Raw genomic sequence first — 57671 nt, forward strand, 5'->3', positions numbered from 1 at the left:
AAAGTCACAGATTTCGATCTGTGGCTTTTTTGTATGTTTGGGTTAGGTCTAAAGTCCTGATTGCCGAGATAAAACATCAAATTGACGAGATTAACTGCTGTTTTGACGAGATAAAAGTAAAGTTTGACGAGAAAATGCCAAATAATCGCGAGATTTTTCTTTTATGCCCGTAAAAAAGAAGGAAAAGATAGGGATATATAGAATATTGACATAAATTTATTTAAAAGGAGCTGACAAAATTGATAACAAAAGAAAGAGGGGTTCCAATTAAACTTCGAAAGTTGGAAATTTTGCTAAGAAGATTACATCCTTTACATAGCAAAATGGCAATTATTAATGAAGAATATCATAAAATAAGGGCTGGTTATCTAGGAGAGAAATCTTTGGATTACTTCCTGAGTTTCCTTCCAGAAAAACAATACTATATCTTCCACTACCTCCGACTGCCCTATCAAAACCATCACTTTCAGATAGATACGCTAATACTTTCCCCAAATTTTATTACCATTCTTGAAGTAAAAAATATCAGTGGTATCATAACATTCGATTACAACTTTAATCAGTTAATAAGAACAAAAAATGGGGTAGAACAAGCTTTTCAGGATCCTGTTTCACAAGTTAATAGACATCAATTCCAACTGAAGAACTTTCTCCAATCAAGTAAATTTCCAAATATACCAATCATCCCTCAGGTAGTAATAAGTAATACATCTACCCTAATAAAGACTGAAGGACAACCCAGACGTCCCTCGACCATTATTACTCAAAGTGCGGGTCTTTTAATACAAATCGAAAATCTGTCAAAAATGTACAAAAAAGAAATATTAAATAAAAACCAACTAACTAAACTGATAAAATTCCTCCTAAAGAAACATACCCCTGACGAGTATGATGTATTAAATCAATTAAATATTAATAAAAATGAAATCCTACGAGGTACGCACTGTCCAAATTGCTGCAAAATCCCTATGTATAGAAACCATGGGAAATGGGTTTGCCCATCCTGCCACTGCGCTTCTAAAACTGCACATATAGAATCATTAATAGATTTTTCTCTTCTTTTCAATAAAAAGGTGATTGCAAATAAGGAAGTGCGGGATTTTTTGGAAATCTCATCACAAACAGTAGCGACGAAAATCTTGAAGGCCTTGGATCTTCCATCCACAGGAAATGGCAGATCAAAAATGTATCACCTCCACAAAATTATAGATCCACTAATTAATAACTAATGCTCCCCAAAATTTCACTGTTTAAAATAATTTTTAAATACTATAATAAAAATATTAATAAATGTATTAGAAAGGAATTTAGAGGATGCCCAACAACTCTAAAAAGCAATTTGAAGTTTTAGATAATGAAACAATAGAAGATTGTTTAAAACGAATGGATCAAGAAGGTTATCGTCCCATTAGAAGAATAGAAAAGCCAATTTTTAAAGAGGTTTCTCACAATGGACAGGTAGATTACGAGCCCGCAGGAAGAAAAATAATATTTGAAGGACGGAAAATCAACTAAAATCCGAACGTTGATATAATAATTAAATATAATGTTCGATTATTGTGTTGACTCTCATTACATAACCTGTTAAGATGAAAGTGTCAAAGTGAATAGTATAGTACCTCATATATAATGGGAATATGGCCCATACGTCTCTACCCAGACACCGTAAATGTTTGGACTATGAGGGAAAGTGGATATATTGGGTTTTTTATGGTGTATTTGTTAAAGATTCGGTTTTATCACCCAGATAAACTGCTTTCTCTCATACTGAGGGAGCAGTTTACCTGGGTTTTTATTTTATAAAAAAGGCGGATTGAGAGATGTCGATTGAAGTCGGAGTGATCATGGGAAGCACATCTGATTGGGAAACAATGAAATTCGCATGTGATATATTAGAAGAGTTAAAGATTCCTTATGAAAAGAAAGTAGTATCTGCTCATAGAACACCTGATTTGATGTTTGAATATGCCGTAAAGGCAAGAGAAAGAGGTATAAAGGTAATAATAGCAGGAGCCGGCGGTGCTGCTCATCTACCAGGGATGGTAGCAGCGAAAACAACTCTTCCAGTGATTGGTGTTCCTGTCCAGTCAAAGACATTAAATGGACTTGATTCTTTATTATCAATCGTCCAAATGCCAGGCGGTGTTCCGGTTGCGACTGTGGCAATAGGAAAAGCAGGAGCGACAAATGCAGGACTCTTGGCAGCACAAATCCTATCTACGAATAATGAAACAATTGCTATTAGATTAGATGAAAGACGGGAAGTATTAAAAAAACAAGTAATCGAAAGCAGTGGTCAACTTGGATAATCGATTTATATCACCAGGAAAAACAATTGGAATTATTGGCGGCGGACAATTAGGGAGAATGATGGCACTTGCTGCAAAAGAAGCTGGTTATAAAATTGCAGTACTTGATCCTACTCCAAATTCCCCGTGCGGTCAGGTCGCAGACATAGAACTTACAGCAGCTTATGATGATAAACAGGCTTTGCTGCAATTAGCACAAAATAGTGATGTTATCACTTTTGAGTTTGAAAATATTGATTATGATGCTCTTCAATGGTTAACTGAAATAGCCTATGTTCCACAGGGTGCTGAAATCATCAGAATTACACAGGACCGGATTTTGGAAAAAAACGCTTTAGAACATTCAGGCGTAAAAGTGGCACCATATTGGGTAATCGAGACAGTCGAAGATCTCGAAAATGGAGCGGAGCAGCTTGGATTTCCATGTGTATTGAAAACAGCTCGCGGCGGTTATGATGGAAAGGGTCAATATGTTTTACAAAATAAAGAAGATATACATGAGGCTTCTGCATTACTTGAACACGGAAACTGTGTGCTAGAGTCATGGATTCCTTTTGAAAAGGAAGTTTCTGTAATTGTCACTAGAAGTGTTTCTGGTGAATTGAAATGCTTTCCGATTGGTGAAAATATTCATGTGAACAATATTTTGCATGAAACGATTGTTCCTGCGAGAACAACCGATGAAGTGATGAAAAATGCCTATACACTAGCGGAAAAAATTGCGGGTCATTTAAATCTAGTCGGTACCTTAGCTGTCGAGATGTTTTTGACTCGTGACGGTGAGTTATTTGTTAATGAACTGGCACCAAGACCACATAATTCAGGGCATTATTCTATCGAAGCTTGTGCGATTTCTCAATTTGCTCAGCATGTACGGGCGATTTGTAATTGGCCATTAAGAGAGCCGCAATTATTAAGCCCTGTGATTATGGTGAATATTTTAGGGCAGCATGTTGATAAGGTATTGGAACAGATTCCGCAGAAACCGAAATGGTCCATTCATTTATACGGAAAAGAAGCACCTAAATATCAAAGAAAAATGGGTCATGTGACCGTTTTAACAGATGATGTAGAAAACGCATTGGTGGAACTTGAGCAAAGTACTATTTGGAATTAGAATCGGAGGAAAACATTCATGATTGAACGTTATACTAGACCTGAAATGGGCGCAATTTGGACAGAGGAAAATCGTTTTCAAGCTTGGCTGGAAGTTGAAATCCTAGCATGTGAAGCATGGGCTGTGCTTGGCGAGATTCCCAAAGAGGATGTTCAAAAAATTCGTAAGAACGCAACTTTCAAGGTGGAGCGAATTAAGGAAATTGAGGAAGAAACGAGACATGATGTGGTTGCATTTACAAGAGCAGTTTCTGAATCCCTTGGGGAAGAAAGAAAATGGGTTCATTATGGTTTAACATCTACAGATGTGGTCGATACTGCTCTTTCCTATATATTGAAACAAGCGAATGAAATTATATTAAGAGATCTGGAAAACTTTATAGAAATTTTAAAGGAAAAAGCGAAAGAACATAAATATACCGTAATGATGGGGAGAACCCATGGGGTTCATGCAGAACCAACGACATTTGGATTAAAAATGGCACTTTGGTATGAAGAAATGAAACGCAACTTGGAACGATTTAAGCAAGCTGCAGCAGGAGTAGAGTTTGGAAAGATTTCTGGAGCAGTTGGTACATATGCCAATATTGATCCATTTGTTGAAAAATATGTTTGTGAAAAATTAGGATTGCAGCCTGCACCTATTTCTACTCAAACCCTACAACGTGATCGCCATGCGCACTACATGGCAACTCTTGCTTTAATCGCGACTTCTATTGAAAAATTCGCAGTCGAAGTTCGTGGCTTACAAAAGAGTGAAACTCGTGAAGTAGAAGAGTTTTTTGCAAAAGGGCAAAAAGGTTCATCTGCTATGCCACATAAACGTAATCCAATTGGCTCAGAAAATATGACAGGAATGGCAAGAGTGATTCGCGGTTATATGTTAACAGCTTATGAAAATGTTCCGCTATGGCATGAAAGAGATATTTCTCACTCTTCGGCAGAGCGTATTATCCTTCCTGATGCAACGATTGCAATTAATTACATGCTTAATCGCTTTGGAAATATTGTAAAAAACTTAACGGTATTCCCGGAAAACATGAAGCGAAACATGGATCGTACTTTAGGTTTAATTTATTCCCAACGAGTATTATTAGCCCTTATTGACAAAGGAATGGTCCGAGAAGCAGCATATGATACTGTTCAGCCAAAGGCAATGGAAGCTTGGGAGAAACAAGTGCCATTCAGACAATTAATCGAAGCGGACCCAACCATTCAAAGTAAATTGTCCAAAGAAGAAATTGCTGACTGCTTTGCCTATAACTACCATTTAAAAAATGTCGACACTATATTTGAAAGACTAGGTTTGCAATAAGAAAAGCGTAAGCGCCTTGCTCATCTGCTAGCTGATGGGCGCTGGTGAAATTTGAAGTGCCAATTTCGAGCTAGACAAATTAGACACTTATAGTTACTTATCTTTAAGAAAGTTTGTTCAGAAGAGCACGCTCTTCTGGACAAACTTCTTAAATCAACTGGTGAGGTGTAAAAATATGGAAAAGAATGAGCTGCTGTATGAAGGGAAAGCGAAAAGAATTTATGCAACAGAGGAAACAGGGGTTTTATGGGTCGAGTACAAGGATTCTGCCACTGCTTTTAATGGGGTGAAAAAATCCGAAATAACAGGGAAAGGCATATTAAATAACGAGATTTCCAGCTTGATTTTTGCCAATCTTCAGGAAATGGGGGTAGAAAGCCACTTTATCCGGAAAATTTCGGAAACAGAGCAACTCGTAAAGCAGGTTTCCATAATACCCTTAGAGGTTGTTACAAGAAATGTGATTGCAGGCAGTTTAGCAAAGCGGCTTGGGATAGAAGAAGGAACACCTTTAAAAAAACCAGTTGTAGAATTTTATTATAAAAATGATGAACTAGGTGATCCAATCATTACAGAGGATCATATTGAAATATTGGGAATTGCTAGTTTAGAAGAGGTAAATCTGCTAAGAAAGAAAGCTATTAAAATTAATGAAGTTTTATTAGAGCTATTTTTGCAGCTTGGTATACGCTTAGTAGACTTTAAGTTGGAGTTTGGAAAAGACGCGAATGGCGAAATTTTACTAGCGGATGAAATCTCTCCAGATACTTGTCGATTATGGGACGTAAAAACCAATGAGAAGCTTGATAAAGATGTTTTTCGCAGAGATTTAGGTGATCTGAAAACTGTTTACACAGAAATTTTAAACAGGTTGAAAGGGGTAACAGCTCATGTATAAGGTGAAAGTTTACGTAACATTAAGGGAAAGCGTATTGGATCCTCAAGGAACAGCAGTTAAGCAATCACTCCACACCATGAATTATCAAGAGGTCCAAGATGTTCGAATCGGCAAATATATGGAGTTAAATGTTGAAAAAACAGACCGTAATATTGAAGAAGTTGTGAATGAGCTTTGCACACGTTTGCTGGCAAACCCAGTGATTGAAGATTATCGATATGAGATTGAGGAGTGTGTTGCTCAGTGAAATTCGCGGTAATCGTCTTCCCAGGATCTAATTGTGATGTTGATATGTACCACGCTATAAAAGATGAACTCGGCGAAGAAGTAGAGTATGTGTGGCATGATGCTAATAACCTTGATGAATTTGATGGTATTTTATTGCCTGGTGGTTTTTCCTACGGAGATTACTTACGATCAGGAGCTATTGCCCGTTTCTCGAACGTAATGAAGGAAGTTGTAAAGGCTGCCGATGCTGGAAAACCTGTACTTGGAGTTTGCAATGGCTTTCAGATTTTACTTGAGTCAGGATTATTGCCAGGCGCAATGCGACGCAATGACAGTCTGCAATTTATATGCCGTACAGTGGATTTAGTGGTGGAAAATAACTGTACGATGTTTACAAATTCTTTAGATCAAGGTGATGTTATTCGTATCCCAATTGCACATGGTGAGGGAAATTATTATTGTGACGATGCTACATTGCAGCAATTAAGAGCAAACAACCAAATCGTGTTCACTTATAAAAATAACCCAAACGGGAGCGTTTCTGATATTGCAGGGATTGTCAATGAAAAAGGAAATGTTCTTGGGATGATGCCGCACCCTGAACGGGCAGTAGACGAACTTTTAGGAAGTGCTGACGGATTAAAACTTTTCCAAGCGATGGTGAGAAACTGGAGGGAAGCACATGTCGTTAATGCTTGAACCAAATCCAACACAAATAAAAGTAGAAAAGCTTTACCGTGAATTAGGTTTAACAGATGATGAATTTTCCATGATTGAAAACATATTAGGAAGAATTCCGAACTATACAGAAACAGGGCTATTTTCTGTTATGTGGTCTGAACACTGCAGCTATAAAAATTCCAAGCCTGTGCTAAAGAGATTTCCGACATCAGGTGAAAAAGTATTGCAAGGACCTGGTGAAGGTGCAGGTATTGTAGATATCGGTGATGAGCAAGCGGTGGTATTTAAAATTGAAAGCCATAACCATCCATCGGCAATTGAGCCTTATCAAGGCGCTGCAACAGGTGTAGGTGGAATTATTCGTGATGTATTTTCAATGGGGGCAAGACCAATCGCGCTTTTAAATTCATTACGTTTTGGGGAACTGGATTCTCCGAGAGTGAAATACTTATTTAAAGAGGTTGTAGCGGGGATTGCTGGTTATGGAAATTGCATCGGTATTCCAACGGTAGGAGGGGAAATTCAATTCGAACCTTCCTATGATGGAAATCCACTTGTAAACGCAATGTGTGTCGGATTAATTGATCATAAGGATATTCAAAAAGGCCAAGCAAAAGGTATTGGAAATACCGTCATGTATGTAGGAGCGAAAACGGGAAGAGACGGTATTCATGGTGCGACTTTTGCTTCCGAAGAATTAAGTGAGAAATCTGACGAGAAACGCCCTGCTGTTCAGGTGGGAGATCCGTTTATGGAAAAGCTTTTATTAGAAGCATGCTTGGAATTGGTTCAGAATGACGCACTTGTTGGTATTCAAGATATGGGTGCTGCAGGATTAACCAGTTCTTCTGCGGAAATGGCAAGTAAAGCAGGATCGGGAATTGAAATGAATCTTGATTTGATTCCGCAGCGAGAACGAGGGATGACTGCATACGAAATGATGCTTTCTGAGTCACAGGAAAGAATGTTGGTTGTGGTGAAAAAAGGAAGAGAAAAAGAAATAATCGATCTCTTCTTAAAATATGGGTTAGAAGCAGTAGCGGTAGGCAAGGTAACAGATGATAAGCGTTTGCGCCTATTACACCATGGTGAAGTAGTGGCAGATGTTCCGGTGGATGCACTTGCAGAGGATGCACCGGTTTACCATAAACCATCACAAGAGCCTGCTTATTTTCGTGAATTTCAATCAATAGAAAACGGGATTCCTAATGTGGAAGATTATAAAGAGTCATTGCTCCAGTTATTGCAGCAGCCAACAATCGCTAGCAAGGAATGGGTGTATGGACAGTATGATTACCAGGTTCGAACTAATACCGTAGTAACACCAGGTTCAGACGCAGCAGTGGTAAGAATTCGCGGTACTCGTAAAGCATTAGCAATGACAACTGATTGTAATTCTCGTTATCTATATCTAGATCCTGAAACAGGCGGGAAGATTGCTGTGGCAGAAGCAGCCCGTAATATTGTATGTTCCGGCGCAGAGCCATTAGCCATTACAGATTGTTTAAACTTCGGAAACCCAGAGAAGCCAGAAATTTTTTGGCAAATTGAAAAAGCAGTGGATGGGATGAGCGAGGCATGTCGTGTCTTAAACAGTCCTGTCATTGGTGGGAACGTCTCCTTATACAATGAGACAAAAGGAACAGCTATTTATCCAACACCTGTTGTTGGGATGGTTGGGCTGGTAGAAGATCTTGACCATATCACTACTCAAAGTTTCAAGAGTCCTGGAGATCTCATTTATGTTATCGGTGATACAAAAGCTGAATTTGGAGGCAGTGAGCTTCAAAAATATCAAAACGGAGAAGTTTTCGGAAGGGCCCCGGAAATCGATCTAGATATTGAGCTTCGCAGACAGAAGCAATTATTAGCTGCGATTAGACAAGGCTTGGTTTCGTCTGCACACGATATCGCAGAAGGTGGAACAGCTGTAGCGTTAGCAGAGAGTTTATTTGGTACAGATAATCTTGGAGCGGATGTGCTTTTACAAGGGGATGCAACAGTCGCTCTATTTAGCGAAACACAATCTCGTTTTATCGTTTCCATTCATCCAGAATGCAAAGAGGAGTTTGAAAAGATGGTGGATGATACGAGATTTATCGGGACGGTTACGAACACGGGAGAGCTTTTTGTAAGGGATGAGCAAGGAGAAATAATCATTCAAACGAATGTGCAAGAATGTGAAGAAGCTTGGAGAGGAGCGATTGCATGCTTGCTGAAATAAGGGGATTAAACGAGGAATGCGGTGTATTTGGAATATGGGGACATCCAGATGCAGCGAAAATCACGTATTACGGGTTACACAGTTTGCAACATCGTGGTCAAGAAGGTGCGGGAATTGTCGTTACAAATGGTGAGAGCTTGTACGGTATAAGGGGAGAAGGGCTGCTCACAGAAGTTTTTACAGAAGGAAAAATGGAAAAGTTAGTAGGAAAATCAGCAATCGGTCATGTTCGGTACGCAACAGCAGGCGGAGGCGGTATTGAAAATGTTCAACCGCTTCTCTTCCATTCGCAAACAGGCAGTATGGCGCTTGCTCATAATGGAAATCTAGTCAATGCAAATGGACTTAAGCATCAGCTTGAAGCCCAAGGCAGCATTTTTCAAACGAGTTCGGATACAGAGGTGTTCGCACATCTTATTAAAAGAAGCGGGTATATTTCACTTGCGGATAAAATGAAAAATGCGCTTACGATGGTGAAGGGTGCATATGCATTTCTTTTAATGACAGAAACAGAATTGATGGTAGCTTTAGATCCGAATGGTTTGCGACCTTTATCGATTGGACGCATCGGGGATGCATATTGTGTGGCATCAGAAACATGTGCTTTTGATATTGTCGGAGCAACATTGGTGAGAGATGTGATGCCGGGGGAACTCATTATGATTAATGATAACGGCCTTCACTCTGAACCTTTTACATTATCCACGAACAGTGCTATTTGTACGATGGAATATGTGTATTTTTCAAGACCTGATAGTAATATTCATGGCATTAATGTTCATACGGCTCGTAAAAATATGGGGAAACGTCTTGCTGCAGAAGCGCTTATTGAAGCAGATGTAGTGACAGGTGTACCGGATTCCAGTATTTCGGCAGCGATTGGATATGCGGAGGCGGCAGGTATTCCGTATGAATTAGGATTGATTAAAAATCGATATGTAGGAAGAACGTTTATTCAACCGTCTCAATCGTTACGGGAACAAGGTGTAAAAATGAAGCTTTCAGCTGTTCGCAAAGTCGTGGAAGGAAAAAGGGTCGTAATGGTAGATGATTCAATTGTTAGGGGAACTACAAGCAAACGAATTGTCTCCATGCTAAAAGAGGCTGGTGCAACGGAGGTTCATGTGTGCATCAGTTCACCGCCAATGAAAAATCCATGCTTCTATGGAATTGACACTTCCACACATGAGGAATTGATTGCGTCTACCCATAGTGTTGAAGAAATTCGCGAGATGATTGGTGCTGATTCCTTAACCTTTTTAAGTGTCGAAGGAATGCTAGAAGCGATTGGCAGACCAAAGATGAATGAAAGCTGCGGTCAATGTTTAGCATGCTTTACGGGAACATATCCTACCGAAATTTACCCGGATACAGTATTACCTCATGAGAAAGAACTTGTGCGCTAGGAGGCTTTTGAAATGGCAGATGCATATCGACAAGCAGGAGTAAATATTGAGGCAGGATACGAAGCAGTAGAAAGAATAAAAAAACATGCAGATCGGACAAAACGATCTGGAGTGTTGGGACAGCTTGGAAGCTTTGGCGGGATATTTGATTTATCCGCTTTAAATATGAGACAGCCCGTTCTTGTTTCTGGAACAGACGGAGTTGGAACGAAACTGAAGCTTGCTTTTTTAATGGATAAACACGATTCTATTGGGATTGACTGTGTAGCTATGTGTGTGAATGATATTGTGGTACAAGGAGCTGAACCATTATATTTTCTTGATTACATCGCATGTGGCAAGTCAACTCCAGATAAAATAGAGCAAATTGTAAAGGGAATTTCCGATGGCTGTGAACAAGCAGGCTGTGCTTTAATTGGCGGCGAAACAGCAGAAATGCCCGGTTTATATGAAGCAGATGAATATGATTTAGCAGGTTTCTCTGTAGGTGCTTGTGAAAAAAGCGAGCTGATAACTGGTGAGACCATTCAAGAAGGGGATGTCCTAATTGGGCTTTCCTCCAGCGGTATTCATAGTAACGGTTATTCTTTAGTACGAAAGGTTTTCTTTGAAGATCACCATTTTTCATTAGAAGATAGGCTTCCCGAATTAGACCATCCACTTGGGGAAGAGCTATTGGTTCCAACAAAAATCTATGTTAAGCCTGTGTTAAAAGCAATTAGAGAGTTTGAAATAAAGGGAATGGCCCATATTACAGGCGGGGGATTTGTTGAAAATATTCCAAGAATGCTTACAGGAGAATTAGGTGCAGAAATAGAGCATGGGTCATGGCCAATTTTACCAATATTCGATGTATTGGAGCAGTATGGTGGGATTGCTCATGAGGAAATGTTTAATATTTTTAATATGGGGATTGGTTTTGTCGTAGCGGTCGATAGAGCTATAGCCGATACCGTTATTGCATTTTTTAATGAGAATGGCGAATCAGCGTATCGTATTGGCCAAATTACGAAAGAACCAGGAGTACGTTTTGCCGGTAAGGGGATTTTGTGATGATGAAAATAGCTGTATTTGCATCAGGGAGCGGCAGTAATTTTCAAGCTATTGTGGATTCAATAAAAGTAGGGCTATTGGATGCTGAAGTGAAATTACTAGTGTGTGATAAACCAAACGCATATGCTATTGAACGAGCAAAAAAGGAAGAAATAGAGTCATTTGTGTTTAATCCGAAAGATTTTCAATCCAAAGAAGACTTCGAAAGAAAAATAGTTTCTGAGTTGCAAAAAAGAGAAATTCAATATCTTATCTTAGCGGGGTATATGAGACTGATTGGTCCAACAATCCTTCGTGAATTTGAGAAGCGAATCATCAATATACATCCATCCTTATTACCGAAGTTTCCGGGAAAAGATGCTATTGGGCAAGCAATTGCAGCAGGGGTAAATACAACAGGTGTTACCATTCATTTTGTAGACGAAGGAATGGATACGGGACCTATCATTGCTCAAGAAGAGTTGATTATCATGGAGCATGATACAGCAGAAACACTTGCAGTTAGAATTCATGAAGTAGAGCATCGCCTATATCCAAAAACATTACAAACCATATTTAACAATGGAGGTGTCAGGCACCATGAAAAGAGCGCTCATTAGTGTATCAGATAAAACAGGTGTAGTAGAGTTTGCAAAAGGATTAGCAGAAGTTGGATTTGAGATTATTTCAACAGGCGGGACGAAAAAAGCCTTGGAGGAAGCAGGCTTAGCTGTTATTGGGATCGATGATATTACTGGATTTCCCGAAATGTTGGAGGGTCGAGTAAAAACTCTGCATCCAAATGTTCATGGAGGTTTATTAGCAAAAAGAACACCGGATCATTTAAGTCAAATTGCAGATCAAGGGATACAACCAATTGATTTAGTTTGCGTTAATTTATATCCTTTCCAGCAAACTATTTCGAAACAGGATGTTACAGAAGAGGAAGCAATTGAAAATATTGATATAGGTGGTCCATCCATGTTGCGCTCTGCAGCCAAAAACCATGCTTTTGTAACAGTGGTGGTAGATGCTAATGATTATAATAAGGTACTTTCAGAGTTAAAAGAATTCGGTGATGTTACGACTTTAACAAAGAAAAAATTAGCTGCAAAAGTATATCGTCACACTGCTTCTTATGATGCGATTATTGCAGACTATATGACAAACCTTGTTGAGGAGCATGACCCGGAGCGAGTCACGTTTACTTATGAACGTAAGCAGTCCTTGCGTTATGGGGAAAATCCTCATCAAAAGGCAACTTTTTATGTGAATCCACTAGGATCGAAATTCTCCATTGCACATGCGAAACAATTACACGGAAAAGAACTTTCCTACAATAATATCCGCGATGCAGATGCAGCTTTGCAAATTGTGAAGGATTTCTCTGAACCTGTTGCGGTTGCAGTCAAACATATGAATCCTTGTGGTGTAGGAACAGGAAGCACCGTTTTAGACGCTTATAAAAAAGCATACGAGGCGGATTCTACATCCATTTTTGGCGGTATTGTTGCTTTCAATCGTGAGGTTGATGAAGACACTGCTAAGCTTTTACATGAAATTTTCCTTGAAATCATCATAGCTCCTTCTTATTCAGAAGAAGCGCTGTCTATCTTAACAACGAAGAAAAATATTCGTTTGTTAGAAGTAGAAGTAAGTGATAAAAACAAACAAGAAAAGACCATTACATCAGTAGCAGGAGGACTGCTAACGCAAGATCAAGATACTTACACATTTGATAATGCAACTATTACCATTCCAACTAAACGTGAACCCTCTGAAGCAGAATGGGAAGCGTTAAAGCTTGGCTGGAAAGTTGTGAAGCATGTGAAATCTAATGCTATTGTTGTTACGAATTCTGACATGACTTTAGGTATTGGTGCTGGCCAAATGAATCGTGTAGGAGCAGCAAAGATTGCCCTTGAACAAGCGGGGGAAAAAGCAGCAGGTGCTGCATTAGCCTCTGATGCCTTCTTTCCAATGGATGATACCGTTGAAGCGGCAGCTAAAGCTGGAATTACGGCTATTATTCAACCAGGTGGTTCTATTAAAGATGCCGATTCTATTAAAAAGGCTGATGAATATGGAATTGCTATGGTCCTTACTGGGATTCGCCATTTTAAACATTAAAATGAATAGTTTTGTAAGTGAATTTTATAAACGGACACGGAATCCACTATATGTGAAGAAGCACATGGCAATTGCTGTTTTTTTACAAGATAATGGAAACTGTGTCCGCTAACACAGGGAAATAGCCCTATCACAAATAGCGGAACGGATATCCGTAAAACTTATTCGAATTATGACCGTTGTGGATGATTCCCCATTTCGTCGCTCGTCCGTCTGGGGTCATCCCCGACAACAAAAACTTTGGGACGAATTCCTTCGTACCAGAAAGGCGGAGCATATGAAGGTATTAGTAATCGGAAGAGGCGGCAGGGAGCATGCTATTTGTAAAAAAGTAAAGGAAAGCAAATTAGTCCAAAAGGTTTACTGTGCCCCAGGTAATGGGGGAATCGGCGAAGATGCCGAGCTCGTACCTATATCCGAAAATCAATTTTCTGAATTAATTGCCTTTGCTAAGGATAACCAAATTGATTTAACTATTGTCGGTCCGGAAGATCCACTAACAGCGGGTATCGTCAATGCTTTTCAAGAAGTAGGATTAAAAGTGTTTGGACCACGGCAGGAAGCGGCATTAATTGAAGGCAGTAAAGCTTTTGCAAAAGAGTTAATGCATAAATATAATATACCAACTGCTGACTATCAAACCTTTCAGGATTATGAAGCTGCGGAGGCATATGTCGAAAAAAACGGGGCCCCAATTGTGATAAAAGCAGATGGACTTGCAGCAGGAAAAGGCGTTGTGGTTGCAAGCACGAAACAAGAAGCAATTTCAGCCTTGAAAGAAATGATGCTAGATGAAAAATTCGGAAAGGCATCTGCTAATGTTGTCATAGAGGAATTCCTGCAAGGGGAAGAGTTTTCTCTAATGGCATTTGTGAATGGTAAAAATGTATATCCGATGGTCATTGCGCAAGATCATAAGAGAGCATTTGATGGAGATGCAGGGCCAAATACAGGAGGAATGGGCGCCTATTCACCGGTTCCCCATATTCCTGAGCAAGAGGTGGAACGTGCTGTACAGGAAATATTGATTCCTACAGCAGAGGCACTAGTTGAGGAAAACCGGAGTTTTTGCGGTATTTTATACGCTGGACTTATATTAACAGATCAAGGTCCGAAAGTAATTGAATTTAATGCACGGTTTGGTGACCCAGAAACCCAAGTAGTTTTAACAAGATTACAGTCTGATTTGGTAGAAATAATCATAGATATTTTGGATGAAAAGCAACCCGACATCTTATGGGATCAAGATGCTGTGGTTGGGGTTGTCCTCGCTGCAGATGGTTACCCAAATCAATATCAAAAAGGAATCGACATTCCCGATATTACCGTTTTAGACTCTGCCACACTCATTTTTCATGCGGGCACTAAAAAGAAAGATCAGCAGTATGTATCAAGCGGTGGACGTGTACTTTTAATAGCTGCAAAAGCCACCTCATTGTCGTCCGCAATCAAAGACGTATATTCTGAAATGGAAAAACTTCAATCCGATGCATTTTTTTATCGAAAAGATATTGGGTTAAAAGCAAATTTACAAACAGTTAAAAGCTAATATAGCTTTTATTTTTCGAATAGCATTATATTCATTTAATGAAGTATTATTTAGCAGAACTCCGTCTTTACGGGGTTTTTTATTCTACCTTTTCATACTGATTCATGGAATTAGACATAAATTCACGAATAAAAACCGGGTGGTAACTCCTCCCCCCGGATCTAAATGTTTAGTCTAATGCATCTTTAATGGAATCTGCAAGCTCAGGTGGTATACTTGGCGGATTTTTAATATTATCTTGATTATTATTTTGGCTCTCATTATGCTGCTTTTGCTGACTGTTGTTCTGATTCATCATTCCTTGACCTTTTTGGTATAACTCCGTAACCGGACAATACCGTACAATTCCTTCTGCAACTTTCATAGCTCCCATTAAGATCATAATTAAGTATGAATTACACCAAGGCTTTCTAGATAGCTTCGCCGTAAAATATGCAACTATTGTTAGTCCGCAAGTGATTCGAATTAAGGCGTTAACAATTCCAATATTAGGAGAGGTTTTCATTATTCACACACCTTCACAAAATTTTTACATTTATTTTTAAAACTTTAATGCGTTAAATGGTCTGATATGGTACCATAATAATAAATAGAGAGCTGATCTCCTTAGGGAGGAATACTTAATGTTAGATCAACGTTATCGATGGAAAAATAAACAGATTCGTGACCAAGTTGCAATTGTAAGCGGTCTCAAATCACCAACACTCCTTTTAACAAATGCTCGTTTTCTCCATTCTATTCTTCGTAAGTGGATGGTAGGAAACATATGGATTGACGAGGATAGAATCGTTTACGCAGGAGAAAAGATGCCTGAAAACATTCTCAATTGTGAAGTGATGGATTGTAAAGGGTTAACACTCGTTCCAGGCTATATTGAGCCACATGTCCATCCGTTTCAATTATATAATCCCCAATCATTCGCTAGATATGCATCACAAACTGGAACAACCACGATAATTAATGATAATATAATGTTAGTTTTGTTATTAGGAAAAAAGAAAGCGTTTTCTTTATTGAAGCAACTGCGACATTCGCCTGTTTCTATGTATTGGTGGAGCCGTTTTGATTCACAAACAGAACTGCGGGAAGAAGAAACGGTATTTTCACATAGTGAGGTAAAATCATGGCTAGAGCATGATGCTGTTCTCCAAGGAGGGGAACTGACAGGATGGCCAAAGCTGTTGGATGGAGATGATTTAATTCTTCATTGGATACAAGAAGCAAAAAGAATGAGGAAAAGAATTGAAGGCCATTTTCCTGGAGCTTCGGAAAAAACACTAGCAAAGATGATGTTATTTGGAGCCGATTGTGATCATGAGGCAATGACTGGAGAAGAAGTGTATGACCGATTATTACAAGGCTTTACCGTGTCTTTAAGGCATTCGTCTATCAGACCCGACCTTCCAGTGCTTTTAAAGGAAATGAAGGAACTTGGAATCGACCAATATCAATCCATGTTTTTTAATACGGATGGTTCAACTCCGGCATTTTACGAAGATGGTATTCTGGATATGACCATTCGCATGGCATTGGAGCATGGAGTACCAGCAATTGATGCATATCATATGGCCTCTTATAATGTGGCAAGATATTATAATATTGAACATTTACATGGCATGATTGCCACAGGCAGGGTAGCTAGCATTAATTTCTTAGAGAGTGAAATGAATCCAACACCAATCCATGTTCTTTCAAAAGGGATATGGCTGAAAAAAGATGGAGAGGCTATTGCACAGGATCAATATATCGATTGGAAAGATGTGGGATTTCCTCCATTAGAATTAAATTGGAACTTGGATTATGATGATTTGCAATTCTCGATGCCTTTTGGAATTGAGATGGTAAACGATGTAATAACAAAGCCATATTCCGTAACATATGATGTGTCAGCAGATAAACTCCCAACCACCCATAATGAAAGTTTTCTCGTACTGCTAGATCGTAATGGAGAGTGGCGAATTAACACGATTCTAAAAGGGTTTGCTAATAAGGTCATGGGATTCGCATCGTCGTTTTCTAATACAGGGGATATTATTTTAATTGGGAAAAATAAAAAGGATATGGATATCGCCTTTAATCGGATGAAAGAAATTGGCGGGGGAATTGTCTTAGTTGAAAATGGAGAAGTAATACACGAAATTCCATTGATATTAGCAGGGGTAATGTCAGATAGGGATATGGAAACACTGATTGAAGAAGAAAAACAATTAAAACTTCTATTAAAGGAACGTGGCTATCCTTTTGGTGATCCAGTGTACTCATTACTGTTTTTTTCGGCAACACATCTTCCTTATATTCGAATTACTCAACGTGGAATTTATGATGTAATGAATAAAACAGTACTCTTTCCAACTATAATGCGTTAAAATATTAAAGTAGAAATTGTTCCGTTAAAAATGGCCTTATACTTACATGGTTCTTGGTAAAATGTGTTCACATGTAAATATAAGGCTAAAAGTCAGCAATAATAAAAATTTAAAAAGCAGCAATATAAGGAAGGCATTCATATCGACCAAAGGGGTTGGGCACAAAATAATGTTTAAAAAGTTTTACATGCTTTTTCTTGTATTATTACTCGCTTTATCGGGATGCGGTCATAAGGAAAAAACGGTTCAAAAGGAAAACAATAAACCATCTGAGAGTGGGAAAGTTCCAGATACAATCAAGGAATCAACACCAAAGTATATCTTCCCTTTGACTGGAATTAAAACGAAAGCTATACAAGAAAATCGTTCTGTTGCTGTCATGATTAATAACTATCCTGCAGCAAGACCACAATCTGGGCTGGCTGAGGCTGATATTGTATATGAAGTATTAGCAGAGGGAGATATCACAAGATTTTTGGCTATATATCAAAGCGAGCAGCCAAAGAGAATTGGACCGGTCCGTAGTGCAAGAGATTATTTTATCCATTTGGCTAAAGGCTATGGAAGTTTTTATGTCGCTCACGGATACAGTCCAGAGGCATACAAAATGCTCTCTTCCGGATATATAGATAATATTAACGGGATACAGTATGATGGAACCTTATTTAAGCGATCTAGTGACCGGAAGCCACCTCATAACTCGTATATTTCTTATGAGAATATTTTAAAAGGCGCGAAGTTAAAGCATTATGAAATGAATACTCCGCCGGACAGTTTGGATTTTATGCAAAAGGTTCAAGTATCTGGGCAGGATGCTAAAAGTATAATGATTCATTACTCTCAAAATTCATTATTTAATGTGGAATATGAATATGATGCAGAAACGGAAAAATTTAAACGATTTTCCGGGGGAGAGCAAACAGCTGACCTAGAATCGAAAAGACCTGTACTTATAGATAATTTGTTTATAGTAGAATCAGAACATAAGGTAATAGATAAAAAAGGACGCCGTGATATCAATCTTACATCAGGCGGAAAGGCGTATCTTTTTCAAAAAGGAAAATATCGTGAAGTAGAATGGCGAAATGTAGATGACCGTATTCTTCCGTTTATCAATGGTGAAAAAGTGAAATTTGTCCCAGGAAAAACATGGATTAATATTGTTCCGAATTTAAATATGGTCGGAATCGATAAGTAGTAGACAGAAGGAGATTACAATATGCAAATAGATAAATTAAGGGGAAAAGCATTAGATCAATTATTTCAATCTATATTATCATTAAAGGATATTGAGGAATGCTATCGATTTTTTGATGATCTTTGCACGATAAATGAAATACAAGCACTTGCACAGCGACTGGAAGTGGCAAGAATGCTTCAGGAAAAAAAGACATATCATGTGATTGAAAAAGAAACTGGTGCCAGCACCGCGACCATTTCACGTGTGAAGAGATGCTTAAATTATGGAAATGACTCTTATGAAATGGTGTTGGAGCGAATTAAAGAGAAGGAATCAGATGTTTCACAATAATGGATAATGGAGTTTAACATGAGAAGGAGTGGATGCGTATTCGTAGCCCTCCTTTTTTACGGAAACTAAAAGTTGTAATACAGGGATTGAGGAGAAAGCTGGAATCAAAGGTCAGGATAGGTGCGCGAAACAAGAGCAGAAGAATTTCCTATAAAAATGGAAAGGGATGTTCTATATTTATCCAAATTATTCTTTAGAAATTCCCGGAAAATAGTTGACATAAATTCTTCCTTCCTTAATAATATAATTGAAAATGAATCTCAATTTCATTCAATGATGAATGCAATATTGCAGAATTCATTTTTTTAATAAACGTAATTGATAATGAATCTCAATATCGTTGCTTGTCTACATAATACCTATGAAAACAGAAAAGCGGGTTATGGATATGAAAAAGCTTATCTTAGTAATCCTGTTTATTGTTCTATCTATCGTTTCATTATTTGTTGGTGTGAAGGGGATTACTCCCCTCGATCTTTTTCATTTAAGTGAGGAACAACAGGATATTTTATTTATTAGCAGGTTCCCTCGATTAATTAGTATTATTATCGCGGGTATAAGCATGAGTATTTGCGGGCTTATTATGCAGCAGCTTTCCCGTAATAAGTTTGTGTCTCCGACAACTGCAGGAACAATGGATTCAGCTCGACTAGGAATACTAGTTGCTCTAATTTTATTTTCCTCTGCAACCATGCTAACGAAAATTGTTATTGCATCCATATTTGCTTTAGCGGGCACATTTTTGTTTATGAAAATATTAGACAATATTAAATTCAAGGACGCCATTTTTATTCCTTTAGTAGGTTTAATGTTTGGAAATATCATTAGCTCCATCACCACTTTTTTTGCTTATAAGCATGATTTGATTCAAAGTATCTCAGCATGGCTTCAGGGAGACTTTTCCATGGTGATGTCAGGTCGATATGAAATGATTTATATCAGTGTACCGCTCGTTATCATCGCCTATCTCTTTGCAAATAAATTCACCCTTGCAGGAATGGGAGAAGATTTTTCTACTAATCTAGGTTTAAATTACCGGCTGGTTGTGAATATTGGATTAGTCATTGTTGCATTATCTACTGCAGCTGTTTTACTAACGGTAGGAACAATTCCTTTTCTAGGTTTAATCGTTCCTAATATTGTTTCTTTATATAATGGAGATAATCTGAAGAAAAACTTATTTCAAACTGCCTTACTCGGTGCAGACTTCCTGCTGTTTTGCGATATACTGGGCCGAATCATCATTTTTCCATATGAGATTCCAATTGGCTTAACCGTAGGAGTAATAGGAAGCGCTATTTTCCTTTACTTATTAATAAGGAGAAAGGCTTATGCGTAATAAAATTAAATTAACTTCACTAGCTGTAATTGCCATTGCATTAGTTATAATCTTTTTGTTTACAGATATCGGAAACTATTGGGAGTATGTAGTGCCTAAGCGGGCCATTAAAATATTAGCGATTATTTTAACCGGTGCCTCTATTGCGTTTTCAACGGTTGTTTTTCAAACCATCACGGGTAATAGGATTCTAACACCGAGTATTATTGGACTCGATTCTCTTTATATGTTAATCCAGACCTTTTTAATCTTTGTGTTTGGTGCAACAAGCGGAATCGTTATGAATAAAAATCTTAATTTCCTAATTTGTGTTATATTGATGGTCTTATTTGCAGGACTGTTATATAAGTTTCTTTTTAAGAAGGAAGGTAAGAATATTTACTTCCTCCTATTAGTTGGTTTGGTAATGGGAACTTTATTCCAAAGCTTCTCGTCCTTTATGCAGGTCATTATTGACCCCAATGATTTTATGGTGATTCAAGATCGTATGTTTGCAAGTTTTAACAATATTAATACAGATTTATTAACACTGTCTATTGTACTGCTTGTAATAGTTGCCTTATATTTTGCAAGATTTGTAAAATATCTCGATGTCCTCTCACTTGGAAGGGACGAAGCCATTAATCTGGGTGTGGACTATGATTATGTGGTAAAAAGACTATTAATTATTGTGGCAATTATGATATCAATATCCACCGCACTCGTCGGTCCGATTACCTTTTTAGGGCTGCTTGTTGCAAATGTATCTTACCAATTTTTAAATACATATCGGCATTCCTACTTAATAACCGGTGCCGTTTTTATCAGCATTATTGCATTGGTTGGCGGTTTACTGATTGTAGAAAGGGTTTTTACTTTTTCTACCACTTTAAGCGTCATTATTAATTTTATCGGTGGAGTTTACTTTATTTACTTACTGTTAAGGGGGAATAAGGCATGATTACCATTAAGAATGTTTCCAAGCAATACGGGCATAAAAAGGTGGTAAACGATATTAATATAAATATTGAAACAGGAAAAATAACATCCTTTATTGGGCCTAATGGAGCAGGAAAGAGTACTCTTTTATCCATGATGAGCCGTCTTATTCCAAAGGACTCCGGCGAAATTATAATCGATGGCAAAGAAATTAGTAGCTGGAAGCCTAATGAGCTTGCCAAAAAACTATCGATCCTAAAGCAATCCAATCATCTCAATATTCGTTTGACAGTAAGAGAACTAGTTTCCTTTGGACGATTCCCTTATTCAAAAGGAAAGTTAACAAAGGAAGACTGGAGATATGTAGATGAGGCAATCGCCTATATGGAGCTTGAAGATATTCAAGATAAGTTTTTGGATCAGCTAAGCGGAGGACAGCAGCAAAGGGCATATATCGCTATGGTCATTGCCCAGAACACTGAATATATTTTTCTTGATGAACCGTTAAACAACTTGGATATGAAGCACTCGGTGCAAATTATGAAGGTGTTAAGAAGATTAACAGATGAACTTGGAAAAACAGTTGTCATCGTTATTCATGATATTAATTTTGCCTCTTGCTATTCTGATAATGTAGTTGCTTTGAAAAATGGAACTGTAGTACAAGATGGAGCGACAGAAAATATTATTGATTCATCTGTATTAGGTGAGATTTATGAAATAGATATTGCGATCCAAGAAATTAATGAAAACAAAATTTGCGTGTACTACGCATAAAGAGAATTTATAAAATGATAGGTAATACTTTGTGATAATGCTAATTATAGATAACAGAACGTACGGAAGGCGCCCCGTGTTCTGTTGTTACATTCCTTATTGAGAATGAATTTCAATATCATATACATTAGCAATCACAATTTTTATAAAAGAAATTATTAAAAGAGGGGTAATGATAATGAAAAGAAAATCAATTTTACTTATTATAATCTCCATGTTTGCCATTTTTGCGGCAGCATGCGGTTCCAATAATGTAGAGAAGAAAACGGGTAGTAGTAAAGATGATGTGATAGTTATTAAGCATCAATTAGGGGAATCCAAAGTTTCTAAGAATCCGAAAAAAGTAGTTGTTTTTGATATGGGAACATTAGATACATTGGATAAATTAGGGCTAGGAGATAGAGTCGTAGGAGTACCGCAAGACAGCATTCCAACGTATCTAAAAAAATATAAAGGCTCTGAATATAAAAATGTGGGGACTTTGAAAGAACCAGATTTTGAAGCAGTCAATGCCATTCAACCTGATTTAATTATTATTTCTGGAAGACAACAAGATTCATATGATAAGTTCGAAGAAATCGCTCCTACTATTTTCTTGGGAGTGGATAGTAAAAAATACATGAAATCATTCAAAGAAAACGTAACGACCATTGGTAAAATATTTGGGAAAGAAGATCAAGTGAAACAAGAATTAACAAATATTGATAACGAAATTGCAGGCTTAAAGGAAAAAGCCAAGGCAAGTAATAAGAAAGCATTAATTACCTTAACAACTGGCGGAAAGGTTACAGCATATGGACCAGCATCCAGATTTGGACTTATTCATGATGTTTTTGGAGTTAAAGCGGTAACAGATGACCTTAAGGCGGATCCTGTACACGGTCAAAATATCTCGATGGAATTTATCTTGGAAAAGAACCCAGACATTCTTTATGTAATTGATCGTGATGCTGCTATTGGCGAAGGGAATAATGCAAAAGGAGTAATAGAAAATAGTTTGGTAAAGAAAACGAATGCCTATAAGAATGGTAAAATTGTTTATCTTGATCCAGGATACTGGTATTTATCAGGCGGAGGATTGGAATCAGTTTCTGAGATGGTGAAAGAAGCAGCAAAAGGAATAGAATAGGTGTTTAGTAAAGTGGCATCCTTTAAAGGGATGCTTTTTTGTTGGCGTTTTATTGTAAACATTGATGCAGTGGAGGAAAACGATAGGAATCATGATATGAATGTGCCCGAAAAAGAGAAAGAAGGGTGAGAAGGGGAACAATCAAGAGTTGAATGTGCTCGAAAAAGAGAAAGAAGGGTGAGAAGGGGAACAATCAGGAACTGAATGTGCCCGAAAAAGAGAAAGAAGAGCGAGAAGGGGAACAATCAAGAGCTGAATGTGCCCAAAAAAGAGAAAGAAGAGCGAGAAGGGGAACGATCAGGAACTGAATGTGCCCGAAAAAGAGAAAGAAGGGTGAGAAAGGTAACGATTAGGAGCTGAATGTGCCCGAAAAAGAGAAAGAAGAGCGAGAAGGGGAACAATCAGGAACTGAATGTGCCTTAAAAAGAGAAAGGGAAGCGAGAAGGGGAACAATCAGGAACTGAATGTGCCCGAAAAAGAGAAAGAAGGGTGAGAAAGGTAACGATCAGGAGCTGAATGTGCCCGAAAAAGAGAAAGAAGAGCGAGAAGGGGAACGATCAGGAACTGAATGTGCCCGAAAAAGAGAAAGAGGAGCGAGAAGGGGAACAATCAGGAACTGAATGTGCCTTAAAAAGAGAAAGAAGAGCGAGAAGGGGAACAATCAGGAGCTGAATAAATCCAAATCTCTTGAATTTCGATAATATTTTACAATTAAATAGATTAATCAAATGTTTGATTAATAATACAAAAACCATTGTATTTAAATCATTTCCCGAGCAATACTCATGTGAAAAAGAGAGTTTATTGGAGAACATTACTACCATTCTTCGACAAAATGAAAAGGTATCTGCATTTAAAACAGATACCTTTTAAGAAGGAAAACTATTATTAGGTATTAACTAAGTTTAGCTTCAGCACCTATCGGTTAAAAGCTTTTATCCTACGATAAGCCAACATTGCCTCATTCCAAGCCGTATTTTATTTTATCTCAATCGAGACTCCTAAAATTCGTACGAAGATAATAAATATACTTCTCTCCCATGATATTAAACTAGTTGTGGTACAGGCAATCCAAGACCTTCTGCGACACGAGTACCGTATTCTGGGTCTGCCTTATAGAAATGAGCTATTTGACGAAGTTTAATTTCATCCTTTGTAACAGGCTTCATTGCATCTACAATATTTTGAACGAGTCTTGTTTTCTCATCCTTATTTAATAAACGATACAGATCTCCAGCCTGTGTATAGTGATCATTATGGTCATATGCTACACTATCGGCAACACCAGATACAGCATATGCTGCTTGCTTATCTTCTGGGGATTCAGTTGGACCGCCATAACTATTTGGCTCATAATATACCGAACCGCCTCCGTTATTATCAAATCGCATTTGACCATCACGTTGGTAATTATTAACCTCATTTCGAGCACGGTTGATTGGCAGTAATTGATGATTTGCACCAACACGATATCTGTGAGCATCATGATATGCAAATAATCGTCCTTGTAACATTTTATCAGGGGAAACATCTATCCCTGGCACCAATGTTCCTGGGGAAAATGTTGCTTGCTCTACCTCAGCAAAGTAGTTTTCAGGATTTTTATTTAATACCATCCGCCCTACTTCAATTAATGGGTAATCCTTTTGAGACCATACCTTTGTTACATCGAATGGATCAAAACGATACGTATTTGCATCCTCTAAAGGCATAATTTGAACGTAGAGTTTCCATGCTGGAAAGTCACCTTTTTCAATTGCGTTGTATAGATCCTCTGTGTGATAATCAGGATTTTCTCCTGCAAGTTTTGAGGCAACATCAACTGCTAAGTTTTTAACTCCTTGTTCTGTTTTGAAATGGTACTTAATCCAAACGCCTTCGCCATCTGCATTTACCCATTTGAATGTATGGCTTCCATATCCATGCATATGACGGAAGGTTGCTGGAATTCCACGGTCACTCATTAAGATTGTAACTTGGTGCAAGGACTCAGGAGATAATGACCAGAAGTCCCAAACCGCATCAGGATTTTTTAAGTGTGTAGCAGGATGTCTTTTTTGTGTATGAATAAAATCAGGAAATTTAATAGCATCACGAATAAAGAATACAGGTGTATTATTACCGACAATGTCATAGTTTCCGTCTTCTGTATAGAACTTCACCGCAAAACCGCGAGGGTCACGAACAGTATCTGCGGAACCATTTTCACCTGCTACTGTAGAAAAACGAACGAATAATGGAGTCTTTTTCCCAACCTTTGATAAAAATTTAGCTTTTGTATACTTCGTTACATCATTGGTTACTTCAAAATAACCATGCGCTCCTGCACCTTTCGCATGTACTACTCGTTCTGGTACTCTTTCTCTGTTAAAATGTGCAAGTTTCTCTAATAGATGAACATCTTGAATCAATGTTGGTCCACGTGATCCTGCGGTCATCGAGTTCTGATTATCACCAACCGGTGCTCCCCAACTAGTCGTAAGTTTTTTATTGTTTGTACTCATTTAAAATCACCTCTTCAGATTTTTATAGCTTACTATCATTATAACTATAATAAAATTAAAATCAATATTTATTTATAATAATTATAAATAAAATATTAAATATAAGTATATAGAATCTGTAATAAGGGTTGGCCTCCTATATATTTATTTATCTTGTAATCAGAATATGATTTAAAAATATATATGTAGTTGAAAACAATAACTATTTTATTGATAATTCCCTGGTTTCTAGCTCAGTGTAAACTTTTTAAATGATTTCGATTTTTACGTAACAGAAATGGTATAATCTTTAAAACAGTCTGATAGTATGGGCGCGTAGATGTTTTTATTCTTTCTAACAGATTTATATTTTTACGACCTAGAGGTATAAGATGGAATCTATAGTAAATGAGTTGATACGAGAAGGTATTATTGAAAATGATGTGGAGGAGTTCGAATCTCTGAAAGGAGGAACTTCTAGTAAAATAGGTTATCTTAAGTTGAGGAACGGTCAAAAATTTATCATAAAGTCTAATGCACCGAAAGTGATAGAAGCGGAAAGTTATTTTTTGAATGTTTATCAAGATGTTTCTCTTTTTCCGAGTCTTATTTTTGTCGACCCTGCATTTAGATATATTGTTTATACATATATCGAGGGGGAATCTGATGGACATTTTGATAAAAAATATGCTTTAAAGGTTTTGGTTAAGAAGGTGATAAATTGTTATAATCCTGCAGAAATACAAGGCATGTGGGGCTTAATGGAAGAGCCGGTTACTTCATGGGGGAACTATCTTTTAGGAGAAATAGAGGTAGCGAGTGAAAGACTTAATTCCGTTTTAGGAAAAGAGGATTGTCAATTTATAAGGTCTTTAGTAGTGAAATCCAATCGTAATGTAATAGATTATCCTTTTTTGCTCCATGGTGATTGTGGTGTTCATAATTTTATATGGAAGAACGAACAGTTATGTGGAGTAATTGATCCAACACCCATTGTAGGTACACCTATATACGATTTAGTATTTGCCTTTTGTTCCTCACCAATGGATTTATCAAAGGAAACAATAATAGAGGCTGCAAAAGTAATGAAATTTCCGATTGCAGAGGAAAAGTTAGTGGAAGAGGTGATGATAGGGTTATATATTCGTATTTCCAGATGCGTTATCTATCATCCTAAGGATTTACCAAAGTATTTAAAAGCATGGTATGAATGGAAAGAAATATTTAAGGAAAATGGAGGTACTGTATGATGAATAATCTATTTGAGAGACAACCAGTATTAGAGCATAAACAATTAAGATTAATCCCAATGGAAGAGGAACATATAAAGGATCTATTTGCGATAAATCACCCAAGTGTATGGGATTTTATGCTGCTGCGTATAGATACACTTGAAAAAATGGAAAATTGGGTTCAAACTGCTTTAAAGGGAAGGGAGAATAAGCAGATTTTACCCTTTGTTGTTCAGCTGAAGGAAACGGGAAAAATTGTAGGAACAACCCGCATCTATGGATTTGACTTCCATAACCGTGCCTGTGAAATAGGATCAACATGGTATGCACCAGATTATCAACGAAGTTTTGTCAACTCAGCTTGCAAGTTGACTTTACTACGGTTTTGTTTTGAAGAACTGAACATGGTCCGCGTTCAGCTAAAAACCGATGAACGAAATATTAGATCTCAGAGAGCAATGGAAAGAATAGGGGCAAAAAGGGAAGGGATTCTCCGCAAAGAGAGAATACTAGAAAACGGGTATATTAGAAACGCTTGCGTATATTCCATTATCTCGGAAGAATGGCCAGAGGTGAAACAGAAGTTGTTGCAGAAAGAGGAATATTACAAAACACAATTATAGGGAGTAGTTAAATGAGGTTTTATATAGCATCGAGCTTTCAAAATATAGAAATGGTAAGAGAGCTTTCAAGTAAACTATTAGAAAACGGTTTCCAGCAGACTTATGACTGGACCCAAAATGATAAAACCGTAGGAAAAGAGGAATTAATGAGAATTGGAACAAAGGAAAAAGAAGCAGTAACGAACTGCGACCTTTTTATTCTCCTCCTGCCAGGCGGAAAAGGAAGTCATACAGAATTAGGAATAGCATTAGGTACGGGTGTTCCCAAAATCTATATACTGAATCCGGATATAGAAAACCAAGAGAACAGTTTAGATACGACGTTTTACCACCTGCCAGAAGTGGAAATCCATTGTGGAGAGGTAAGGGAGTTTATAAATATAGTTCTTTGAATTATAAAGTTATAAAAAGGCTAACCAAAAGATTAGCCTTTTTTATGATTCAAATGAGAAAAAACTTACGCTATAAGTAGAGAAAAGTCTAGGTTCTTTTTCGGCAGCTGCAACTTTTACACTAGTTGTATTAAATAATCTTGGTTCTTTTTCAGCAGCAGCGGTATCAACTGATTTTGTGGAACTTAATACAATTGCTCCCAAGAGTAATAGAGTTGAAGCTATAGAAAAAATAATCTTTTTCATGTTTTTGCCTCCCTAAATTTGCATGAGTTTTTTATATGAAAAATTGACCAGCTTAAAGTATTTAGTTGCATTTTTATATTTATGAACATTTTCAAAATGATTTCCTAATAGCTCCGCGTAATTTGTGAGCCTAGCGTAATCCTTTTGTTCCTCTAAAAATGGAATAAACTCATCAACCAACATATTCTCAAATTTTTCATGTTCTTTATTAATTAAATAAAAGTAAGTATTAATTTCGTAATAAAAGATAATATATTGGCTTTTATTTGTTTCATTGATCCATTCTAGGCCTTCTTTAATTCTCTCTAATGCTTCCTTATAATTTTCTGTGTGAAAGTATTCCTCTATTATCGCTGTTAAAGCTAAAAGGCGGTCTTCCAGTGAAGAGTCTTCCTCATTTATTATCATATCAAAATGATTAATAGATTGGTCAGTATCACCTTGAGCATAGTATAAATAACCCAAATTAATGTGGGTAAGCTGAATTATTTCTTTATTCTTTGTCTGCTCTGCTAATTTTTTTGCTAAGTGGTAATTCTTTATAGCATTCTCGTGATTACCGATTCTTCTGTACGATATACCAAGAATTAAATGGCATTCAGCACATCTTGAAAAATGGTAAAATTGTCTATATAGATCCAATGCTTTGTAAGCACATCTTAAAGCTAAAGATGTTATACGTAATTTGCTATATGTTAAAGCTAGAGCATATTCTAAATCTGCTATTTCTTCATCACTTAATTCAAGATTTGAAATAAAATCCTCAGATAAGGTATAAAACTTAAGGGCTTCATTATATTCTTCTTTAATATAATAATAGTTTCCATTAAATTTATTCCAAAAATATTTTTGCTCAGAAGTAAATGTGTTGCTAAAATCCTTTAAATGATTTACCTGTTCATGAGCAAGGTCAAGGTCACCAATCTTCAAATAATATCTTATCAAATGTATTTTTAATAAAATCTGAAGCTCCAAATCTTGAATAGTATTAACCAATTCATTTACTTCTTTATATTTCTCTTTTAACCTCTCAACATCAGTACATGACAATAACAACCGAAACCATTCATGACATAGTGCTTTTGTTTCATCATCAATCTGTCTATTGATTTCTATCCCTAACCTTAGGCAGAGGAGTTTAATGACTTCGTCGTTTGGTTCGATTTTACCGTTTTCAATTTTGGATAGATAGGAGATGGAAATAATTCCCTCGGCTAACTCTTCTTGGGTCAAATTTTGTTTGATACGATTTAATTTAATAATTGCACCAATGTTCATATATTAACCACCCAGAATATATTATAGCTTAAATATTACTTAAAGTGGTAATAATAAGAAAATTTTTAAGGGAATTTATTCTCTTCTCATTTTAATTCTATGCAGAGAATTTTGATTCCCTGCATAGGATTTTTGGTTTCTATTTAAGTATAAAGTTCTGTGTCAAAGGTCATACGGATACTTTTACTTTTTGAAGATTTGAATCTTTTTTATCGTTCAGCAGAATATCAATTTTGTAAATTAAGGAATCAATGTCTCTTTTTGTAATCTTCGATGGGGTGTTTTTTTTACGCATTTTAACTCCTCCTTACAAATTTTTTTTCTGAGTTGAATTTCTTATTGTTATCATATCACACTTTATAGGACAATTAACTTGGGAAAATAACATGAATTATAGACTAAAAAGTCCTCATTTTCTTTCGAGTTTTCCTGAATGAAAAATAACGGTCGGGAAAATTTGGGACATTTTCCCTATTTGGTAATCAAAATGTAAAATAACTGATAATACTGTAACTTACGTAGTATATATTTTCAAACAATTCAATATAAGGTGTTTCCTTAAGTTACATATGGAAAACCTTTTTTGATGCTTATAACAAATGCTATAATGTTGTATGGAATATAGGAATGGAGGATACGCTCGATGTACGACGTTCGCGAATGGCGACACGCCTTTAAGTTGGATCCGAATAAGGAAATTTCTGATAAAAACTTAGAAAAATTATGTGAGTCTGGTACAGATGCTATTATTATTGGGGGAACAGATGGGGTAACGTTGGAAAATGTTCTAAATTTAATGGCACGTGTCCGGAGATTCACAGTTCCATGTGTGTTGGAAATTTCTAATTTTGAATCCATTACACCTGGTTTTGACCTCTATTTTATCCCATCCGTTCTCAACAGTGAAAACGTAGAATGGATAACTGGCTTGCACCATGAAGCGGTAAAGGAATATGGTATCCTAATGAACTGGGATGAGATATTGGTGGAAGGCTATTGCATATTAAACAATGATTGCAAGGCTGCTAAGCTAACGCAATCGAGAACAGATTTAAGTGTAGAAGATGTAGAGGCTTATGCCATGATGGCGGAAAATTTATTTAAGATGCCTATCTTCTATTTAGAATACAGTGGTACTTACGGTAATGTGGATGTGGTGAAAGCGGCGAAAAGTCATTTGACGAATACGAAATTGTTTTATGGTGGGGGTATTGTATCCGTAGAACAAGCCGAAGAGATGAGTCAGTATGCAGATGTCATTGTCGTTGGCAACATTATTTATGAAGATATAAATCAGGCTTTAAAAACAGTACAAGTAACGAATAGCAGGTAGACTTTATTTAGTTGAAAATATATAATAAGAACAAATGTTCTGGTGGTGAATAATACAATGCAATTTTTAAAAGATCGCCTGCTTGCAGGATTGAATCCGGAGCAACAAGAAGCGGTAAAAACAACGGACGGTCCCCTTTTAATTATGGCTGGTGCCGGGAGTGGGAAAACACGTGTGTTAACACATCGTGTCGCATATTTAATGGTGGAAAAGGGAGTTAATCCATACAATATTTTGGCTATTACCTTTACTAATAAGGCTGCGCGAGAAATGAAAGAACGGATTGGAAAAATTATGGGTGGTGCTGCCGAAGAAGTTTGGATTTCCACTTTTCACTCTATGTGTGTAAGAATTTTAAGACGCGATATAGATCGCATCGGAATAAACCGTAATTTTACGATATTAGATCCTACAGACCAACAATCTGTCATTAAAGGTATTTTAAAGGATAAAAATATTGATCCGAAGAAATTTGAACCGAGAGCAATTCTTGGGACTATTAGCAGTGCGAAAAATGAACTAGTAACTCCTGAAGAATATTCAAAGTTGGTAGGTGGATTTTACGAACAGGTTGTAAGTGATGTGTACGAGGAGTATCAAAGACGTCTTCGTAAAAATCAAGCGCTGGACTTTGATGATCTCATTATGATGACTATTCATCTTTTTAATCGGGTACCAGAAACATTGGAATTCTATCAGAGAAAGTTTCAATATATTCATGTGGATGAGTATCAAGATACAAATAGGGCGCAATATATGCTGGTGAAAATGCTGGCATCCAGGTTCCAAAATATATGTGTTGTCGGGGATTCAGACCAATCGATTTATCGCTGGCGCGGTGCAGATATCGCGAATATCCTCTCCTTTGAGAAAGATTATCCTCGGGCAAAAGTCATCATGCTTGAACAAAATTATCGTTCTACCAAGCGAATTCTTCATGCAGCAAATGAAGTCATTAAACATAATGCAAACAGAAAGCCGAAAAAATTATGGACGGAAAATGATGATGGGCAAAAAATCTGCTATTATCGAGCGGACAGTGAACAATCCGAAGCACAGTTTGTGGCAGGGAAAATCAAAGAAATGGTGGAATCGGGAGAACGCAAATTATCGGATATTGCAATTCTGTACCGTACCAACGCCCAATCACGTGTAATGGAAGAGGTTTTGTTAAAATCCAATATTGACTATCATATTGTAGGCGGAATTAAATTTTATGATCGCAAAGAGATTAAGGATATTCTAGCCTACTTGCGTTTAATTGCTAACCCTGACGATGATATCAGCTTGCAACGTGTTATTAATGTACCAAAACGAGGAATTGGTTCCACTTCTTTTGATAAAATTGCCCGATATGCTGCTGATAATGATATTTCTATTTTTGCAGCGTTAAAGGAAATTGATTTCATAGGGGTAAGTCCGAAAATCGCAAAAGCTGCATATGAGTTTTATGAGTTAATTAAAAACTATACACAAATGCAAGAATACTTATCTGTAACAGAGCTTGTAGATGAGGTTTTAGATAAATCAGGCTACCGTGAAATGCTGCATGCGGAAAAATCGTTGGAAGCGCAGAGCAGACTAGAAAATATAGATGAATTTTTATCCGTTACGAAAAGCTTTGAAGAAGGCAGTGAAGACAAGAGCTTAGTTGCCTTTTTGACTGATCTTGCTCTAGTAGCGGATATCGATCGGTTAGATGAAAAAGAAGAAAACAATAATGATGCGATTGTTTTAATGACATTACATTCAGCAAAAGGATTGGAATTTCCAGTCGTGTTTTTAATTGGATTAGAAGAAGGTGTTTTCCCGCATAGCCGTTCATTAATGGAAGAGGCGGAGATGGAAGAGGAAAGACGCCTAGCATATGTAGGAATTACACGAGCAGAACAAGATTTGTATATAACTAATGCAGCGATGCGTACGTTGTTTGGTCGTACAAATATGAATCCTGTATCCCGATTTATTAACGAAATACCAGAAGACCTATTAGAAGTCTTGCATAAAGAAGTGAAACAACAAACTAGTGCATTTAGTTCCCAGCAGAAAAGACCAGTTAGTCGACCGGTATCCAGACCAATTCCAACAGGTACGGGTGCTGATGAATTGGAATGGAAGGTTGGCGACAAGGCAGAACATAAGAAATGGGGCATTGGAACAGTCGTCAGTGTTAAAGGCAAAGACAAGTCTGTTGAATTGGATATTGCCTTTCCAAGTCCTGTCGGTATTAAAAGATTACTCGCGGAATTTGCACCAATTCAAAAAGTATAAATAGGAATGATGACAAGGGGCTGTAGCTATGGATAAACAAACTGCTGAGAAGCAGGTAAAAGAACTTCATCGTCTCTTAACACAATATAACTATGAATATCATGTATTGGACAACCCATCGGTTCCTGATGCAGAATATGATCGCTTAATGAGAGAATTACTTGACATCGAAAAGGAGTTTCCTGAATTAGTTACTCCTGATTCCCCTTCACAGCGGGTAGGCGGGGAGATTCTCTCTGCATTTGAAAAAGTTGTACATGAAATTCCGATGCTAAGTCTTGGAAATGCCTTTAATGAAGCTGATCTCCGCGATTTTGACCGCCGTGTAAAACAAACGGTAGGCGAAGATGTAGAATATGTCTGTGAATTGAAAATCGACGGGCTCGCAATCTCTCTGAGATATGAACAAGGTATATTTCGCCAAGGGTCAACAAGAGGAGATGGAACAATAGGAGAGGATATTACGTCCAATCTTAGAACGATTCGATCGATACCGCTTCGTCTTCATCAACCTATGTCGATTGAAGTTCGCGGTGAGGCATATATGCCTAAGAAATCATTTGAAAATTTAAATCGAGTAAAGGAAGAGAACGGGGAAGAACCATTTGCGAACCCAAGAAATGCAGCAGCAGGCTCATTAAGACAGCTTGATCCGAAAATTGCAGCATCCAGGAACTTAGATATTTTCTTGTATGCAATAGGTGATTTTACGGAAACGGGTGTGACAACCCATAGTGATGGGTTGGATCTTTTAGAGAAGTTAGGATTTAAAGTGAATAAAGAACGTGAAAAATGTGCAACCATTGATGCGGTCATCGAATATGTGAATAAGTGGACAGTGGAGCGTCCAAATCTTCCATATGAAATTGATGGCATTGTGATTAAAGTGAATTCTTTGCAGCAACAACAAGAGCTTGGAACCACTGCAAAAAGCCCAAGATGGGCAATCGCATACAAATTCCCTGCAGAGGAAGTAGTAACAAAGCTTGTAGATATAGAACTAAGTGTAGGCAGAACAGGGGTTATCACCCCAACGGCGCTTCTCGAACCTGTGAAGGTAGCAGGAACTACAGTAAAACGTGCATCTCTCCATAATGAGGACTTGATTCGGGAAAAAGATATCATGCTTGGGGATTATGTGGTGGTTAAAAAGGCCGGAGATATTATTCCAGAAGTAATGAATGTGCTGGCCGAACGGAGAACAGGTGAAGAAAGACAGTTTTCCATGCCGACTCATTGTCCGGAGTGTGAAAGTGAACTAGTCCGTCTAGAGGGAGAAGTAGCCCTTCGTTGTATTAATCCTAAGTGTCCTGCACAAATCCGAGAAGGTCTCATTCATTTTGTTTCCCGAGATGCAATGAATATTGACGGACTAGGAGAAAAGGTTATTAGTCAGTTATTTAACCATGAATTAATTAAAGACGTAGCGGATATTTATAGGTTGCAGAAGGATCAGCTCCTCGCATTAGAAAGAATGGGAGAGAAATCGGTAGCAAATCTTCTTGATGCGATTGAAAGATCCAAAGAAAATTCCTTGGAAAAACTATTATTTGGTTTGGGTATCCGTCATGTTGGAGCGAAGGCAGCCAAAACACTGGCACAGCGCTTTGGAACCTTGGAAAAATTAATGACAGCAACGAAAGAGGAACTAACAGATATTCAAGATATTGGGGAGAAGATGGCGGATTCTATCTTCACTTATTTTGAAAACGAGGATGCTCTTGAATTAATAAATGAATTAAAAACTGCAGGATTAAACATGACATATCTCGGGCCAAAACCGGTTGATGTAGAAAATATTGATTCTAGCCTAGCTGGAAAAATAGTGGTGTTAACAGGAAAGTTGGAAAAGCTAACCCGCAATGAAGCGAAAGAAAAGCTTGAAGCACTAGGAGCCAGTGTTACTGGAAGTGTCAGCAAGAAAACTGATATCGTCATAGCCGGGGAAGATGCTGGGTCAAAATTAACGAAGGCTCAGGAACTAGGAATTGAAATTTGGGACGAAGATAAAATGCTGCAAGAATTTGGGCAATGATTTGAAACTTTTCTTATGCTAAAGTAGTCTCTATAAGAGGTAGTATTTAACTGCTTTGCAAATTAGGAGATTAAGTGTGAACGGACACTTAGATGAAATAAAGGTGGCATTTTCATGAAAAAGTGGTTACCGGTGCTGCTAGCTGTCATTTTAACAGCAGGTTGTGCACCGAATTTTAGTAAACAAGACCAAGTTGTACAAAAGAAAAATGACAAAAAGGAATCAGCGATTGTTCCTAATTATCAAATTTCGGATCAATATTACAAGACTATCCTTCCTTTTAAGCCGAGTAAATCAAGAGGGCTTACGGTAAGCAATCTGAATACTCGCTATGACATTGATGAGTTTGAAACAGGTTTAATGCGAGTGGCTCAAAAACAGTATTCGCCAAATGACTATTTGTTTCAGGAGGGTCAATATCTAGACAAGGATACTGTTCAATCGTGGCTGAATAGGAAATATACACCGGCTCAATTAAAAGCAAAAAAGCTAAAAGCGTCTGAAAATCTTGGGTTAAATCCGGTTGCAACCGGTAAAAATGCTGCAAGTACACCTATTTATTTAGCCCATATTTTAGAACAGGATTATTTAATAAAGAGTAATAAAAATACAGTTAAGCTTGGCGGAGTAGTAATTGGACTTGCCTTAAATTCCGTGTATTATTACCAGAAGGAGCAATATGGAGCTACGTATGATAAAACGATTGACCATTCAATAGTAGCGAGCCATGGGAAAAGTATTGCTCAGGAAGTAATAAAACGACTTCGAAATATTAGCGGGTTGAAAAATGTACCGATTACTATCGCATTGTATGAGCAAAAAGGAACAGATTCCGTAGTTCCAGGAAACTTTTTTGCCTATACTACTGTGTCAAATGGGAGCACATCCATTGATAAATGGAAATCGGTAAATGAGAAGTATTATTTGTTCCCAAATGATGCTACTGAGAAGAAATATCGGGATGACTCTCAGTCATTTAATAACTTTAAATATGATGTGGAAAAATATTTTCCTAATTATAATGGTGTAGTTGGTCGTGGACTTTATAAAGATGGACAATTATCAAAATTAAACATTGAAATCCCTATGCAATTTTATGGACAATCAGAAGTAGTGGGATTTACGCAGTATATTGCGGGTTTATTAAGTGATTTTCCTGATTACATTGCTTTAGAGATAAGTGTAACTTCTGTTAATGGACCAAAGGCGCTAATAGTCCGGGATCCGAACGAGAAAGAACCATTTGTTCATATTTATGAATAACAACTGAGCTGCTGACAATGAGATGTCGGCAGCTTTTTTTACTTAAATAAAGTGTAACACCCCAAAACATTATATTCCCCCCTTTCACTTAACGTTCCCAAACAATATATGTCGAAAGAACACGAACAAAAAATAGCTAAATTCAGTTGCATTTTAACGATTCTGTTATATAATACATTTAAGTTTTATATTCTGTATTATAACATAATCAAGAGGTGTTGAAATGAGCACGCAAACAAGTGGGATAACGGTAGTAGGGCAGATGAAATCTGGGTTTGAACAAATACTTACGCCAGCGGCACTGCAATTTATTGAACAGCTTGAACGCCATTATGGTGAAAAGAGAAGGGAACTGTTACAGTACAGAGTCCAAAGGCAAGAAGAAATAGACCGGGGCATCCTTCCCCACTTTTTACCTGAAACAAAACATATTCGCGACGGAGAATGGACGATTGCACCATTGCCGGATGACTTACAAGACCGTCGCGTAGAAATTACCGGTCCTGTGGACAGAAAAATGGTTATTAATGCTTTGAATTCTGGTGCAAAAGTATTTATGGCATGCTTTGAGGATGCCACATCACCTACTTGGGACAATGTAATGGAGGGGCAGATAAACTTACATGATGCGGTATATAAGAAGATAACCTATGATGGCTCGAATGGAAAAAAATACGAATTAAATAAAAAAACAGCTGTATTAGTAGTGAGGCCGCGCGGATGGCACTTGGAAGAAAAGCATGTGTTAATTGATGGGAGGCCAATATCCGCAAGTTTGTTTGATTTTGGTTTATATTTTTTCCATAATGCTTTGCATCTAACTGAAAGTGGAACAGGTCCATATTTTTATTTGCCAAAGCTTGAAAGCCATCTTGAAGCAAGGCTTTGGAATGATGTCTTCACTTTTTCGCAGAAATATATTGGAATTCCAAAAGGGACAATTAAGGCAACCGTTTTGATTGAAACGATTATGGCTGCATTTGAAATGAATGAAATATTATATGAATTGAGGGAACACTCAGCAGGATTAAATTGTGGGCGCTGGGATTATATTTTCAGTTATATTAAGAAACTGCGCAATCAAGAAAATGTCATTTTACCGGATCGATCCGTTGTAACGATGACAGTTCCGTTTATGAGGTCTTATTCTTTACTAACGATTCAAACCTGTCATCACAGGAAGGCTCCTGCAATTGGCGGCATGGCAGCGCAAATTCCAGTTAAAAATGATCAGCAGAAAAATGAGGAAGCCTTTGCAAAGGTAAGAGCCGATAAAGAAAGGGAAGCTCGAGATGGTCATGACGGAACATGGGTGGCACATCCGGGACTGGTCCCTGTTGCATTAGAAGTATTTGATCGTGAGATGCCTACGCCAAATCAAATCCATTCATCGAAACAGCGGCATATACAAGTGACAGAAACAGATTTATTAGAAATTCCGGTCGATGCCATTACGGAAGAGGGAGTAAGGCAAAATATAAATGTCGGAATCCGATATATTGAATCCTGGCTGAATGGAAAGGGAGCAGCTCCAATTGACCATTTAATGGAGGATGCTGCTACAGCTGAAATTTCCCGAGCACAAGTTTGGCAATGGATACGCCATCCCAAAGGTGTATTAGAAGATGGACGGAAAATAACAATGGAGATGTATCAGGAATTTAAAACAGAGGAGCTTAGGAAAATCCGTGAGGACATTGGAGAAAAAGAGTTTAACAATCGCCGATTTAACGAGGCGGTACAGTTATTTGATAGATTGATACAGGATAATGATTTTATAGAGTTTTTAACGTTACCAGGATATGAGATTTTAACGCAAGTTACCTCTGCATAATCAAGTGGAACAGTAGATACAAAGGCATAACATCAGAATGCTGTGATTGACTATACTTTCATTTAATAAGGAGGATGAAAAAAGATGGAGGAAAGAGTGGAGAAGCTTCAAAATGAATGGGAAATGGCGGAAAGATGGAAGGGTGTTACTAGAACGTATTGTGCTGAGGAAGTCATAAGATTGAGGGGATCGATTGACATTGAGTATACTTTAGCACGCCGCGGCTCAGAAAAGTTGTGGGAATTATTGCATACAGAAGATTATGTCCCTGCACTTGGTGCCTTAACGGGGAACCAAGCAATTCAGCAGGTGAAAGCGGGCCTTAAAGCAATTTATCTTAGTGGTTGGCAGGTGGCAGCAGATGCGAATGTAGCAGGACATATGTATCCGGATCAAAGTCTATATCCTGCTAACAGTGTTCCGCATGTAGTGAAGCGGATAAATCAGGCACTGCAGCGTGCAGATCAAATTGAGCATGTGGAAGGGAACACAAAGATGGATTGGTTTGTTCCGATTATCGCTGATGCAGAAGCAGGATTTGGTGGGCAGTTAAATGTTTTTGAATTAATGAAAGCGATGATTGAAGCGGGGGCAGCGGCGGTACATTTTGAGGATCAGCTTTCTTCTGAAAAGAAATGTGGCCATTTAGGCGGAAAGGTATTACTTCCAACTCAAACAGCGGTCCGAAACTTGATTTCTGCACGTCTTGCCGCAGATGTAATGGGTGTCCCAACAGTATTAATAGCACGCACAGATGCAAATGCAGCTGATTTAATTACAAGTGATGTGGACCCTTATGATGCAAAATTTATTACCGGTGAAAGAACATCGGAAGGTTTTTATCGTACAAGAGCAGGTATTGATCAAGCGATTGCAAGGGGACTGGCTTATGCACCATATGCTGACCTTATTTGGTGTGAAACATCTGAACCTAATCTTGAAGAAGCGAAGCAATTTGCAGAAGCTATTCATGAAAAATTCCCTGGAAAACTACTAGCCTATAATTGTTCCCCATCTTTTAATTGGAAGAAGAAATTAAGTGAAGAGGCGATTGCAGCATTCCAATCGGAACTTGGAAAAATGGGTTATAAGTTTCAATTTGTGACTTTAGCAGGTTTCCACGCGTTAAACAATAGCATGTTTGAGCTCGCTAAAGCTTATAAGGAAAGAGGTATGTCAGCATATTCAGAACTTCAACAAGCGGAGTTTTCTAATGAACAATATGGCTATACTGCCACACGTCATCAAAGGGAAGTGGGTACAGGATATTTTGACGAAGTTTCCATGGTTATTACGAAGGGGACGTCATCTACTACTGCCCTGAAAGGATCGACGGAGGAAGAGCAGTTTACAAGTATATAAGTGATAAAAATTCACCCTTCGCGGTGAATTTTTTTAGATAATAGTAAATATACATAATCTTTTAATATTTTCTAGCAATAAGGAACCGATGCTTGTAGAATAGAAAATAAAAATAGAGAAGTGGGAAAGAGGTGTGAATCGGTTTGATTTTAGAGCACGATTGGAATGAGAGAAAGGCAATTCAATTGCGCATGCTCCAACTTCAAGAGGAGTCACAGGCTATTCGTACGGAATATGAAAGTTTATTGAATCGATTACGGGAATTAGATTCGCAGCACAATCAATTACCACAGAACACAGGAATAGGAAATAAAGTTGGAGATGATAAGGTCATATCTTCAAATGATCCAGTATCGCCATTGATAATAAAGCAGGACAAGAATAATGACATATTCTCGAGGATTGAAGAAATTAAACGAAGCATAAGCGGTGCAGGCACATTGTCAAAACATAATGAGCAAAAACAAGATGTCTATAATATCCCGGAGACAGCAGCGACCATAACAAAAGATGAGAGTTCTTCTAAAAGACGAAGGAAAAAGTTTACAGCATCGGAACTTTTGAGAGAACCTCCAAGCAAAGACCTATCTATATATAAGGATTATCTTATTTTGTCTCATTTAAAATTAAAAAGGAAACTAAGAAACTCGGAAATTAAAGAGCTGTTAGGAGAACATTCATTAGAGGTTAAAAACATAACGGTTTTATTAAAAAATCTAATGGTTAAATATAAGGAGATTACGAAAGCTGGACACGGCATTTATGAATGGAAGTTCTAAATAAATGGTTATTTTTAAACAGTTCACTGAATCCAAGAAAGCGTTCACTTTAAACAATTAGATAAATCAAGATGGTCGCAAATTAATAGAATAAAGAGAAAAGCCATCTTTTCAGGAAGATGGCCTTATCTTTAGTGCTTACTATTTATTAACCCTCTTTGGTTTCCGCTTTTTCTATCGGAGAAGACGATCTGCTAACTTTCTCCGCAATAAATCCTACAACTCCTCCTGCAATAGCAGGGATAACCCATCCTAAACCTACAGCTGCTAAAGGCAAACTCTTCATAAATGGTGCAATGAAGCTCCATTTTAGTCCGAACATTTGTAATCCATCATACAAACTTACTATCCCTGTTAGAAGCATAGCACCTGCGTATACTTTATGAGAACCTTTGAAAAAACGATGAAAAAAGGCAAGTGTGACAAGTACAATAGTTAAAGGATATGCCATGACAAGGAATGGAACAGACACCGAAATAATTTCATTTAATCCAAGATTTGCAATCAAGAAGCTTACAAGAGTAGTAAGTGTTACGACAACGCGGTAGCTTACCTTAGGTGCAATTTTGGAGAAATACTGTCCACAGGCGATTGTTAATCCCACACAAGTAGTAAAGCATGCAAGGGTGAAAATCCCTCCAAGAAGGACTTTTCCGGCATTCCCTAAAAGTATGGTAGAAGCCTTTGATAGTATAGCAGTACCGTTTTCAAACGTTCCATAGCCGGCCATTTTAGCTCCAAGAAAGCCAATTACTACATAGACTAATGCAAGTGCTGTTCCTGCGACAAATCCTGCTTTAATAGTATATTGAGTTAATTTCTTTTTGTCCTGTACCCCTTTTTGTTTTAAAGTGGTTAAAATAACAATTCCAAACGCAAGTGCTGCGAGTGCATCCATAGTGGAATAACCATCAATAAATCCCCTAAATAAGGAGGCAGATTGATAATTCTCCGTTGGCGATTTTAATGGTTGATCTAGCTTTATAAATCCAGTTACACAAAGAACAACGATGGATACTAAAAGAACGGGGGTAATAATTCGACCCATATAATCTACTATCTTGGTTGGATTTAAGCTTAATAAATATACCAATAAAAAGAATAGCAAAGAAAATCCGAATAAGAGCACTGACTGATTGAAAGACGTATTCCCCAAGAAGGGTTTCACTCCCATCTCAAAAGCAACATTCGCATTTCGGGGGATGCCGAAGAATGGTCCGATTGATAAATAAACCACAATCGTAAAAATAATTCCAAACCATGGGTGAACACGGCTGCCCAGCGTATTCACACCATCCTTTACTCTTGCAATCGCGATAAGAACAATAAGTGGCAGCCCTACTCCGGTTAGAATAAAGCCAATAATTGCTGGCCAGAAAGATGTTCCTGCCCCCATTCCCAAAAATGGAGGGAAGATAAGATTACCAGCTCCAAAAAACATTGAAAAAAGCATAAGTCCTACGAAAAAACTATCCTTCTTGTTCATTGAAATCTCTCCTGTTCTCTTTGTAGTTGGTAAGAATCTGCGCTGATCATAGATGCTTTTTTACAAAAGAAACCGCATCTATCTATTTGGAGGCTATTAAATAAAAAAGCCCGTCCCTATTGAAGGGACGAGCTTACTCGCGTTACCACCCTACTTCCGAAATAGGCAAAAAACCTATACGGCTCTCGATCAACGTACCATCATACGTGGTCCATGTTAACGGCGGACTTTTCCGGCAAAAGCTTACTATGGCATAAGTGATCAATAGAATTTAAAGCGGAGGTTAGCCGTTTTAAAATACTGTCACGTCTAGCTACAGCGCCTCTTGGTTAGCGGATGAGGATGGCGCTTACGCATTTGTATTCTTCAGCTTTGCATCTCAGAGATGATTTTCACCCGTATCCTGACATCAGCTTTCACCAATTGCCGACTCTCTTTAGTGCAAGAATTACGTGCTACTCTTCTCGTCATTGATATTAAAAAAATCAGAATTCAATGTAATAACGTAATTATATTATTTTCTAATAGTTTTGCAACCCCCAATTTTTGTATAAATTTCAGGAAAAACGTTTACAAGTGTGATATTACAATAAGAAAATTTAATGTGAAAATTTAATTGAAATGATTTAATTAACGGCATATTCGAATTTGATATAATATTTATAACAATTGTTGAGGAGGAGAAATATATGTTAAAAATTCACACAAGATTGCTAAATCAAGAAGCGGGAGTGATTGATTTCTACTAGGCGTATTGGAACTCCTGCTTCTTCTTCATGAAAACCAATTTTGATTGAAGTGGGAGACCCATTCTTTATTTTGAAATTGGTTCGTGCAGTCAGATATCCAATTTATTCACAACTAAGCAACGACATTATCCCATCCGAGGTAAGAGCTACAACGATATCCCTGCTTTCAATCCTAGATTCAGTTTGTGACTTAATTGTTTTTGGGGTTATTTCCATCATTGCGATAAAAGGACTAACCGGCATCCTCATTGGATGTGCCATACTTGCCTTTATAGGAACAATTCTTCCGATTAAAGCAGTAAAGGAAAGGTTCTAACTAAGAAAAATAATGAAGGATGCGGGGCAAGTCGAAAAAGACTTGTCCTTGCCTATTTATGCACGATTCTGCTATCATCAGTACAAAAGCGGAAGCTACTTAATCAGCGGCGTACAGTTGAGTGAAATGTGAGGTTTCATTCCACCTGCTTAGCTTTCGTCTGAGATAAAGGAAACAAGGCTGGAACGGGTCAATGTTGCCTTATCGTATGAGAAGACGTAGAAATTTGTTAGCCGATAGGCACTGTAGCTAGACGTAGACACTTTTATTATAGGTTAACCTTATTGTAAAATGAAGCATAGTTAAATTATTATCGCGAGGTGACGCCACAATGTCAGGTATCTCAAAGGAACAAGTTTATCATGTTGCCAATTTGGCGCGACTGGAGATAAATGATCAAGAAGCAGAAAAATTCACAAAACAATTGGATGATATTATTAATCTGGCAGAATTACTGAATGAAGCTGATACATCTAATATCAAACCAACTTCACACGTATTAAATATTCAAAATGTGATGCGTGAGGATGTGGCAGAACAAGGTTTGCCACGTGAGGAAGTATTAAAGAATGTACCGGATCACAAGGATGGGCAAATACGCGTGCCATCCATAATTGAATAAGGAGGGGAATAGGTTGTCTCTGTTTGAACATAAGATTTCTGAGCTGCACGAATTTGTACATAAAAAAGAAGTCAAAATCTCTGAATTGGTAGATGAATCATTCAAAAGAATTGGGGAAGTTGAAGAAAAAGTTCAGGCCTTTTTAACATTAGATGAGGAAAATGCTAGGGCTAAAGCAAAACAATTCGATGACAAGATGGGGACAGAAGAAGCAAATAATCCCCTATTCGGATTGCCTATTGGTATCAAAGATAATATTGTCACCAAGGGATTGCGCACAACTTGTGCGAGTAAAATTCTTGAGAACTTCGATCCTATATACGACGCTACCGTCATGAAAAAATTACATAACAGTGGAACCATTACCATTGGAAAATTAAATATGGATGAATTTGCAATGGGTTCTTCAACAGAGAATTCTGGTTTTCATAAAACATATAATCCATGGAATTTAGATGCTGTTCCAGGTGGTTCGTCAGGTGGTTCCGCAGCAGCAGTTGCTGCAGGTGAGGTTCCATTTTCTTTAGGTTCTGATACAGGTGGATCCATTCGCCAGCCCGCAGCTTTTTGTGGGGTAGTAGGATTAAAACCTACGTATGGACTTGTTTCACGCTTTGGTCTTGTGGCGTTTGCATCATCATTTGATCAAATAGGGCCAATTACAAGAACGGTAGAAGACAATGCATATCTTTTGCAAACCATTGCGGGTGTTGATCCGCATGATTCTACATCAGTAAATGTAGAGGTGCCAAATTATCTTCACGCTCTTACCGGTGACGTGAAGGGACTAAAAATTGCGGTACCAAAGGAATATTTAAACGAAGGAGTAAGCCCAGAGGTACGGGAATCAGTGCTAGCTTCTTTAAAGGTTTTGGAAGGATTAGGGGCAACTTGGGAAGAAGTATCGCTTCCTCATTCTAAATACGGTATTGCAGCATATTATCTACTCTCTTCATCTGAGGCATCCTCTAACTTATCTCGTTTTGACGGGGTGCGTTACGGTTACCGAACTCCAAATGCCAAGAACTTAATGGAACTTTATAAAAAGACACGTTCGGAAGGCTTTGGGGAGGAAGTAAAACGCCGAATTATGCTAGGAACTTTCGCCTTAAGTTCTGGCTATTACGATGCTTATTATAAAAAAGCACAACAGGTTCGTACATTGATTAAAAAAGATTTTGAGGATGTCTTTGCAAAATATGATGTGATTATTGGGCCAACAACGCCAACTCCAGCATTTAAAATCGGGGAAAAAATCGATGATCCTTTAACGATGTATGCAGAGGATCTATTAACCATTCCTGTCAATCTCGCTGGTGTTCCAGGAATCTCTATTCCATGTGGGTTTGCAAACGGCTTGCCAATTGGCCTGCAAATTATAGGCAAACATTTCGATGAAGGCACTGTCTATCGGGTTGCCCATGCATTTGAGCAGGCAACGAATTATCATACACAAAAACCACAGCTGTAAGGGGTGAAAAAAATGAACTATGAAACGGTAATTGGGCTTGAAGTCCATGTGGAATTGAAAACAGATTCAAAAATTTTCTCTTCTGCACCTGCCCACTTTGGTGCAGAGCCAAATACAAATACAACGGTTGTGGATCTAGGGTATCCAGGTGTTCTGCCGGTATTAAATAAACGAGCGGTTGAATTTGGCATGAAAGCGGCGATGGCATTAAACTGCCAAATTGCAACAGAAACCAAATTTGACCGCAAAAATTACTTTTATCCTGATAATCCGAAAGCATACCAAATTTCTCAATTTGACCATCCAATTGGGGAGCATGGGTGGATTGAGATTGAAGTAGACGGATATAAAAAGAAAATCGGTATCACCCGAATTCATTTGGAAGAGGATGCAGGTAAGCTTATGCATACGGGTGATGGATATTCCCTAGTCGACTATAACCGACAAGGGACGCCTTTAATTGAAATCGTGTCTGAGCCAGATATTCGTACGCCAAATGAAGCTTATGCATATTTAGAAAAATTAAAGTCCATCATTCAATACACGGGTGTATCCGATTGTAAAATGGAAGAAGGTTCCTTGCGTTGTGATGCGAACATATCCTTAAGACCAGAGGGACAAGAGGAGTTCGGTACAAAAACCGAGTTAAAAAACCTGAATTCCTTTAACTTTGTTCGAAAAGGACTCGAGTTCGAGCAACAGCGTCAAGAGGAAGTCCTTCGTTCTGGCGGTGTTATTGAACAAGAAACACGCCGTTTTGACGAAGCAACTGGTCAAACTCTATTGATGCGTGTTAAAGAGGGATCGGATGACTATCGTTATTTTCCGGAACCTGACCTAGTTCCTATTTATATTGATGAGGAATGGAAGAATCGAGTTCGTGCTGAAATCCCAGAGCTTCCGGATGAACGTAAAAAACGTTACGTAGAAGAACTTGGACTGCCAGCCTATGATGCAGCCGTCTTAACGGTAACAAAGGAAATGGCCGATTTCTTCGAGGCTACTGTAGCAGCAGGTAGTGAAGCGAAACAAGCTTCAAACTGGATTATGGGTGAGCTGTCAGCTTATTTAAATGCAGAGCAGAAGGAACTTCATGAAATACCACTGACACCGGAAAGCCTTGCCGGCATGATTAAGCTTATTGAAAATGGTACAATCTCTTCGAAAATTGCGAAGACTGTATTCAAGGAACTGGTGGAAAATGGCGGGGATCCAGAACAAATCGTGAAGGAAAAGGGACTTGTACAAATTTCCGACGAAGGCGCCCTTTTAAAAATCATTACAGAAATCTTAGATGCAAACCAGCAATCTATAGATGATTATAAAAATGGGAAAGCCAAAGCAGTTGGATACCTTGTTGGCCAGGTAATGAAGGCTACTAAGGGTCAAGCCAACCCACCAATGGTAAATAAATTATTGGTACAGGAATTGGATAAAAGATAAGGTGAAAAGAGGTGGATTCAAGAGAATCTGCCTCTTTTTTTAAAAAAAGCAAGTAGTCACATCCGAAACTAATGAAAATGTCGAAAATTAGTCATGCACTTCTAAGTTAATTTTAATTTTTAGGTGGTAAAAAGAAGATGTAAATAAATTTAAGGGTGTGAGTACAAACAATGTGTAAAGATAAGTTTAACTTTACCCAAACATGCGCATATTGTTTGAGAAAAACAGGTGAGGAAGTTGATTTTGTGCTGCCTGTATATGATTGGAAAAGTGACAAGCTTCTTGGTTACTATTGTAAGGAGCATTATTTAAAAGTAAAAAGCCAAAACATGATTCAATATAATAAAGCAAATTAATTGTCTATAAATGAAAAGTGAAATTTCTGCTAATGTCCATTATAATAAAAAAAAAAGGAGTGATCGACATGACCAGCTTAAATGAATGGTTTGAAAAAGGAATGACCTCCAAGGAGTATATCGATTCCATGCAGGTACATAAGGAAAATTTAATGTCCATTTATGAAGGCTTCCGTTTGCCAAAGGAAGATGAGCCGTTTTTCAAAGCAATTAGTGATAAGGGATTAAGAACCATTGTGATTACAGAGGATTGGTGTGGAGATGCAATGGTGAATGTACCAATTCTTTTGAGACTTGCAGAAGCAACAAATATTGATGTTCATATGGTATTAAGAGATCAAAATTTAGAGTTGATGGATCAGTACTTAACAAATGGTACAGCCCGTTCGATTCCCATTTTTATTTTCATCGATAAAAATGGTGTAGAAATCGCAAAATGGGGTCCGCGCGCACCGAAGATTCAAGATATGGTAACGGAAATGCGCTCTGGCCTGCCACCAAAGGATGACCCAAGCTTCGATGAAAAGCAAAAGGAAGTATTCGCTAGAATGCAAGCAGCATTTACTCATGATACTTCGGTTTGGGAGACTATTTATAGCAGTTTAAAATCAACATTGAACGCAGTTTTGTAATCCAAACACGGTTTACGTCTATGACGTGAACCCTTTTTCATTTTGTGGAGATTAAATCTCGAAATTATGTTTAGCTCAGCACAGAAGATGATTTACTTGATAGAACAGTAAAATATAGTACGCTAGGTATGTTACCTAATTTTTATAAATCCGATATATTAAAAAAATTCCGATAACAATTATTGCTAAAAGTAAAAATCCTGAAACACCCATCATTGATAACATTTTCCTCCCCTTTTTTTTCTAAAAAGAGCATCTATTCAGTTTATTGTAACACTGAAGGATTAACTGTAAAAGAGTCAGTATAATTTCGCCAATTTCAATCTGTAATTACATATATTATAAAAGCTGATGTTCTCATGTTATCACTAGTCTTGAATGCAGCTGTCATACCAGACTTATAGCTTGAAGCTGATACATTAGCTAATATGGACTCTATCCTGCACCAAATTGAACAGCGGTACGCGCCCGTTGAGAGGGGGGAAACGGAAGAAGAATCACATTGAAAGTTCTACTTTTCATTTTTGCTACAAAAAAATTAAATCTAGTTTAATAACTGCATTTTTTATAACAAAATATTACCAAAATGTTATAATTTCTTATAATACAGAGTAAAAATGGTCCTTTAATGAGGGAAGGATGTATAAAGATTGGAAACAGTTCAGTCATACTTAAAATATTTGAAAATAGACAAAGAAATACCGACATTAAACTATTTACAACGATTAATTCAGCACCATCTATCCCTGATTCCTTATGAAACATTCAGTAAATTTCATTATTTTCATGAGAAAATGAACTTTGTTCCATCATTAGAGACATTTGTAAATAACCTTGTGGAAAGAGGATGGGGAGGAACGTGCTATACATTAAATATCAATTTTTCTCGACTTTTATCTTCTTTAGGCTTTGAATGCTCATTAGTAAGAGTACTACCTGGGCATGTAGCCATTATGGTGACTTTGGATGAACGAAAATACTATGTAGATGTGGGCTACGGATCACCGATTATGAAGCCAGTAGAGTTGGAAGCCAAAAGAAGGCATGTTCTTCATGGATTTGGTGAAGAGATTATTTTTGAAAAGAGAACAGTGGATCGCTTTGAAATCGATCGTCGTTCTAATGGCAAGTCATTCGTCCGTAAAGAAATTGAATGGATCCCTCTGAAAGAAGAGGATATTACGGAAGATATAGATTCCTCTTATTTTGACCATGATCACAATACAACGATGAGACGTATCACAGCAGTTCGTTTTAATGGGCATGAATGTTATTTTCTACGTGATCGTACCATTAAAGTGATGACCTATCGAAATATAAGGGAAATACAATTAAAAGATAAGAGCAAGTGGCTGAAGCTTGTTCAGGAAGTCTATCAAATTGATGAAACCTCTTTAAAAGAATCGATAGGGTTCTTGGAAGAGCGCGGGGTTCATTTGTTTGGAGGCGCATGATGGAGAAAAAATATGCGGATCGTCTTCAATGGCAAAGAGTAACGGAGAGAGAATTTAGTATAAATAGAGTGGACTCAAGTATTGTTACATGTTTATTTATCGAAAAAGTACGTGAACCTTTGTTTGTTACATATGAAAAGAAACATTGCATTGCGGATAATGGATATAAGTGGTTTCAAGTTTTTCAGGACAATCTTTTTTACACCGTAACAATTGTTGTTAATAGTAGGGAAGAAATTGTTCAATGTTATTATGATTTATGTCTGGAGATAGGGTTTGATGCGAACCGGCAATCTCCATGGTTTTTGGATGCATATCTCGATGTTGTCTATTTGCCTAGCGGTGACATATTTATTTTAGATGAGGATGAACTCCAGGATGCTCTTGTCGCAGAAATAATTACTCAGGAACAGCTATTAAAGATCGAAGCAGTTACCAATAAATTAGTTGATAGTTTAAAAGATAAAAGCGAACCATTAATAAGAATATTTGAAAAATCAAGGGATAACCACGAAAAGTAGAAAGAGTTCCATATCATTATCAATGGCCGCTAATGCTCAAGCATGAGGCCAATAAAATTAGAAATATTAAGAAGGAATGTATTTGTGCAAATTTATCATTTTGGCAGTACACAGACTATCTGCAACAAAAGCTGGTGATTATATTTTAGTAGAAGTTCGACACTATAGAAAAGGTAAATTTATATAATCAGGCAATGCTGGAATTAGGCTATGACCCTGGAGGAGACAATCGAACCACATCATGTCCATATTTATCAAACGGACGTCCAGAAATCAAACGACATTCGCTTTTTTCTTGATTATTTAATTGCACATAGTGGACTCAAACAGGTGCTTGCTAAGCAATGACCTCAAACAGCATAGCCAAGCCGACGCCTCCGCCACTGCCAATGGCAGCTAATACATACTTACAATCTTGTCTGCGTTTCACTTCATAAAATAAACGGGTGATTAAGATGCTCCCTGATGCACTGTAAGGGTGCCCAAGTGCGATGCTCCCACCTCTTGTGTTTAATTTTTCGTAGGGTATATCGAGTTCTTTTGCACAGGCAACAACTTTTGAAGCGAATGCCTCGTTAATCTCGAACAAATCAATATCATTAATATCTAACTTTCTTTTTTCTAATAGATTCCTAATGGCTGAAACAGGGGCAATGCCTGGATACAATGGATGAACTCCTGATACTTGACTGTCCACAAAACGTAGAATAGGTTGTAAAGATAGACTTCTGGCCTTGTCTTCATTCATGACCACCACTGCACAGGCACCATCATTAATGCTGCAGCTATTTGCTGCTGTTACAGTACCGTTTTTGACAAATGTAGGATTAGCCTTAAGCAAAATACGATTTATATCCCTCTTGCGAAGTAATTCTTCATCTATAGTATGTTCTTCAATTGGAAGGATTTCAGGTTCATATATACCTTTTTCAAATGCATCCCAAGTTCTTTGATAGCTTAAGCTTGCATAGGCATCCTGTTCTTCTCGCGTTATTTGAAATTTGTTTGCCACATATTCCGCTGCCATGCCCATATCAGGATCGCCGATTTCGTGAGGAGAAAATTGCGCTCTTTTTTCAAAGGGAGATGTGCTTACGCTTTCGACCCCGCCAGCGATATAACAATCTCCTGCCCCTGCTTTCACAAGGCAGCATGCTATCCTAATGGCTTCTAATCCTGCACTGCATTGCCTGTCGATGGTTAGTCCGGGTACTTGGAAGGGAAGACCTGCTTGTAAACTGGATAGTCTTGCAATGTTCCCGCCAGGACCCACAATATTCCCTATAATGACATCATCCACATGATGATCGAGTTCCTCATTTAAATGCTTTAGTAGAGGGGCTAGTAAGTTTTGAACTTCGACGTTTTTAAAATATCCATTCTCTCTCCCAATCGCAGTCCGTTTCGCTTTCACGATAACAGCTTCGCTCATTTCCTTACCGCTCCATCTATCAGCATTTTTCTTACTTCTGCCCTTGCGATTTTTCCACCAGAGGTATGTGGTAACTCATCCACAAAAAACCACATACGGGGGATTTTATAATTGGCTAATTTCCCTTTGCAATATTTTCGTAGTTCTCGTTTTTCACCCGTACCTTTCATTACAGCTGTTACGATTTCCCACCAATAGGAATCTGGCATTCCAATTACTGCTACTTCCTCTACCAGCGGATGAGAGGAAATTACGGACTCTACTTCTTCGGGAAAAATATTAATCCCGCCATAAAGTATCATTGAATTTTCTCTTCCCATTATGTACAAAAACCCATCTTCATCAAGGTATCCCATATCACCAACGGACATCCATTCCTCCCTTCTCCGTGGAGGCGTTTCATCTCGGTTTGTTAAATAACCAATAAAGATCATATCGCTTTTGACGAATATTTTCCCAATTTCATTTGGAGCCGCTATTTTTTCGTCTTTTACAACCTTAATTTCTACATTATGACACGGTTTTCCAACCGAGGTTGGTTTCTGGATAAAATCCTTTTGTGTTAATACTGATACAAAGCTTAATTCAGACGCACCATAAAATTCATAAAGCATCGTTGAAGGGAAGAGTTTCTGTAGCTTTGCTTTCGATTCCTTTTCCCACTTTGCGCCGGAGGAAAAGATTTTAAATGGCCTCGTAATCATTTCCTCCACTTTTAAAATCGCTTCCACCATAGTAGGAACAGAATATATGACGGAAATTGGATCACTCTTTAGGATATTAAGTGTCATGGTTGGGTTGAAGTTTTCCAAAAGATAAACGGTTCCTCCTAAATAGAGGGTACTGATTGCTCCATATAAAAAATGGGAGTGAATAAGTGCTCCAGGGATAAGAACATGGTCGTCCGCCTTCATATGAAAATCCACCATATTACAATCAAAGCTCTTAACCCATGATCGATGAGAACGAATAAATGCCTTTGGTTTTCCTGTTGATCCCGAGGTAAAACCCATATAAAACGGTTCTTCCTCATTGCTGATAGGTGGAATAAGACTAGGCTTTTCTCCATGAAGTTCCTGTAGGAATTCGTCCATATGCAGAACAAGGTTTGTAGACCTTAGACTTTTAAAGCGATGATCGGAAATGATAATCAAATCCGGCTTGCAAATATCCAATCTATCTTGTAATTCAGAAAGACTCCATTTTATATCGAAGGGAACCGCGGTCCATCCTGCATGGGCGGCTCCAGCAAAAATTTGCAGAAAGGAAAGACTGTTAGGCAACAATATGCCTATTCGTTTCTTTTTAGCTGGCTGCTTTTGCAGCCAGCTGCTCGTAAGTGAAACAATCTTACTCCACTGCTCGTAAGTGATTATTTCATCTTTTGTCTTAATAGCAATTCGTTTGGGTGATTGTGCTGTATGTAAGTGATATGTATCGGTAATATTCATTGTTTTTCTCCATAAGGTAACCATTTTTTTGAAACACGTTTTCTTATACTAATCGTCAATATAGAGGCAATAGTTGCTTTTATTATATCTCCTGGGATATAGATAAGACTAGTTTTTGCTGCTTGCATAAGCTTGACTTTCATTACAAGTGCTTGAACAGGAACACCGAAGCAGTATACAAGTAGGATTCCTCCAATAATATTTACTGCAAGAATTTTAATAAAGTTTGCTTTTTTGATCTTTGTTAATCCCCAGCCAATAGCCAATGCAGCGATGGTATAGCTAATAATAAAGCCGCCGCTTGGCCCTGCTAAAACGCCTATTCCTCCTCTGCCACCAGAAAGAACGGGTGCCCCTACCGCTACAAGGAGTAAAAAAACAAGCTGACTTAATCCTCCAAGTCTTGCTCCTAATAGACTTCCAGATAACATAACTCCTAATGTTTGAAGAGTAATAGGGACCGGTGTGAACGATAAAAAAATAGGGGGAATAAAACCTAATACAGTCATTATTGCAGTAAATAGCGCTGCAAAAATCATATCTTTGATTTTCATCATTGTTCTCCTATTGTATTGTAAAATGGATTTGAACATAACCATTCTATTAATCTTTTAGATGAAATGTCAACCTATAATATTTTGCGGTTAACAAACAATTTTTTTCATAATTGGTGTAGGGATATCCATTCTATATTCGTTTATTATAAGTGAGTAGATCAGAAGGGGGGAAGAGCACGCTTGGATGCAGCATTAATTGAAAAGGCGAAAAACGGAAATGACCATGCATTTCGATTGCTGGTGGAAAAATATCGAATGCAGGTTTTTCACTCTGCTTTCGCTATACTTCGTAATCAGCAGGACGCTGAAGATGCAGCCCAAGAAGTGTTTTTGAAAATCTATGCCTCTCTCCCCCAATATGAGGATCAAGGTTTCAAAACATGGATAACAAGGATTGCAGTCAATCATGCCATTGATATGAAGAGAAAGAAAGTTAGAAGGAAAGAAGAGCATATTACCGAGTTTCAGCCAGAATATCACCAGTTTGAAAAAGCAGAAACAGCTGAAGTGATAGTTTTAAAAAAGGAACAAAAGGAGTTCTTTCAAAAAAGAATAGGTGAGATTCCTGATAATTATCGCGATGTGATTAAAGGGTTTTATATAGAAGAAAAGACTTATCAGCAATTGGCAAAAGAGCAGCAGGTCCAAGTCAAAACAATAGAAACTAAATTATACCGCGCAAGACAGTGGATGAAAAAGCATTGGAAGGAGGACGATTTTAGGTGAATCATATTTCCTATGAAAGATGGCTTCAGTATGTGAGAGGTGAATTAGATTCGGCTACCGAACAGCAGTATGATGATCACTTATATAGCTGTGACCAATGCTTGTCCGTTTATTTGGAGGCTGTTGAGGCGCAGGAACAATTGCTGCCTGCAATGAGTAATGAAGATTCATTTACGGAAATGGTGATGCAGCAAATCGAGGGACAGAAGAGGAAAACAGTAGGCCAATCCAAAAAACAAAGCCTCTATCAAAAAGCAAGCTTTCATTATTTAGTTGCTGCAGCGATGACCATTCTATTAATGACTTCAGGTGTTTTTTCGCATCTCACAAACGCTTTGAATGATTTTGAGGCAAAGAAAAAGAAGGAACCGTCTGTTGTAATGGGGTTAATGAATAAATCCGTATCACTGATTGATAAAGTGGAAAGAGAATCTGAGGAGGGAAATAAATAATGAATAACAGCAAGAATCCTATCACAGCGTTTTTACTTGGATTTTTTCCGGGTGGCGGCTTACTTTATTTAGGGATAATGAGTGGTTTTATTTATACCATTTCTGTTTGTGGCCTTGCCATCATTGCTATCCTTTTGGTTGCAACATCATACGATATGAAGCCAGCACTCGCTATAACTTTCATCGGTTTTGTCATTTACGTTATTAGTGTGATTCATACTGCAGTACGCGCATCAAGACAAACTCACAGCAATGGTGGAACAGTGGTTGCAGATTCAAAATCTTATGATTCCGAGCGTTTTTACACTATTCTATTATCCTTTATCCCGGGCTTGGGTCATTTTCAACTTGGTTTAATGAACCGTGGCCTTACCATTCTTACATCTTTTCTGGGAATGGGAGTAATGGTTGTGTTTATTACCGCTCTTACTCATCGTGCAGAGTTTTTGGTTTTCTTAGCATTCTTGCCGATTATTTGGGTGTACGGCTTTTTTGATGCGACCCGCCAATTAACAAAAAAACAGAGTGGAGAGCAACTCGTGGATCGTTCTATTTTCGAGGAGTTTGAAATGAGAAAGGAGGATGGGAAAAAGAGCAGGTCCATTGCAACTTTCCTATCCATTTTTCCTGGAGCAGGACATTTATATTTAGGATTGCAAAAACGCGGTATTCAATTAATGGCGGCATTCCTCTTCTCTATCTATATACTGGATATTTTGAGATTGGGAATATTCCTATTCCTAGTTCCAATTATTTGGTTTTATAGCTTTTTCGATGGATTGCAAAAAGCATCTAAGTATGGGAAGGAAGAGATGGAGGATAAACCAGTGATTTCTTATTTAATCAACCATCAAAGATGGGTTGGAATAGGACTAATCATACTTGGCTTATATTATTTAATTTCTTATATTGTTTTACCAGTGATTTCCCCAATGATTTACAACGCCATTCACATCGATATTGATTATTGGTTTAGCAATTACTTTCAAACAGGTTTTGTGTGTCTTCTCCTTATTGGCGGAGGTATTAAACTGATGGTTGGTACGAAAAGGAAGGGAGAGGAAGAAAATATATGAAATCTTGGAGAGTAGGAAGTATATCTATGGGAGCAGCTCTAGTTTTTCTAGGGGTGTTCCTGTTATTGACACAAGTGTTTCATTGGAATACGGCAACTGCGTTAATGGCTTGGTGGCCGATTTTATTGATGATTTTAGGAATTGAAATATTATTATCGCTTTATTTTTCGAAACAGGATAAGCCGATTGTAAAATATGATGTCCTTAGCATCTTTTTCATCGGCATCATTGGTATGTGCGGCATCGCCTTGACCATATTTAGTTCTACTGGAATTTTAAATAAAGTTACATATGCCATGGCAGCTGAAACAAAAATATTAGATTTACCTAAATACAATCAAACAGTGGATAATAACATTAAAAGGGTTGTATTGGAAACAACCAATCAGCCTGTAATAATTGAGTCCACAAAGGAAACAGCCATTTCGACGTTTGGAACATATAAAGCGGAAATTGTCGAAAATAATCCAACGATAAAGGAAGTAAAAGATTACATAATGGTAGAAGAAAAAGGAGATACTGTCTATTTGAAATTGAAAGACGGGCCGAATCAACATGGGTTTTTTTCAGATGAAACAGAGTCTTCCATGACCATACTAATACCTGAAAACCTGAGGTTGGAAGTGAAGGGTAAGTATAATTCAATAACATTAAAGGTAAGAGACCTATCAAATAATTGGTTTATTAATGGTGTATCAGACACTGATATTCAAGTTTTAGGAAAGCCAAATTTAATGCTAGAAGCACATCAAACGGGGCAACTATCAGGTGATGGATGGATAGAAAAAAAGGAAAAGGGCAATAATAATGATATAGTGGAGAGTAATGGAAAACTGACTTTTGGAGAAGGAACACATCATATTGTTATAACACAAGCAGAGGTCGTTTCAGTCACACACTTGCCATAGAAGATGGACACCTGTTCACTAGATTTTTACATTGAAAAGAGTTATGATATTCGAGAGACTATTTTACCATCTGGCTTATGGCCAGTTTTTCTTTGTAAAAAAAGGAATTTTTATATACATGCAAAAATTCATCGTAAAAGGATAATAGATTAGGATGATGTACATGAAAAGAGCAAGAATTATTTATAATCCGACATCTGGCCGTGAACTTTTTAAAAAGCATCTTGCAACGGTATTGCAAAAGCTTGAAATGGCTGGATATGAAACGTCCTGTCATGCGACAACAGGAGCGGGAGATGCTACTGAAGCCGCGAAAGTTGCGGTAGCTCGTCAATACGATTTAGTGGTGGCGGCTGGCGGAGATGGTACTATCAATGAGGTAGTAAACGGACTTGCCGAGCAAGAATACCGTCCAAAGCTTGGAGTGATTCCAGTTGGAACCACTAATGACTTTGCAAGGGCATTACACATACCTCGAGACATTGAAGTAGCAACAGATATTATTGTCCAAGGGGATACGATTCCCGTTGATATCGGTAAATATAATGATGGATATTTTGTTAATATTGCCGGCGGTGGAAGAATCACGGAGCTAACTTATGAGGTTCCAAGCAAGATGAAAACCATGATTGGTCAGTTGGCTTACTATCTAAAAGGAATTGAAATGCTGCCATCGATTCGTGCTACAGACATGACAATTGAGTATGATGGAAAGCTTTTTGAAGGTGAGGCCATGCTATTTTTGGTCGGATTAACCAATTCCATTGGCGGCTTTGAAAAACTAGCTCCCGACTCTTCGATTAATGATGGCTTATTTACGCTCATGATTTTAAAGAAGACAAATCTTGCTGAATTTATTCGGGTAGTAACCCTAGCGATTCGTGGAGAGCATGTGAATGATCCGAATGTCATTTATGCTTCAGCAAATAGGATTAAAGTGAGCTCCAGTGAAAAAATACAATTAAATATTGATGGAGAATTTGGCGGACTAGTACCGACAGAGTTTGAAAACTTGTACCGTCACTTAGAGGTATTTGTACCGATAGATAAAATTCGTCCGCAAGATAAAGTGGAATAAGCAAAACCGTTTACCAATAGTGGTAAACGGTTTTGCTTTGTGAATTTTTCTAGTATTAAAGGATAAGTAATTGCTGACTTTCATTAAATGGAGAATAATGAACCTGAAATTCATCATAACTTCAACAGGTTATGATAATTCCTTCACTATAGATCATAATTCAGGCATAACTCATAATAATTCCGCCCACTTTATCCTTTCTTCAAAAACGCAACACTTTCCTGAAACTCTTTTTCAATTTCGGGGTTATGTTTGTAGGTAGCTAAGCTTACTAAGATACAGACAATTAGGTTCGCAGCAAAGCCCGGAACGATTTCATAAAGTGTATCGCCAAGTCCTGTATTCTTCCAGACAATAACCGTAATGGCACCGACAATCATCCCAAAAAGGGCACCCCAATGGTTCATTTTTTTCCAATATAGACTGAGGAATACAACCGGTCCGAACGATGCGCCGAATCCTGCCCATGCGTAGGCAACCAACTCCAAGATGGTGGCATTCTTATCAAAGGCGAGGATCGCTGCAACTACTGCAACAAATAATACAGCCATTCTGCCGAAGAACACCAATTCTTTATCTGATGCATCTCTGCGGAACACAATTTTATATAAATCCTCTGTAAGAGCACTGGATGTGACGATTAACTGTGATGAAATAGTACTCATAATCGCTGCAAGTACTGCCGCAAGTACAAGACCAGCAACAAGCGGATGGAATAAAATTTGCCCAAGTTGAATAAATACTGCTTCGGCGTCTCCTAATTTAATATTTGTAAGATCGTGAAAATAAGCAATACCAATTAATGCTGTTAAGGAAGTGCCAAGCAGAGATAAAATCATCCAGCTCATCCCAATACGTCTTG

At 37.7% G+C, this 57671-nt stretch carries 53 protein-coding genes, 1 pseudogene, 1 riboswitch and 1 other annotated feature (1 of these 56 running past the window's edge); of the genes and pseudogenes, 44 read left to right on the plus strand and 10 right to left on the minus strand.

The window, feature by feature from the left end:
• Window positions 1-239 precede the first annotated feature (239 nt).
• From CWO92_RS15720 to purD, 14 genes are all read left to right on the plus strand, one after another.
• Window positions 240-1229, plus strand: a complete 990-nt coding sequence (locus CWO92_RS15720; protein WP_101355169.1) for an NERD domain-containing protein — start codon at window positions 240-242, stop codon at window positions 1227-1229.
• An 85-nt stretch (window positions 1230-1314) separates the two neighbouring features.
• Entirely contained in the window at window positions 1315-1515 is a 201-nt protein-coding gene (locus CWO92_RS15725; RefSeq protein WP_101355170.1) for an NETI motif-containing protein, read from the plus strand.
• Between the two features lie 85 nt (window positions 1516-1600).
• A riboswitch (purine riboswitch) is annotated at window positions 1601-1701 on the plus strand.
• Between the two features lie 119 nt (window positions 1702-1820).
• Window positions 1821-2309, plus strand: a complete 489-nt coding sequence (gene purE, locus CWO92_RS15730; protein ID WP_101355171.1) for a 5-(carboxyamino)imidazole ribonucleotide mutase — start codon at window positions 1821-1823, stop codon at window positions 2307-2309.
• Window positions 2302-3426 carry a 5-(carboxyamino)imidazole ribonucleotide synthase gene (gene purK, locus CWO92_RS15735; RefSeq protein WP_101355172.1) on the plus strand — a complete coding sequence of 375 codons (1125 nt, stop codon included), beginning with the start codon at window positions 2302-2304 and terminating at the stop codon, window positions 3424-3426. The genes purE and purK overlap by 8 nt, the downstream gene beginning before the upstream one ends.
• Window positions 3427-3444: 18 nt before the next feature.
• Complete coding sequence (purB, locus tag CWO92_RS15740; protein ID WP_101355173.1) at window positions 3445-4740, plus strand: adenylosuccinate lyase; 1296 nt, start codon at window positions 3445-3447, stop codon at window positions 4738-4740.
• Between the two features lie 175 nt (window positions 4741-4915).
• Entirely contained in the window at window positions 4916-5638 is a 723-nt protein-coding gene (gene purC / locus CWO92_RS15745) for a phosphoribosylaminoimidazolesuccinocarboxamide synthase (RefSeq protein WP_101355174.1), read from the plus strand.
• Complete coding sequence (gene purS / locus CWO92_RS15750) at window positions 5631-5885, plus strand: phosphoribosylformylglycinamidine synthase subunit PurS (protein ID WP_101355175.1); 255 nt, start codon at window positions 5631-5633, stop codon at window positions 5883-5885. Before purC ends, purS begins: the two co-directional genes overlap by 8 nt.
• Window positions 5882-6565, plus strand: a complete 684-nt coding sequence (purQ, locus tag CWO92_RS15755) for a phosphoribosylformylglycinamidine synthase subunit PurQ (RefSeq protein ID WP_101355176.1) — start codon at window positions 5882-5884, stop codon at window positions 6563-6565. Before purS ends, purQ begins: the two co-directional genes overlap by 4 nt.
• Complete coding sequence (purL, locus tag CWO92_RS15760) at window positions 6549-8771, plus strand: phosphoribosylformylglycinamidine synthase subunit PurL (RefSeq protein WP_101355177.1); 2223 nt, start codon at window positions 6549-6551, stop codon at window positions 8769-8771. Before purQ ends, purL begins: the two co-directional genes overlap by 17 nt.
• Window positions 8756-10177, plus strand: a complete 1422-nt coding sequence (gene purF / locus CWO92_RS15765) for an amidophosphoribosyltransferase (protein WP_101355178.1) — start codon at window positions 8756-8758, stop codon at window positions 10175-10177. The genes purL and purF overlap by 16 nt, the downstream gene beginning before the upstream one ends.
• A gap of 12 nt (window positions 10178-10189) precedes the next feature.
• Window positions 10190-11230: a phosphoribosylformylglycinamidine cyclo-ligase gene (gene purM / locus CWO92_RS15770; RefSeq protein ID WP_101355179.1), complete on the plus strand. Its 1041-nt coding sequence runs from the start codon at window positions 10190-10192 to the stop codon at window positions 11228-11230.
• Entirely contained in the window at window positions 11230-11829 is a 600-nt protein-coding gene (gene purN / locus CWO92_RS15775) for a phosphoribosylglycinamide formyltransferase (RefSeq protein WP_101355180.1), read from the plus strand. The genes purM and purN overlap by 1 nt, the downstream gene beginning before the upstream one ends.
• Window positions 11810-13339: a bifunctional phosphoribosylaminoimidazolecarboxamide formyltransferase/IMP cyclohydrolase gene (gene purH / locus CWO92_RS15780; protein ID WP_101355181.1), complete on the plus strand. Its 1530-nt coding sequence runs from the start codon at window positions 11810-11812 to the stop codon at window positions 13337-13339. The genes purN and purH overlap by 20 nt, the downstream gene beginning before the upstream one ends.
• Before the next feature lie 277 nt (window positions 13340-13616).
• Window positions 13617-14888 carry a phosphoribosylamine--glycine ligase gene (purD, locus tag CWO92_RS15785; RefSeq protein WP_101355182.1) on the plus strand — a complete coding sequence of 424 codons (1272 nt, stop codon included), beginning with the start codon at window positions 13617-13619 and terminating at the stop codon, window positions 14886-14888.
• A gap of 169 nt (window positions 14889-15057) precedes the next feature.
• Here the strand turns inward: purD and CWO92_RS15790 are convergent, their stop codons facing one another.
• A complete protein-coding gene (locus CWO92_RS15790; protein ID WP_101355183.1) occupies window positions 15058-15393 on the minus strand; it encodes a YgaP family membrane protein in 336 nt (111 codons plus the stop codon).
• Between the two features lie 118 nt (window positions 15394-15511).
• Between CWO92_RS15790 and CWO92_RS15795 the strand changes: the two genes are divergently transcribed.
• The 7 genes from CWO92_RS15795 to CWO92_RS15830 all read left to right on the plus strand — a co-directional run bounded on the left by CWO92_RS15795 (window position 15512) and on the right by CWO92_RS15830 (window position 22948).
• Entirely contained in the window at window positions 15512-17254 is a 1743-nt protein-coding gene (locus CWO92_RS15795; RefSeq protein ID WP_101355184.1) for an adenine deaminase C-terminal domain-containing protein, read from the plus strand.
• Between the two features lie 169 nt (window positions 17255-17423).
• The gene (locus tag CWO92_RS15800) at window positions 17424-18452 is read left to right on the plus strand and encodes a DUF3048 domain-containing protein (RefSeq protein ID WP_101355185.1); all 1029 of its coding nucleotides are present in this window, start codon (window positions 17424-17426) and stop codon (window positions 18450-18452) included.
• A gap of 21 nt (window positions 18453-18473) precedes the next feature.
• Complete coding sequence (locus CWO92_RS15805) at window positions 18474-18785, plus strand: YerC/YecD family TrpR-related protein (RefSeq protein WP_101355186.1); 312 nt, start codon at window positions 18474-18476, stop codon at window positions 18783-18785.
• Window positions 18786-19173: 388 nt separating this feature from the next.
• Complete coding sequence (locus CWO92_RS15815) at window positions 19174-20124, plus strand: ABC transporter permease (protein WP_101355188.1); 951 nt, start codon at window positions 19174-19176, stop codon at window positions 20122-20124.
• Window positions 20117-21064: an iron chelate uptake ABC transporter family permease subunit gene (locus CWO92_RS15820; RefSeq protein WP_101355189.1), complete on the plus strand. Its 948-nt coding sequence runs from the start codon at window positions 20117-20119 to the stop codon at window positions 21062-21064. Before CWO92_RS15815 ends, CWO92_RS15820 begins: the two co-directional genes overlap by 8 nt.
• Window positions 21061-21819, plus strand: coding sequence for an iron ABC transporter ATP-binding protein (locus CWO92_RS15825; RefSeq protein WP_101355190.1), 759 nt, complete (start codon window positions 21061-21063; stop codon window positions 21817-21819). The genes CWO92_RS15820 and CWO92_RS15825 overlap by 4 nt, the downstream gene beginning before the upstream one ends.
• Window positions 21820-21997: 178 nt before the next feature.
• Window positions 21998-22948: a siderophore ABC transporter substrate-binding protein gene (locus CWO92_RS15830; protein WP_101355191.1), complete on the plus strand. Its 951-nt coding sequence runs from the start codon at window positions 21998-22000 to the stop codon at window positions 22946-22948.
• Between the two features lie 1046 nt (window positions 22949-23994).
• Here CWO92_RS15830 and katA read toward each other — a convergent pair.
• Entirely contained in the window at window positions 23995-25452 is a 1458-nt protein-coding gene (gene katA, locus CWO92_RS15835) for a catalase KatA (RefSeq protein ID WP_101355192.1), read from the minus strand.
• Between the two features lie 371 nt (window positions 25453-25823).
• Between katA and CWO92_RS15840 the strand changes: the two genes are divergently transcribed.
• From CWO92_RS15840 to CWO92_RS15850, 3 genes are read left to right on the plus strand one after another with little or no spacing between them, the layout of a single operon-like run.
• Window positions 25824-26681: a phosphotransferase gene (locus CWO92_RS15840; protein ID WP_101355193.1), complete on the plus strand. Its 858-nt coding sequence runs from the start codon at window positions 25824-25826 to the stop codon at window positions 26679-26681.
• Window positions 26681-27286 (plus strand): GNAT family N-acetyltransferase, encoded by a 606-nt coding sequence (locus CWO92_RS15845; protein WP_101355285.1) that lies wholly within the window; start codon window positions 26681-26683, stop codon window positions 27284-27286. The genes CWO92_RS15840 and CWO92_RS15845 overlap by 1 nt, the downstream gene beginning before the upstream one ends.
• Window positions 27287-27297: 11 nt before the next feature.
• Window positions 27298-27678 carry a group-specific protein gene (locus CWO92_RS15850; RefSeq protein WP_101355194.1) on the plus strand — a complete coding sequence of 127 codons (381 nt, stop codon included), beginning with the start codon at window positions 27298-27300 and terminating at the stop codon, window positions 27676-27678.
• A gap of 42 nt (window positions 27679-27720) precedes the next feature.
• On the opposite strand, the gene CWO92_RS15855 is transcribed toward CWO92_RS15850, so the two are convergent.
• The 3 genes from CWO92_RS15855 to CWO92_RS26340 form a co-directional block, all read right to left on the minus strand.
• A complete protein-coding gene (locus tag CWO92_RS15855) occupies window positions 27721-27924 on the minus strand; it encodes a hypothetical protein (RefSeq protein WP_101355195.1) in 204 nt (67 codons plus the stop codon).
• Window positions 27925-27936: 12 nt separating this feature from the next.
• Window positions 27937-29202 carry a helix-turn-helix domain-containing protein gene (locus CWO92_RS15860; RefSeq protein ID WP_101355196.1) on the minus strand — a complete coding sequence of 422 codons (1266 nt, stop codon included), beginning with the start codon at window positions 29200-29202 and terminating at the stop codon, window positions 27937-27939.
• A gap of 169 nt (window positions 29203-29371) precedes the next feature.
• Window positions 29372-29497 carry a hypothetical protein gene (locus CWO92_RS26340; protein WP_268877598.1) on the minus strand — a complete coding sequence of 42 codons (126 nt, stop codon included), beginning with the start codon at window positions 29495-29497 and terminating at the stop codon, window positions 29372-29374.
• 348 nt (window positions 29498-29845) lie between these two features.
• Between CWO92_RS26340 and pcrB the strand changes: the two genes are divergently transcribed.
• The 7 genes from pcrB (at window position 29846) to CWO92_RS15895 (ending at window position 40079) form a co-directional block, all read left to right on the plus strand.
• Window positions 29846-30535: a heptaprenylglyceryl phosphate synthase gene (pcrB, locus tag CWO92_RS15865; RefSeq protein ID WP_101355197.1), complete on the plus strand. Its 690-nt coding sequence runs from the start codon at window positions 29846-29848 to the stop codon at window positions 30533-30535.
• A gap of 57 nt (window positions 30536-30592) precedes the next feature.
• On the plus strand, window positions 30593-32806 hold the full coding sequence (pcrA, locus tag CWO92_RS15870; RefSeq protein WP_101355198.1) for a DNA helicase PcrA: 2214 nt from the start codon (window positions 30593-30595) through the stop codon (window positions 32804-32806).
• Between the two features lie 28 nt (window positions 32807-32834).
• Window positions 32835-34841 carry an NAD-dependent DNA ligase LigA gene (gene ligA / locus CWO92_RS15875; RefSeq protein WP_101355199.1) on the plus strand — a complete coding sequence of 669 codons (2007 nt, stop codon included), beginning with the start codon at window positions 32835-32837 and terminating at the stop codon, window positions 34839-34841.
• Window positions 34842-34955: 114 nt separating this feature from the next.
• Window positions 34956-36104 (plus strand): CamS family sex pheromone protein, encoded by a 1149-nt coding sequence (locus CWO92_RS15880; protein ID WP_101355200.1) that lies wholly within the window; start codon window positions 34956-34958, stop codon window positions 36102-36104.
• A 223-nt stretch (window positions 36105-36327) separates the two neighbouring features.
• Window positions 36328-37938, plus strand: a complete 1611-nt coding sequence (aceB, locus tag CWO92_RS15885) for a malate synthase A (RefSeq protein ID WP_101355201.1) — start codon at window positions 36328-36330, stop codon at window positions 37936-37938.
• 84 nt (window positions 37939-38022) lie between these two features.
• Window positions 38023-39300 (plus strand): isocitrate lyase, encoded by a 1278-nt coding sequence (aceA, locus tag CWO92_RS15890; RefSeq protein ID WP_101355202.1) that lies wholly within the window; start codon window positions 38023-38025, stop codon window positions 39298-39300.
• Window positions 39301-39443: 143 nt separating this feature from the next.
• Window positions 39444-40079 carry a Rok-like winged helix domain-containing protein gene (locus CWO92_RS15895; RefSeq protein ID WP_101355203.1) on the plus strand — a complete coding sequence of 212 codons (636 nt, stop codon included), beginning with the start codon at window positions 39444-39446 and terminating at the stop codon, window positions 40077-40079.
• A 148-nt stretch (window positions 40080-40227) separates the two neighbouring features.
• Here CWO92_RS15895 and brnQ read toward each other — a convergent pair whose 3' ends face one another.
• Window positions 40228-41565, minus strand: a complete 1338-nt coding sequence (gene brnQ, locus CWO92_RS15900) for a branched-chain amino acid transport system II carrier protein (protein WP_101355204.1) — start codon at window positions 41563-41565, stop codon at window positions 40228-40230.
• A gap of 120 nt (window positions 41566-41685) precedes the next feature.
• Window positions 41686-42045: a binding site (T-box leader), on the minus strand.
• 330 nt (window positions 42046-42375) lie between these two features.
• Here brnQ and CWO92_RS15905 point away from each other — a divergent pair.
• The 8 genes and pseudogenes from CWO92_RS15905 to CWO92_RS15940 all read left to right on the plus strand — a co-directional run.
• Window positions 42376-42630, plus strand: a pseudogene (locus CWO92_RS15905) (MFS transporter); the annotation flags it as partial.
• A gap of 331 nt (window positions 42631-42961) precedes the next feature.
• On the plus strand, window positions 42962-43252 hold the full coding sequence (gatC, locus tag CWO92_RS15910) for an Asp-tRNA(Asn)/Glu-tRNA(Gln) amidotransferase subunit GatC (protein WP_101355205.1): 291 nt from the start codon (window positions 42962-42964) through the stop codon (window positions 43250-43252).
• A 13-nt stretch (window positions 43253-43265) separates the two neighbouring features.
• Window positions 43266-44723 (plus strand): Asp-tRNA(Asn)/Glu-tRNA(Gln) amidotransferase subunit GatA, encoded by a 1458-nt coding sequence (gene gatA / locus CWO92_RS15915; protein WP_101355206.1) that lies wholly within the window; start codon window positions 43266-43268, stop codon window positions 44721-44723.
• A gap of 12 nt (window positions 44724-44735) precedes the next feature.
• Window positions 44736-46166 (plus strand): Asp-tRNA(Asn)/Glu-tRNA(Gln) amidotransferase subunit GatB, encoded by a 1431-nt coding sequence (gatB, locus tag CWO92_RS15920; protein WP_101355207.1) that lies wholly within the window; start codon window positions 44736-44738, stop codon window positions 46164-46166.
• 170 nt (window positions 46167-46336) lie between these two features.
• On the plus strand, window positions 46337-46522 hold the full coding sequence (locus CWO92_RS15925) for a hypothetical protein (RefSeq protein ID WP_101355208.1): 186 nt from the start codon (window positions 46337-46339) through the stop codon (window positions 46520-46522).
• Between the two features lie 68 nt (window positions 46523-46590).
• Window positions 46591-47154, plus strand: a complete 564-nt coding sequence (locus tag CWO92_RS15930) for a thioredoxin family protein (RefSeq protein WP_101355209.1) — start codon at window positions 46591-46593, stop codon at window positions 47152-47154.
• A gap of 650 nt (window positions 47155-47804) precedes the next feature.
• Window positions 47805-48608: an arylamine N-acetyltransferase gene (locus CWO92_RS15935; RefSeq protein ID WP_101355210.1), complete on the plus strand. Its 804-nt coding sequence runs from the start codon at window positions 47805-47807 to the stop codon at window positions 48606-48608.
• The gene (locus CWO92_RS15940; protein WP_158175449.1) at window positions 48608-49129 is read left to right on the plus strand and encodes a DUF402 domain-containing protein; all 522 of its coding nucleotides are present in this window, start codon (window positions 48608-48610) and stop codon (window positions 49127-49129) included. The genes CWO92_RS15935 and CWO92_RS15940 overlap by 1 nt, the downstream gene beginning before the upstream one ends.
• 337 nt (window positions 49130-49466) lie before the next feature.
• On the opposite strand, the gene CWO92_RS15945 is transcribed toward CWO92_RS15940, so the two are convergent.
• The 3 genes from CWO92_RS15945 to CWO92_RS15955 are packed head-to-tail and all read right to left on the minus strand — an operon-like array spanning window position 49467 to window position 52566.
• Window positions 49467-50561: an acetyl-CoA C-acyltransferase gene (locus tag CWO92_RS15945; protein WP_101355212.1), complete on the minus strand. Its 1095-nt coding sequence runs from the start codon at window positions 50559-50561 to the stop codon at window positions 49467-49469.
• Window positions 50558-52012, minus strand: coding sequence for an AMP-binding protein (locus CWO92_RS15950; protein ID WP_101355213.1), 1455 nt, complete (start codon window positions 52010-52012; stop codon window positions 50558-50560). Before CWO92_RS15950 ends, CWO92_RS15945 begins: the two co-directional genes overlap by 4 nt.
• Entirely contained in the window at window positions 52009-52566 is a 558-nt protein-coding gene (locus CWO92_RS15955; RefSeq protein WP_101355214.1) for a biotin transporter BioY, read from the minus strand. Before CWO92_RS15955 ends, CWO92_RS15950 begins: the two co-directional genes overlap by 4 nt.
• Before the next feature lie 183 nt (window positions 52567-52749).
• Between CWO92_RS15955 and CWO92_RS15960 the strand changes: the two genes are divergently transcribed.
• The 5 genes from CWO92_RS15960 (at window position 52750) to CWO92_RS15980 (ending at window position 56809) form a co-directional block, all read left to right on the plus strand.
• The gene (locus tag CWO92_RS15960) at window positions 52750-53295 is read left to right on the plus strand and encodes an RNA polymerase sigma factor (protein WP_101355215.1); all 546 of its coding nucleotides are present in this window, start codon (window positions 52750-52752) and stop codon (window positions 53293-53295) included.
• Window positions 53292-53747, plus strand: coding sequence for an anti-sigma factor family protein (locus CWO92_RS15965; protein ID WP_101355216.1), 456 nt, complete (start codon window positions 53292-53294; stop codon window positions 53745-53747). The genes CWO92_RS15960 and CWO92_RS15965 overlap by 4 nt, the downstream gene beginning before the upstream one ends.
• Complete coding sequence (locus CWO92_RS15970) at window positions 53747-54823, plus strand: hypothetical protein (protein WP_101355217.1); 1077 nt, start codon at window positions 53747-53749, stop codon at window positions 54821-54823. Before CWO92_RS15965 ends, CWO92_RS15970 begins: the two co-directional genes overlap by 1 nt.
• Window positions 54820-55731 (plus strand): hypothetical protein, encoded by a 912-nt coding sequence (locus CWO92_RS15975; RefSeq protein ID WP_101355218.1) that lies wholly within the window; start codon window positions 54820-54822, stop codon window positions 55729-55731. Before CWO92_RS15970 ends, CWO92_RS15975 begins: the two co-directional genes overlap by 4 nt.
• 163 nt (window positions 55732-55894) lie before the next feature.
• Window positions 55895-56809, plus strand: coding sequence for a diacylglycerol kinase (locus CWO92_RS15980; RefSeq protein ID WP_101355219.1), 915 nt, complete (start codon window positions 55895-55897; stop codon window positions 56807-56809).
• 191 nt (window positions 56810-57000) lie between these two features.
• Here CWO92_RS15980 and putP read toward each other — a convergent pair whose 3' ends face one another.
• A protein-coding gene (gene putP / locus CWO92_RS15985; RefSeq protein ID WP_101355220.1) for a sodium/proline symporter PutP crosses the window boundary here: on the minus strand, window positions 57001-57671 show its 3' end. It continues 808 nt past the right edge of the window; 671 of the gene's 1479 nt are visible here — the last part of the coding sequence; its start codon lies off the right edge, out of view; the stop codon is at window positions 57001-57003.

Source organism: Heyndrickxia camelliae, from assembly GCF_002844575.1.
GTDB classification, from domain to species: Bacteria; Bacillota; Bacilli; order Bacillales; family Bacillaceae_C; genus Margalitia; species Margalitia camelliae.

Coding starts and splice junctions, on each gene's coding strand:
- CWO92_RS15800 (WP_101355185.1), top strand. CDS start 17,424: ATGTTTAAAAAGTTTTACATGCTTTTTCTTGTATTATTACTCGCTTTA.
- CWO92_RS15975 (WP_101355218.1), top strand. CDS start 54,820: ATGAAATCTTGGAGAGTAGGAAGTATATCTATGGGAGCAGCTCTAGTT.
- aceB (WP_101355201.1), top strand. CDS start 36,328: ATGAGCACGCAAACAAGTGGGATAACGGTAGTAGGGCAGATGAAATCT.
- CWO92_RS15930 (WP_101355209.1), top strand. CDS start 46,591: ATGACCAGCTTAAATGAATGGTTTGAAAAAGGAATGACCTCCAAGGAG.
- katA (WP_101355192.1), bottom strand. CDS start 25,452: ATGAGTACAAACAATAAAAAACTTACGACTAGTTGGGGAGCACCGGTT.
- CWO92_RS15805 (WP_101355186.1), top strand. CDS start 18,474: ATGCAAATAGATAAATTAAGGGGAAAAGCATTAGATCAATTATTTCAA.
- purM (WP_101355179.1), top strand. CDS start 10,190: ATGGCAGATGCATATCGACAAGCAGGAGTAAATATTGAGGCAGGATAC.
- CWO92_RS15940 (WP_158175449.1), top strand. CDS start 48,608: ATGGAGAAAAAATATGCGGATCGTCTTCAATGGCAAAGAGTAACGGAG.
- purL (WP_101355177.1), top strand. CDS start 6,549: ATGTCGTTAATGCTTGAACCAAATCCAACACAAATAAAAGTAGAAAAG.
- purS (WP_101355175.1), top strand. CDS start 5,631: ATGTATAAGGTGAAAGTTTACGTAACATTAAGGGAAAGCGTATTGGAT.
- CWO92_RS15825 (WP_101355190.1), top strand. CDS start 21,061: ATGATTACCATTAAGAATGTTTCCAAGCAATACGGGCATAAAAAGGTG.
- CWO92_RS15795 (WP_101355184.1), top strand. CDS start 15,512: ATGTTAGATCAACGTTATCGATGGAAAAATAAACAGATTCGTGACCAA.
- gatB (WP_101355207.1), top strand. CDS start 44,736: ATGAACTATGAAACGGTAATTGGGCTTGAAGTCCATGTGGAATTGAAA.
- purF (WP_101355178.1), top strand. CDS start 8,756: ATGCTTGCTGAAATAAGGGGATTAAACGAGGAATGCGGTGTATTTGGA.
- gatC (WP_101355205.1), top strand. CDS start 42,962: ATGTCAGGTATCTCAAAGGAACAAGTTTATCATGTTGCCAATTTGGCG.
- CWO92_RS15815 (WP_101355188.1), top strand. CDS start 19,174: ATGAAAAAGCTTATCTTAGTAATCCTGTTTATTGTTCTATCTATCGTT.
- brnQ (WP_101355204.1), bottom strand. CDS start 41,565: ATGAACAAGAAGGATAGTTTTTTCGTAGGACTTATGCTTTTTTCAATG.
- CWO92_RS15955 (WP_101355214.1), bottom strand. CDS start 52,566: ATGAAAATCAAAGATATGATTTTTGCAGCGCTATTTACTGCAATAATG.
- aceA (WP_101355202.1), top strand. CDS start 38,023: ATGGAGGAAAGAGTGGAGAAGCTTCAAAATGAATGGGAAATGGCGGAA.
- purC (WP_101355174.1), top strand. CDS start 4,916: ATGGAAAAGAATGAGCTGCTGTATGAAGGGAAAGCGAAAAGAATTTAT.
- purD (WP_101355182.1), top strand. CDS start 13,617: ATGAAGGTATTAGTAATCGGAAGAGGCGGCAGGGAGCATGCTATTTGT.
- CWO92_RS15850 (WP_101355194.1), top strand. CDS start 27,298: ATGAGGTTTTATATAGCATCGAGCTTTCAAAATATAGAAATGGTAAGA.
- CWO92_RS26340 (WP_268877598.1), bottom strand. CDS start 29,497: ATGCGTAAAAAAAACACCCCATCGAAGATTACAAAAAGAGACATTGAT.
- CWO92_RS15855 (WP_101355195.1), bottom strand. CDS start 27,924: ATGAAAAAGATTATTTTTTCTATAGCTTCAACTCTATTACTCTTGGGA.
- CWO92_RS15840 (WP_101355193.1), top strand. CDS start 25,824: ATGGAATCTATAGTAAATGAGTTGATACGAGAAGGTATTATTGAAAAT.
- CWO92_RS15725 (WP_101355170.1), top strand. CDS start 1,315: ATGCCCAACAACTCTAAAAAGCAATTTGAAGTTTTAGATAATGAAACA.
- purN (WP_101355180.1), top strand. CDS start 11,230: ATGATGAAAATAGCTGTATTTGCATCAGGGAGCGGCAGTAATTTTCAA.
- CWO92_RS15845 (WP_101355285.1), top strand. CDS start 26,681: ATGAATAATCTATTTGAGAGACAACCAGTATTAGAGCATAAACAATTA.
- purH (WP_101355181.1), top strand. CDS start 11,810: ATGAAAAGAGCGCTCATTAGTGTATCAGATAAAACAGGTGTAGTAGAG.
- CWO92_RS15945 (WP_101355212.1), bottom strand. CDS start 50,561: ATGAGCGAAGCTGTTATCGTGAAAGCGAAACGGACTGCGATTGGGAGA.
- CWO92_RS15950 (WP_101355213.1), bottom strand. CDS start 52,012: ATGAATATTACCGATACATATCACTTACATACAGCACAATCACCCAAA.
- CWO92_RS15880 (WP_101355200.1), top strand. CDS start 34,956: ATGAAAAAGTGGTTACCGGTGCTGCTAGCTGTCATTTTAACAGCAGGT.
- pcrA (WP_101355198.1), top strand. CDS start 30,593: ATGCAATTTTTAAAAGATCGCCTGCTTGCAGGATTGAATCCGGAGCAA.
- CWO92_RS15925 (WP_101355208.1), top strand. CDS start 46,337: ATGTGTAAAGATAAGTTTAACTTTACCCAAACATGCGCATATTGTTTG.
- purE (WP_101355171.1), top strand. CDS start 1,821: ATGTCGATTGAAGTCGGAGTGATCATGGGAAGCACATCTGATTGGGAA.
- ligA (WP_101355199.1), top strand. CDS start 32,835: ATGGATAAACAAACTGCTGAGAAGCAGGTAAAAGAACTTCATCGTCTC.
- CWO92_RS15820 (WP_101355189.1), top strand. CDS start 20,117: ATGCGTAATAAAATTAAATTAACTTCACTAGCTGTAATTGCCATTGCA.
- CWO92_RS15970 (WP_101355217.1), top strand. CDS start 53,747: ATGAATAACAGCAAGAATCCTATCACAGCGTTTTTACTTGGATTTTTT.
- CWO92_RS15860 (WP_101355196.1), bottom strand. CDS start 29,202: ATGAACATTGGTGCAATTATTAAATTAAATCGTATCAAACAAAATTTG.
- purB (WP_101355173.1), top strand. CDS start 3,445: ATGATTGAACGTTATACTAGACCTGAAATGGGCGCAATTTGGACAGAG.
- CWO92_RS15980 (WP_101355219.1), top strand. CDS start 55,895: ATGAAAAGAGCAAGAATTATTTATAATCCGACATCTGGCCGTGAACTT.
- CWO92_RS15830 (WP_101355191.1), top strand. CDS start 21,998: ATGAAAAGAAAATCAATTTTACTTATTATAATCTCCATGTTTGCCATT.
- CWO92_RS15790 (WP_101355183.1), bottom strand. CDS start 15,393: ATGAAAACCTCTCCTAATATTGGAATTGTTAACGCCTTAATTCGAATC.
- pcrB (WP_101355197.1), top strand. CDS start 29,846: ATGTACGACGTTCGCGAATGGCGACACGCCTTTAAGTTGGATCCGAAT.